This is a genomic window from Kribbella voronezhensis (assembly GCF_004365175.1).
In the GTDB taxonomy this organism is placed as follows: Bacteria; Actinomycetota; Actinomycetes; order Propionibacteriales; family Kribbellaceae; genus Kribbella; species Kribbella voronezhensis.
The window spans coordinates 1,603,532-1,659,636 of the sequence record NZ_SOCE01000001.1; the positions used below are offsets into that span (position 1 = coordinate 1,603,532).

A 56,105-nucleotide genomic window follows, 5' to 3' on the forward strand; every position below is an offset into this window, starting at 1 on the left:
CGGCGCTCTATCTCCGTGTCCTCCAGTTCGGCGGGCATGGTGAGCACGATGGCGCCGACGTCGTCGCCGATGTCGAGCAGGACCGAAGAGCCCTTGCCCGCATGCGGGTTCTCCTCTGCGTTGGTCAGCGGCTTGGCAGCCGGTCTCGTCGCCGGCACGGTCATGACGCGGCCGGGATGCCGGGCTTGGACTGGTAGCCACCACCCGGCGTACCGAGGTACGGAAACACCTTGAGGTAGTCGGCGTTGGTGTTCGACGTCCCGTCCTTCACTGCCGAAGCGGCACCGTCGGGCTTGTACGCCGGGTCGACCAGCGGGATCGTCAAGCCCGCCACAGCGCGGATCTCGACCGTGACGACGTCGTCGAAAACCCTTCGTCCGTTCGGGAATCCGGCCGCGTCGCCGGCCACCAGGCCCAGCGGGTTCGGCGTCTTGGCCGGCGGGACGGCGACGTTCAGGCGCAGCATGTCGGCCTGCACCGGCCCGGTGTAGTTCTGGAATCCGGGTACCACGCCCTTCGGGATCCCGGTCAGCAGGATCGCGGCCAGATCGGCGCGGGGCTTCTTGTACGCCGCCAGGTTCGGGAACGCGCCGGGATAGAGCACCGGCAGGAGTCCGGCGAGCTCCGGCTTGGTCACGTACTGCGCGTACTTCTTGTCCTCCGACGGCGGCCGGCTGTTCCACTTGTCCTTCTCGGCCATCGGCACGATGACCTCGTTGAACAACGGGTTGCCCAGCCGGGAGACCTGCTTGTGCGGGCCGTGCCACAGCGAGATCCCGAGCAGGTCGTCGAAGATCTTGGACTGCTGGCGGCTCGCGGTGGCGTAGACGCCGATGACGGACTGGGCGTCCATCACATCGGTCGGCTTCCTGCCGTCCCGGGTCAGGTCGGTGATCGGCACCTGGAGCGCGATCGTGTGCACGTTGGAGCCCTGCAGCCCGTTGACGCCCATCGCCGCGGCGGACGGGATCAGGTGCGCCGCCTGGAACGGACGCAGTGTTCCGAGGTCGAAGATGCTGCCGAGGTCCGCGAAGAACCCGTCGGCGCGCTGGCCGGCGAACACCTTGCGGTTGGTCCCGAAGGTGTGGATCGCCTGACCGGCGAGCTTGGCATAGTTCGGCGTACTGCGCGGGCCGACGTTGACCGGCGGCGCAGCCAGGTCGCGGGCGAGGATCCGGGCGCGGCCGTGCTCGACCCGGGTGACCGAGTAGTACTGCGGGCGGTTCCAGGTCGTGTCCTTGATCGAGGTGATCGGCCCGGTGTTGTACAGGAAGGTCTTCTTGTTCCGGATCTCGGCATGGAAGCGGAACTGGTAGCTGATGTCCGCCTTGCCGTCACCGCCGTTGGAGATGTGGATCTGGTACAGCACGTCGTCGCCGAACTCGTAGAAGTTCGGCCCGCCGTACGGGTTCTGGAACGGGATGAAATTGGCGATCAGCGTGACCGTGTCCGGCTTGTCCGGGCTGACGAACGCGTACACGTCGGTGTTGTCGGCGACCGGGTCCTTCGAGATCTCCGGTGCTTCGCGATGCGAAGACATGAAATTCCTCCAGTTAAGGGTCGAGCTCGAGGTAGGCAGGCCGACGGCGGCGGGCCTGCCGGGACCGGCGGTCAGGCGGTCTTCACACCGGCGAGGCGGGCGGCCAGCTCGCGGTCGGTGATCAGCACCTCGCGCTCGCCGACCATGATCGCCATCTCGCCCTTCTTCACGTCCTTGACGTGGACCACGAACGACTCAGCGTGGTCCAGGTCGGACTGCTCCAGCTGGGTCGCGGCGTCGGCCGGCTGCTCGCCGAAGATCTTCGGCGCGGCGATAGCGCCGGCCGCGGCCACGGTCCCGGCACCTGCGAACACCAGAAAACCGCGGCGGGTTGCGTCACTCATGACTGTCCCTTCCTTCTCCGGTACTGCGCGGCCACCGGCAAACGCCGGCAACCAACCGCCACGGATGCGACTCCATCGCATATACGGTGATCTGGATCACCAGGACGGTCGGCTGGCATTCGAGCCTGCTCGACGAGCGGATGGGTGAGCGACGAATCCCGCTACGGCTGAAGCAGCCGATTCGATCGTCGGCGCCAAACCCAAGGGCCGCGCCCGGGCCTGCGTTGAGCGGCGGGATTCCCAGGAAAGGAAACGTGCCTCGAGTGGTCGGGGTTGGCGTGTACATCGCGGAGGGCGATTGGTTAGGGCGTGGGTGATCGGTTGTTCTTATGCTTGGGCTATGGGTGAGGTGGAGTTGCGGCATCTGGCGACGATGGTGGCCGTTGTGGAGGAGGGGACGTTCGGGCGGGCGGCCGTGCGGCTCGGGTACACGCAGTCGACGATCAGTCAGCAGGTTGCTGCTCTGGAGAAGGCCGTGGGTGGTGTGCTGTTCGAGCGGCCCGGTGGTCCTCGGCCGGTGCGACTGACGCCGTTGGGCGCCGTCGTACTGGAGCAGGGTCAGGGTGTGCTGGCGAAGGCGGACGAGTTGACCGAAGCCGTTGATCGCTTCAAGGCCGGTGACGGGCGGATCGACATCGGCACCTTCCAGAGCGTGTCCAACGTGATCCTGCCGTCCGTCATCCGGCGGTTGCGGGACGAGCGTCCTGCCTGTGAGATCAGGCTGACCGAGGTGCCGGCGGATCCGCAGCTCGGCCGCCTCGACCTGCTGTTCTACGACCGGCCGATCGTCGGCGACCTCGAAGTCGTCAAGCTGATCGACGATCCCTACCTGCTCGTGGCCCGGCCGGGCGACTTTCCCGACGGCCCGGTCGCGCTGAAACATCTCGACGACCAGCCGATGGTGGGCTGCCATCTGCCGTGCGACCAGGTGTGGCTGGACCAGCTGGTCGCCGCTGCCGGCGTACGACCCCGGGTGGTCTTCCGGTCGCCGGGCAACGAGACGATCCTGTCGATGGTGCGCGCGGGACTGGGCTGGGCGGTGCTGCCACGGCTCGCTCTGCACGGGTCGGGCACGCGGTACGACGATCGGCTCGCGATCCATGAACTGCGACCCGCGCCGAGCCGTGGGATCTACCTGCACTGGGCGGCCACGGCTTCCCGCTCGCCACTGGCGGAGCGCGCTATCGCGATCGCCACCGAGATCGCCGCCGAGGTGTCAGCCGAGGCCGGAGCGGGCTATCACGTTGGTGATGCCGATGTGTACCGCGGTGAAGCCCCCTTGGACGAATGACTCGGCGAGCTCGGCCGCGGGCTGCTCGGGGTAGTAGCGGTCGGCGATCCCGGTGGCGACGCGCTTGATCCGGTCCGGCTCGGCGGAGATCCGGGCCTCGCCTTCGATGGTGACGAAGCTGTAGGGCTGCTGCTCGTCACTGATACAGATCGCGACGCGCCGGTCCCGCGCGATGCTCTTGCCTTTGACGCTGCCGGGCGAGAGAGCGAAGGCGAGTTCGTCGCCGTCGAGCACGAAACAGACGGGGGTGACGTGCGGGCGACCGTCGGCGCGGGTGATGGAGAGGTGGGCGAGCCTGGTGCTCGCGGTGACGAAGGTACGCCACTCGTCGGTGGTCATCGTGGTCATCGGGTCTTCCCTTCGTTCAAGCTGTTGGACGGAGTACGGAAGCGCCCGCCTCGGCGATGCGGGTCTGTGCGTCTGTCCACACAAGCGTTGCGAGAGGGGCTGACCAGTTGCTCGGGTGCCGGCTCGGCCGCTGCCGTGTGTGTCGCCATGCCTCTGACCGTACGGTCGCCCGACGCATCGGGAAAAGCGATGCTTTCCGATCATGTTGATCGCCACAGCCGTAGATCCGGACCGGCGGGACGCCGGCTGGTTCTTTCAGTACAGCGAGGTGCGCGGCCAAGCGGTCTCGGGGGAGGTCAGGACAGGACGAAGTACCGCAGCCATAGGTAGGGGGCGGCTACGACGATGGTGATCGCGGTGATCACGACGCCTTTGCGGGTGAATTCCCAGAAGCTGATCGGGTAGCCGGCGCGGAGGGCGATGCCGATGACGACGACGTTGGCGCTGGCGCCGACCGCGGTGGCGTTGCCGCCGAAGTCGGCTCCCGCGGCGAGCGCCCACCACAGTGCGTGCGCCTGGGCCGGGTCGCTCACGCCCTTGGTGAGTTCGAGCACGACCGGGCTCATCGTCGCGACGTACGGGATGTTGTCGACGATCCCGGACAGCACCGCGGACACGATCAGGATCAGCATCACCGCGAGCAACGGCCTGCCGCCGGTCGCGTCGCCGACCACTTCGGCGAGGTTCGCGATCACGCCGGTCTTGACCAGCGCGCCGACCATGACGAACAGGCCCGCGAAGAACAGCAGGGTCTGCCATTCGACGCTGCCCATGTAGTCCTTGGTCGGCACCTTCGAGATCAAGATGAGCAGGCCGGCGCCCAGCAACGCGACCACGGCCGGCTCGACATGGAACAGCGGGTGTCCGACGAAGCCGACGAAGACGGCGAGCAGCACCGCGCCACTCTTGATCAGCAGCCGGGAGTCCTGGATCGCTTCGCGCTCGTTCAACCGGAGAACGTTCTCGACCTTGTCCGGATCGACGGCGAAGGAGCCTTTGAACAGGCGGGGAAGGACGAGGGTGAACACGGCCAGCTCGATGGCCACCAGCGGTGTCAGGTGGATCAGGAAGTCGTTGAACGTCAGCCCCGACCGGCTGGCGATGATGATGTTGGGCGGGTCACCGATCAGCGTCGCGGTTCCACCGATGTTCGAGGCCATCACCTCGGCGATCAGGAACGGCACCGGATTGACACCCAGCCGCTCGCACACCAGCAGCGTCACCGGCGCGATCAGCAACACGGTCGTCACGTTGTCCAGGAACGCCGACGCGACGGCGGTGATCAGCGTCAGCAGGATCATCACCCGCAGCGGCGAACCCTTGGCCCGCTTGGCCGCCCAGATCGCGACGTACTCGAACACGCCGGTACGACGGAGTACGCCGACGATGATCATCATGCCGAGGAGCAGGAAGACGACGTTCCAGTCGACGCCGGTCTCCTGGGAGTAGAACGCGTGCTCGGAGTCGGTGACGCCGACGGCGAGCAGGACCGCCGCCCCACCCAGTGCCGCCAGAAGCTTGTGAGTCCACTCGGTCGCGATCAGCACATAGGCGGCGACGAACACGACGACAGCGATCACCGTCATGTGATCACCAGGACGTCGGTCAGTGCGGTGTGACGACCAGTTCCAGCAGGCGGGATGCGGTGATCGCACCGATGATCTTCTTGTCCTTCAGGACCGCGACCAGTGGGCAACGCAACCGGGCCATGATCGCTGCCACCTCGAGCACGGTGTCGTCGTGGTTCACCACCGGCAACTCCACCGGCTCCGACGGCAACAACCGCCGTACAGTCACGTTCGCCAGCTTGTCCGCGACCTGGTCGGCCAGCGATTCGTCGATCACCCGGGCCAGCGACGGGTCGTCCTGGACATAGCTCGGCACCAGGAACCGCACCACCTGCGAGGCCGGCAGCACCGAATGCGGCTCGCCCTTGGCGCCCACGACGATCAACCCCGGCAACCGACGTACAGCAAGCAACTCCACAGCCTCGCGGGCAGCCGAATCGAGCCCAACCACCGGGAACTCTTCGGCCATCTGCTCTGCGTGCACACTCGCAGCCTACGCCGCGAGCACAGCAAGCACCCGCCACCGGCCGGCAGTCACCCTGCCCACGCGCGATCATGAGCGCCACACCGCCTCCAGAGTCGTCAACCAGCCCGCACCCCGAACGGGGACGGGCACTGCCGACCAGACTTCCCGGCGCTCCAGACCCAACCTTCCCCCATCGACAGGGCCGAGCGCAAACAATCTCACCGTCCCGTTTCTCTTGCGGTAGGCAACGACTGTCGCAGAACGAGCTGCGAAGCGGGCGGTGTGTAACACCCACGCCCGCTCCGCGGATAGAACGAGTGAGTCCGTACCACCAGCGGCGCACCCAGCGACCGCGGACTCGACAAGGTGTGCCGGGAAGCCTGGTCGGCGATCTGTTCAGCGACCGCGAAAGGCACCAGGCAAATGCACACCAGCAGCGTGAAAGTCCTCCGCGGCCCTATCACCTTCTGGGGATGGAAGGCCCCGCCTCATCCTCGACGGCAACCGGCTGATCACCGAGCGGCTGATCCAGCACAAAACCCGAGTCTTCGGTATCTGAGAACACCACTGTCCCGGCTGGTTGGAGGCCCACATGTTCCGCAAGAGGCAGCAACCCCCACCGGACCTCGGCGTCCGACCCCCCAGCGCTGAGCCCACCCGACCAGCAGACAACCGAACCGACGATCCACCCTTGCCCGTGCTCACCCACTCCGAAGTGCTGGCGACGGTCAACCTGCTCGAGGACTACATCCGACTGACACCCGACCAGCAGGCAGCCGACCTCGCCGGCACCCTCGTCGTCCGACTCCTGGACCGCCTCACGGCCAGCACCTCTCAACCCATCCCCGACTGAAGTCGTCGCGACGCTCGGGCCACCCTGATACGTGCTTCCGAGGCACTCTGCGACGAAGGAGTAGTTGCGGCTGGCAACGGTCGCCGACTTCTCGGCGAGGCAGTCTTCCCGCAATAGGACTGCGATCGCCCTTGGTGAGTGGGTAGTAGGTGCCTTTGTGCTGTCGATCGCGGCGGCCGCCGGTTCGGTCTATCGCTGAGCGGATGCCGCGTCGACATCCGCGGGGCGGGTGGAGTCGGGACGGTGCCGACGGCCGCGGCGGATGAGGGCCGGTCCGATCAGCATCCACAACGGGACGAGGACCCAGACACGGCCGCTGGTGATGTCGTAGTCGGCCAGCAGAGCGGACAACGCCTTGTGCTGAACGCCAAGCCCAAGGCCGAACTCGAACGCCAGAGTCGCGACCGCCCAGCCCGCGCCTGTCCGTACGGCGGTCGCGGTACTCGGCAGCGGCCACCGTCGGTCCAGCCAGACCAGGTAGAGGGTGAGCAGCACGATCAGAGTGCAGGTGGAGAGCTGGTGGGCTGCGAGTTCGTCCAGCCGCGGCTGGTAGACGAGATTCCGGACCGTTCCGTTGGCGACGCCTAGGACGGCTGCACCTAGCCAGCCGACCGTCCAGGCTCGCCGTACGACCTTTGCTGTCATGGCGGGCTCTCAGTAGGTAGTGGCGATGATGTCGGAAGGGGCCGGGATCTCGCGGCGTCGACGGTCGCGTTCTGCCGGGGTGACGTGGTGGGCGACGATCGCGACCGGGCAGGTCATCTCCGCGATCGTCCGGCGGGCGACCGGGTCCCCGATCGGCAACGGACCGGTGTGAGCGCCGACCACGACCAAATCAGCGTGCTGACTCTCCCGCGCCAGCGTGGCGACAACAGGACGCGTAGTCAGCAGCCTGGTCACCTTGACCTGCGGATACTCCTCATCCCAGCCCGCCAGCGTCTCCGAAACCGTCAACGCAGCCCGCTCCTGCCACGTACCGTCATCCGCCACAAGCCGACGGTACGGAACATGATGGGAGTGCACCACCGTCAGCTCACGGCCCCGATCCGCGGCAGTCCGGAACGCGAACTCGACCGCCTCCAGCGACAACGGCGTACCGTCAATACCGACCACCACGCCGTACTCCGCCGCGGCCGGCCGCCAGCCAGGCGCCACCACGATCACCGGACACCCGGCACGTCCGGCCACCGCCAGGTTGCCCTGCGCGGACACGATGCCGGCCGGGCCACTGGCGTGCTCACGCGCAACCACCACAACCCGCGCATCACGCGCCGCCCGCTGCAGCACCTTCAACCGCGAACCCTCCCGCGCCACCGTGCTGACCTTCAACTCCTCACCGAACTGCCGCCGCACGAACCCGACCGCCTCCCCCAACATCTCCTCCGCCCCATCCGCCGGGACCTGCGGGGCATAGACCGGCACCATCGCCGAGTACGACGAATAACCGTGATACGCCGCGACCAGCACCAACTCAGCACCAGCACGAACAGCCACCTCACCGGCATACCCGACAACCCGCAACCCATCAGCGCTGCCGTCGACCTCCACCACAACCGGCCCCGTCCGTGTCCAGCTACTCATCCCACTGCCTCCTCTTGGCTGTGTCCAGCATGCTCGGCGACCCCCAGACCCCGCAGGGCCACCCGGCCCGTCCAAAGGGGGCCGGATGGCACCTCCGCTGTGGCCATCACCGAAGACGCGGAGCGCAGGAACGGCTGCGTGACCGTGAAGGTCTCACCACGTCCCCAGCCGGGATCAGAACTCGAACACCAGCCGGGCCGGTACCTGACCGGCGAGCACCTCTGCGACGGACTCGTTGACCTGCTCGATCGCGCGGCCCTCGGCGATCACCCTGGTCAGGCCGGCAGCGTGCATCGCGAACACTTCGGTGAGGTCCTGCCGGGTCCCGACGATGGAGCCCACGATCGAGATGCCCTTCAGTACGGTCTCGAAGATCGGGATCTGCATCGTGCCCTCGGCCGGCAGCGCCACGCAGATCAGCCGGCCACCCGGGCGCAGCGAGCGGAAGGCCTGCTCGAAGGCGCGAGGCGTCACGGCGAAGGCAAGTGCGACATCGGCGCCACCCAGCGCCTGGATCGCCTCGACCGGATCCTGGCGGCTTGCGTCCACGACGTACGTAGCGCCGAGTTCCTTGGCCAGATCGAGCTTGCTCTGCGCAAGGTCGACACCGATCACGGTCCCGCCGACGATCCGCGCGTACTGCACGGCCAGATGCCCCAGACCGCCGACACCGAACACCGCGACCCGCTCGGTCGGCTGCACGTTCGCGACCTTGACCGCCTTGTACGACGTGACGCCCGCGCAGGTCAGCGGTGCGGCGTCGAACGCGGTGACACCGTCCGGCACAGCCACGGCGTACTTCGCGTTGGCGACCGCGTACTCTGCCCAGCCCCCGTCGACGGAGTAGCCGCTGTTGGTCTGCGCCTGACACAAGGTTTCGCGGCCGTCGATGCAGTAGCGGCACTCGCCGCAAGCACTGCCCAGCCACGCGATGGCCACCCGGTCGCCCAACTGATGGGAGGAGACGCCGCTCCCGAGGCTTTCGACGATACCGACCCCTTCGTGGCCGGGCACGAACGGTGGGCTCGGCTTGACCGGCCAGTCGCCGTGCGCGGCGTGGATGTCGGTGTGGCAGAGCCCGCAGGCCTCCAGCCGCACCAGGATCTGCCCCGCACCGGGCGCAGGGACGGCCCGGTCCTGGATCTCCAGCGGCGCACCGAATTGGGTCACTACAGCGGCTTTCATGAGGTCGTCCAACCTGTCGTTGAGGAACATGACCGTTCGACTCTCGCCGCAAGACGCTGATCACCGTAGAGCCGCAGGTCCCGGCGACCGGGCCGAAAGTCCCGCCGTACCTGACCGCGGGAGTGCCGAACGGTCTGGTCCTGTCCCGCCCCGCGCATCCCACTCGAGGCCTACCGGACGACGTTCGTGCGCAGCCTCGCCATAGTTCCGGTCGGTACGCCGGAGACGGTCGCCGCGATCGGCGCGTACTGGTCGGTCGCCCGCCGGCCGTCAGACGCTGCCGTCAGCGCCCTGCGCGAGCTGGCCACCCTGACCGCGACGGCGATCGACCGGGTCGGCCTGGCCGACGCGCCCTGGGCTCCGAACTTCGCCGACACCAGCTCCACCGCGCCCGGCTGACACTCGCAGGCCGCCCGCTCCAGCAATAGAACAAGCGAGTTCTCGCCGCCGTCCCTAGTCGTGACGTTTCTCTTGGCGGGCGGGTGAGAGATGGCCTTTGATGTAAAGGAGTTGGGGGACCTCGCGCCAGATCGGGGTGTCGCCAGGTGGTTCACGGAGCTGGTCGATGGTCAGGTCGGCGGCGGTCAGAGTGTTGACGTAGGTGCTGAGCGTGCGGTGGTAGGCGCCGACCGGAAGGGCGCTGCGATGGGCACCAGGACCGTCCCAGTAGCCCTCGGCGTAGTACTTGCCGACTGTGCGTTTGATGCTCTTGTCGACGTGATCGACCAGCTCACCGGTCGCGGGAGTTTTGAAACACGGATGCGTGATCGACACGACGTACCAGCCACCCGGCTTGAGGATCCGGGCCATCGAGTGGAGCGCCCCGTCCAGGTCCGGGATGTCCATCAGCGACATGTGGCAGACCGCGCCGTCGAACGAGTCGGTCCCGACGCCGTCCAATGTGTGCGCATCACCCTGCCGGTACGAGATTCCCAGCGGTTGTGTCTCTTCATGCTGCCTGGCCCGCTCCAGCAGCTTCTCCGACAGATCGACAGCTGTGACGACAGCACCCCGGCCGGCGAGGTAACGCGCTTCACGGCCCTGACCGCACGCAACCACACAGATCTCCTGCCCTGCGACATCTCCGGTCAGCTCGGTGAACGCGGCGTCGTCGAGGGCGGAGCCTGCTCCGACCCATTCGTCGTACTCGGTGGCTACATCGTCATATTTTGCTCTCATGCCGGTCCTACGAGCAGGCCGGAACCACCGTTCCGGCTTCTGCTGTCAGGAGATCCGCAGCCCGTACTCCGCGCCGCACGTTCAGCGCGGGGGTCGTAGTACGGCGAAGGGATCGGTGACGGTCAGTTCGCGGGCGACGAATTTGTACACAGTGGCGGGGCGGCCGCCGGCCTGGCCGGGGCGGGCTGTGCGGTCCGTCGGGTCGATCACGTGTCGCCGGGTCAGTACCCGGGTCAGATTGGTGGCGCCCAGCTTGTAGCCCAGTGCCGCGCCGATCAGGTCGCGCAGCTCGGAGATGGTGAATTCACGCGGCGCCAGGGCGAAGCCGATGTTGGTGTACGACAGCTTCGCGCGCAGCCGCCCGACCGCGGCGTCGATGAAGTGATGGTGGTCGAACGCCGTGTCCGGCAGCTCGTCGACCGGATGCCACGCCGTGTCGGCCGGGAGCTCAGGTTGTACGTCGGACGGGACCAGGCCGAGGTACGCCGTGGCGAGCACGCGTTCCCGGGGATCGCGATCGATGGCGCTGTGCGTGGCCAACTGCTCGAGATGAGCCACCTCGCGGATGTCGACCTTCTGTGCCAGGTGCGCGGTGATGGCCTCGCGGAGCCGCTGAGTGGGCTCGACGCCACCTCCCGGCAAGGACCAGCGGCCCCGGAACGGATTGCGTGCGCGCTTCCACAGCAACACGCTCAGCCTGCCGTCGCGGACGGAAAGGACCACCGCCAGCACCTCGTGGGGATAGCTCGGCCAGTTAACCGGATCACCTTTCTTGGCAGTAGGCACGTCGACGATGGTAGCGTCGTCGCTAGTTATCGACTCTCAAGCGAAAACCTCCGGAAGGACTTGTCGTGACTGTTGGCCAGCCCACGGCGCACACCTGGCAGGACGAGGTACGCCACCTCGCCCACGAGCGGGACGCGGTCGTGCTCGCCCACAACTACCAGGAACCGGCGATCCAGGACGTCGCCGATCACGTCGGCGACTCGCTCGCGCTCTCCCGGATCGCGGCCGAGACCGACGCGTCGACGATCGTGTTCTGCGGCGTGCACTTCATGGCGGAGACCGCCAAGCTGCTCAGTCCCGACAAGACGGTACTGATTCCCACCGCGCAGGCCGGGTGTTCGCTGGCGGACACCATCGACGCCGACCAGCTGCGCGCCTGGAAGGCGGAGCACCCGGGCGCGGCGGTCGTTGCCTATGTCAACACCAGCGCCGCGGTGAAGGCCGAAGCAGACGTCTGCTGTACGTCGTCCAACGCGGTGGAGGTGGTGAACTCGATCCCGGCGGACCAGCCGGTCCTGTTCCTGCCCGATCAGTTCCTCGGCGAACACGTCCGGCGGCAGACCGGCCGGAAGAACATGGAAGTCTGGATGGGCGAGTGCCATGTGCACGCCGGGATCAGCCCGGTCGAGTTGCGCGCCCAGGTGGCGGCCAACCCCGACGCAGAGGTCCTGGTCCATCCCGAGTGCGGATGCGCCTCGTCGACGATCTGGCTCGCGGGACGCGGTGACCTGCCGGCGGAGCGGACCCACATCCTCTCCACCGCAGGAATGCTGGACAGTGCTCGCGACATGACCGCGAAGACCGCCTTGGTCGCGACGGAGATCGGCATGCTGCACCAGCTTCGCAAGGTGAACCAGCGAACGACGTTCCTGCCGGTGAATCCGAAGGCGTCTTGCCGCTTCATGAAGATGATCACGCCGGAGTTGCTGCTGCGCTGCCTGCGCGAGGGGCGCGACGAGATCCAACTGCCGGCCGACCTCGCCGAGCGCGCCCGGCGTTCCGTCCAGCGGATGGTTGCCATCGGCAAGCCGGCGGGCGCACGGTGAACCGCGCGGTCGACGTCGTCGTGATCGGTGCGGGTGTGGCCGGACTCTCGGCCGCGCTCGGCCTGGCGGCGACTCGTGAGGTGCTCGTACTCAGCGCCGGCGACGGCAGTACGCCGTGGGCCCAAGGTGGCGTCTCCGTCGCGTTCGGCGCCGACGATCCCCTCGACCACGCGCACGACACCGACATCGCGGGGGCCGGCTTCTGCGATCCGCGAAACGTGCGAGCCCTGGTCGAGGAGGGACCGCAGCGGGTGGCCGAACTCATCGCGCACGGCGCGCTCTTCGACCGGCGCGAGGACGGCTCGTTGTCGAGGACTCTCGAGGGTGGCCACAGTTATCCACGGATCGTGCATGCCGGTGGTGATGCCACCGGCGCGGAGGTCGATCGTGCGTTGCGTGCCGCGGTCCGGGCGGCCGGCGTCGAAACGATGGCCGGGCGGACGATCGGCCTGACCAAGTCGGCGTCGGGACGGGTTACCGGCGTCCTCGTCCAGACCGGCGGCGAGACCGTCCGGATCGACGCGCGCGCCGTCGTACTGGCGACCGGCGGCATCGGCAACGCCTACCTTGCGAGCACGAATCCGTCCGCGGTGCGCGGTGACGGTATCGCGCTCGCGCTGCTGGCCGGGGCGTCGCTGGTGGACATGGAGTTCGTCCAGTTCCATCCGACCGCTCTCTTCACCGGAGAGACCCGCGGGCAGTTGCCGCTGGTGACCGAGGCGGTCCGGGGAGAGGGCGCCGTACTGCGCGATGTTCGCGGCCGCCTGATCATGGCCGGCCGGCATCCGCGGGCCGATCTGGCGCCTCGTGACATCGTCGCGCGGGAGATCGAGGCGGCGATGCGCCGGGACGGCTCCGATCATGTCTGGCTCGACGCGAGGAGCATCGCGCCCGACGTTCTCCGCCGGCGGTTCCCGACCGTACTGGCCGCCTGTGCGTCGATCGGTGTCGACCTGCTGTCGGAGCAGATCCCGGTGGCGCCGGCCGAACACTTCCTCTGCGGCGGCGTCCAGGTCGACCGCGACGGCGCAACCGGCGTACCAGGCCTGTACGCCGTGGGCGAGGTCGCCGCGACGGGTGTTCACGGGGCGAACCGGCTCGCGTCGAACAGCCTTCTGGAAGGTCTGGTCTTCGGGCGGCGAGTGGCGACCGCGTTGACCTTGGACCTTCCGGCGACCACGGAGAGGGCGTCGTACGAGGTGATCCTGACCGAGGACCGCGAAGCGGAGCGGATCCGGGCGATCCTGACGAAGTACGCGGGGATCCGCCGCGACGGTGCCGGTCTCAACGCCGCAGTGGACGAATTGAAGGCCCTGGGCAACGGATCCCTCGCGACGGTGGCACGGTCCGTCATCGCGGCGGCGACCGCGCGTCAGGAAAGCAGGGGCTGCCACTGGCGCTCGGACCACCCGCACACCGATGACCGATGGAACGAGCACGTCGCGATCAGCCTCGACGAGAACGGCCTCCCGACGACCCACGTCGCGGCGAGAGCGCCGGCCTGATGGCAGAACGCGTTCGGAACTTCGGCGGCGGGGCGGTCCAGGGAAGAAGCTGAGCCGGCGGCGACGTTGTACTCGAGGGCTGATCTGTCAGGAGTGGAACCATGGAAGTTCGCCAGCTCGAGTACTTCGTCGCCGTCGCCGAGGAGCTGCACTTCGGGCGGGCCGCGGACCGGCTGCACATCGGTCAGCCCGCGGTCAGCCAGCAGATCGCCCGGCTGGAGCGTGAACTCGGTGCGCAGCTCTTCGATCGCACCACTCGCAGGGTTCAACTGACCGCGGCCGGGCGCAGATTGTTGCCAGAGGCAAAGGTGACGCTGACGGCGATCGCGCGGTTGCGGGCCACGGTGGTCGAGCCTGTCGGCGAGTTGACCGGCACCCTCAGGGTAGGAACCAGCGAAGGTCTCGGCGACCGCCTCGATCAGGTCCTCGACTCGATCGCCAACCAGGCGCCACGCCTGCAGGTACGACTGGTGAGTCTGCCCTCGGCCAGGCGCCTCGACGCTCTGCGCCAGGGCCAACTCGACGCCGCCTTCCTCCGGCCGGCCCCAAAAGTCGCCGACCTCAGCACCGTGGCCGTGTGGACGGAAACGCTCGTCGCCGCCTTACCTGCCACGCACCCAGCGGCTGCGCGATCCATCCTGAAGCCCGCCGACCTGGCCGACGTACCGCTGCGGATGAGCCCACGTGAGGCGAATCCAGGGCTCCACGACCTGCTCGACCGCCACTTCCAGTCGATGGGGGTCAAGCCGACCCGCGGCGTACCGATCATCTCCGTGTACGACGCCCTCGCCGAGATCGGAACCGGAGACGCGGCCTGGACAGTGCTGTACTCCGCCGCGGCCGAGCAGCTACGCGTCCGCCGAATCGCCTTCCGCAAGCTGGATCTCCCAGCGGTCGAGACCGTCGTCGCCACCGCCCCGGGCCCACGACCGGCGGCCGTTCAGCTACTCCTCGACACCTGCCTGACAGCCTCCTGACGGGTCGGGAGTCCACCTTGTCGATCAGCTCGGAGGATGACATCGACGACGCCGGGAAAGCGGCTCTCCAGATCGTCGTAGCGCAGCATGGTCCAGCGCCTGTTGCCGTCCTCGCGCTGGCGGATGACACCTGCCTCCCGCAGCACCCGGAAGTGGTGGGTGAGGGTGGACGGCGCAACTGAGACAGGGAACGTGCCACAAGCTTGTTCGGCGCTCTCGCGCAGCGTTCGAACGATCGTCAGTCGCGTCGGATCCGACAGTGCGTGGAGCACCGCGGACAGGGTCAGCTCCGCGGTCTCGGGATGAACCAAGGCGGGCCGACGTGGATGTGGCACCAGAATCCCTTTCGACGATCGTCGTAAGTCACTGTATCGTGGACTTACGACATTCGACGAACATCGAAAGGGCTGCCCATGCGCGCGCTGATCTTCGACCGTCCGGCACCAGACAGCACCGCCACCCGCGTCGGCGAGCTCGACGCTCCGGCACCACTGCCGGGTGAGCTGACCATTGACGTGCGGGCAGCAGGGATCAACTTCATCGACGTGATGGCGCGTCGTGGCGATCCGGCATATGCGCCCAACTGGCCGTTCATCCCTGGCCTGGAGGCGGCCGGCACCGTACGGGCACTCGGACCCGGTGTCGAAGGACCGGCCGTCGGAACACCGGTCGCCGCATTCACTCGCGCGGGCGGCCTGGCCGAGGTAGCCAAGGTCCGTGCCGAACTGGCCGTGCCGATCCCAGACGGCTTGTCCTTCGAGCAGGCAGCGATTGCCCCAGGAACCCTCACCACAGCGGCATTGCTGGTTCAGCAAGCTGCGCGCTTGCGTGCCGGAGAGACGCTCTTGATTCATTCGGCCGCGGGCGGCGTCGGACAGGCAGTGGCCGCTTGGGCCCGGCTGCATGGCGCGGGCACGCTGATCGGCACTGTCGGAAGCATCGAGCGGGCGGCCGCCGCGGAGCGCAGCGGGTTCGACCATGCACTCGTTCGCGGGGACGATCTCGCCGACCGGGTCCGCGACCTCACCAACGGCCGCGGGGTCGATGTCGTGCTCGACCCCCAAGGCACCGAACAGCTCGAGACCGACCTCGACCTGCTGACCCAGGGCGGTCGCATCGTCCTGTTCGGCAACGCCGCCGGCGTACCCCTGAGCCAGCTCCCCCAGCCCGGGCGGCTGTACGCCGGCAATGCGTCGATCGGCGGCTTCAGCATGAGCAGCATGTCCGTTCACGCGCCCGAGATCATCGCGGCCGCCTTGCAGGAGGTGCTTCAGCTCGCCGCCGACGGGCAGCTTTCCCTCGAGCTCACGACGATCGACGGACTCGCCGCGGCCGCCGACGCACAACAGGCCCTGGCCGAGGGCCGCGGCGCCGGCAAGTACGTCGTACGCCTCTAGCTCCCGTCGCGCCCGAATAGATGCTACGGGCAATCAACCTGGCAGCCGATCGGACGCCGGCACGCGGATTCATCACGATGGCTGATGAGTCCACGTGGCAACTTCGCCTTGTGACAAGGCATGCGGAGGACTGGGATGGAGGCATGAAGGCATTGATCAACACATCCGAAGGTCTCATCTTCAAGACCGTTGCTGACCCGAGTCCGGCCCCGAACCAGGCGCTGGTCGCGGTCCGGGCATTCTCACTGAATCGGGGGGAACTGGCTCTGCTTGCCGCCCGAACCGAAGGCTGGCGGCCAGGGCAGGACGTCGCCGGTGTCGTGGTGGAAGCAGCCGCCGACGGTTCGGGCCCGACCCCCGGCACGCGGGTCGTCGCACTGGTCGAAGACAGCGGCTGGGCAGAGCTCGCCGCCGTACCGACGGCGCGTCTGGCCGAGCTCCCCGACGAGGTCGAGATCGAGCAGGCGGCGGCATTGCCACTGGCCGGACGAACCGCGCTGAACACGATCCGTCTGGGCGGCAACCTGCTCGGCCGGAAGGTGCTGGTCACCGGCGCGACCGGCGGGGTCGGACACTACCAAGTGCAACTCGCCGTACTGTCCGGTGCAGACGTGACGGCAGTCGCTCGCTCAGGAGCGGATTACGGCGCTGCCAAAGCGGTTCCGAGCATCACGGATGCTGAGGGTCCTTACGACCTGGTCGCCGAATCGAGCGGCGGTGAGTCGCTGCATCACGCGATCGCGAAGATCGCCCCCGGCGGCACAGTCGTCGTGCTGGGCACGAGCAGCGGTGCCAAGGCGCCCATCGACGTCTACGACTTCATCGGCCACGAGGGTGCGCGGCTGGTCAACTACATGTCGTACGCCGACCCTTCTCCGATCAACCGGGATCTCCAGACCCTGTCGAAGCTCATTGCGCAGCAGAAGCTGACGACAGACCTGGGGTTCCATGCCGATTGGACACAGATCAAGGTCGCCCTCGACGAACTGCGCCACCGCACTTTCAGAGGAAAGGCGGTTCTCACCATCCAGTAGGCCTGCTGGCAGAGTCCGTACTACGTACTCGGCGACCTCGACGTACGCCCGCTGGTCGGTGTGGGCGACGGTCTCCAGGACCATCGGGTTCTCAGCCCAGGAGGTGGAGCTGTCCTGCGTTGTCGGCAACCCAGGTGGCGAAGGTGTGGGCTGGATGTCCGGTGAGTTGGTGGACCTCGTCGGTCACGGTCGCCGGTCGGCCCAGCTCGCGTGCGCACCGAGCCATCAGGCCCTCGGCGAAAGCACGCGAGAGTCCGTTCGCAACCAGTTGGTTGACGGCTGTGGCCGGCGACATCTCTTCGAAGCGAAGCGGCCGCCGCCCGGCGACCTCAGCGATGACCTCGGCCAGCTCCTGGTGAGTCATCGCTGCCGGCCCGGTCACCTCGATCACCCGTTCTTCGAGTTTGTCGTCCAAGAGGGTCCGGGCGATCACCTCGGTCAGATCTCGTTCATGCACCGGCGCCTCGGCGAAGCTCGGGTAGGGCACCCCCACGACGGCACCAACCCGTGCCTGAGAGGCGAGGAGATCGACGACAGGTCTGGCGTACGGCGACGCGCGGACGCAGACCCACGGCAGACCGCTACCCATCACGGCTTGCTCCACCTCGCGGTTCAGATCGCCCAAGGATCGCGACGGTTGCAGTGCCGGGTCTTCCTCCACGTCGAGCGTGGACAGCGCGACGATCCGCCGTACGCCGTGCTTGGCGGCGAGGATCATCAGGTCGGCGGCACTCGCCCCGACCGCACGTGGATGGACGAACAAGGTGTCGGCCTTTTCGAGCTCAGGAACGAGACGCTCCGGCTCAGCGAGGTCGGTGTTGACGTAGTCGACTTTCGAGGGGAAGTCGCGGGATTGGATCGAACGCCCGACGGCGCGGAGGCGGACGCGCCGTTGCGCGAGAGCCAGCACCAGCGGTCGCCCGATCGCTCCCGAAGCACCGGTGATCAGAATCGTCTTCATCGGATGGCGGTGAAGCGGGAAGGTGGCGTCGGTACCTCGGCCAGTCGCGGGTCCCAGCGGTCGACGAAGTTCACCCCGGCCGGGACCTCGATGCTCTCCGTCGACGTCCAGCCGCGGGTGAGGGTGGGAAAGTCGGGCACGTCCGGGTGATAGTGCGGTTTGCCGGTGCCGAGCAGGTCGCGGGCCATCGGCGCGGTGACGGCCTGGTAGCGGAAGTCGGCCGACAACCGCAACTGCTTGGTGCGGTTCGGCATCGCACCGTGCACGGTCAAACTGCCGAACAACAGCACATCGCCGGGCTGGTACGACGTCGTCCGCCACTCGGGGTGGTTCTCGTCGGCCGCGGCCCGCATCATCCCTGGCCCGTCGGACGCCTTGACCGGCAGTACGCCGAGCCGCGGCGACCCGGCGAACACCCGGAGGCCACCGATCTCCGGCGGCGCCGCACTGAGCGGCAACCAGGTCGTCAGCGTGTCGACGCAGCCCTGGATGAACCGGTAGTCCTGATGGATCGGCGTCGGGTTCGCTCCCGGCGACGGCGGCGCGATCCGGCAGATGTGGGCCGGATGCGCGAACGCCTCCTCGCCGAGCAGCCGCGCCGCCAAGGTCAGCAGCTCCGGCCGCACGGCCAGCTCGTGGAACGCCTGGGTGCTCTGGATTGCGGTGTACGCACCGAAGAACCCGGCCGAGCCCTCCTCGACCGCCCGCTCCGACGCGATCAGCTCCGCAGGCCTGGTCCCAGGAGCGAGCCAGTTGCTGTCGGACAAGATCCGGGCCAGCCGATCCCGCACGTCACCGATCACGTCGGCCGGCAACAGCCCACGGAAGAACAAGTAGCCGTCCTGCGCCAGCCGCGACCGCAGTACGGCCGCGTCGGTCAGCGCTCCGGACGAATCGGTCAGCTCCTTCATTTGTCGTTCCCGATCTTGTCCATCGCACCGGCGATCGTGGCGACGTCGACCTTGTCCAGGTAGAGGTCGTTGACGGTTTTGTTGATCTCGGCAACCTTCCCGGTCCAGCCTTCCGCGATCGGCATGTTCACCGTACTCCCGGCCGCCGAGTCGACGAACGGCTGCACGTCGATGCCCTTCTTCTTCCAGTACGCCGTATAGCCGGCACCGGCATCGTTCAGTGCCGGGATGATGTAGCCCGCGTCGCCCATCAACTTCTGTGCCTTCGCCGAGCCGAGGAACGCGACCAGCTTGCCGGCCTGCTCGGGGTGTTTCGTCTTCGCGAACATCCCCTCGGCGAGACCGTTGATCACGACCGTACGGCCGGACGGACCGGCCGGCATCGACGCGACGCCGATCGGGAACTTGACCTCCGGCAGCGCGAACGGCAGCAGTGCGTTGTTGGCCGGGAACATCGCTACCTCGCCCCGATAGAACATCTCGGTGGCCTGCCCGGTCGGCGGATTGGTGCGGGTGCCATCGGGAGAGACGTGCCACTTGAAGATCAGGTCCCGGGCCCATTGCAGGGCCCCGACCGATTGCGCGCCGGAGAAGCCGAAGGTCCCGTACGGCTTGTCCATCGCGTGGCCGCCGTTCGAGGCGATCCAGTTCAGCCACTGGGTCTGGCTGTGGTTCCACGAGCAGAAGCCCCACTGCTTGCCGTCGACGGTGAGCTTGCGAGCGAGCGTCTCGAAGCTGCCCGAGCCGTCCGGGGCCCAGGTGAGCTTGTCCGGCATCGTCACGCCGGCCTTGGCGAACAGGTTCTTGTTGTAGAGCAGGCCGACGATCCCGAGGTCCTTCGGCATTCCCAGTTGCTTGTCCTCGAACCGGTACGACTGGACGACGTTCGGATGGTACGAATCGAGCTTCAGCCCGGCCTTCGAGATCACGTCGTCGAGGGGTGCGAGGACACCCTTGCCGGCAAAGTCGGGGAAGCTGTCGACGGTCAGCCAGAACACGTCCGGCGCCTTGCCACCGGCCAGTTCGGTGGTCAGCTTGGTCCAGTACTGGTCGTAGGGCAGCACCTCCATCCGGACCGTGATGTCCGGGTTCTCGGCAGTGAACGCGGCGAAGACGGCCTGGTAGCCGACCTCCTGCTGCTCGTCCCAGAGCCGGTACACCAACTCGACCTTGCCGCCGCCGCCGCTACCGCTCGAATCGTCGTTCGACGAACCGCAACCGGCCAGCGCGAGCACACTGCCGGCGCCGATCAGGAAGGTCCGCCGGGACAGGGGATGGGACATGTCAGCCTCCTACTTGAGCCCGGTGACCGCGACCGAGCGGACGATGAAGCGCTGGAAGACGATGAAGAGCACCAGCAGCGGGACCAGCGCGATCAGGCTGCCGGCCATCACGGCGTTGTAGTCGACGCCGATCTCGCTCTTGAACAAGGCGATTCCGACCGAGAGCAGCCGCTTGTCCTCGCTGCTGGTGATGATCAGCGGCCAGAGGAAGCTGTTCCAGTTGGCGACCACCGCGAGCGTGGTGACGGTGACCAGGATCGGCCTGGACAACGGCAGCACGATCGAGACCAGGGTGCGGACCCGGCCGGCGCCGTCGATCCGGGCCGCGTCCTCCAACTCGACCGGGATGCTGCGGAAGAACTGCCGGAGCAGGAAGATCGCGTACGGCGTACCGAGCATCGTCGGCAGCATCAGCCCGGCCCAGGTGTCGACCAGCCCGAGCTTCTGCATCATCAGGTACAGCGGGATCATCGTGACCACCGGCGGCACCATCAGCGTGGACAGATAGACCCAGAAGAGGACGTCACGACCCGGGAACGGCAACCGGGCGAACGCGTACGCCGCCAGGATGGCGAACACCACCTGCCCGAGGGTGATCCCGGCCGTCACCAGCGCGGTGTTCACCAGGTAGCCGCCGAACCCGGAGCCGAACAGCCGGTCGAACGCGGCCACGCTGGGCGGCAGCCCCGGTTCCCACGGCAGCGTCTCCGATAGTTGCCCAGGGCCCTTGAATGCCGTCAGCACGGTCAGGAAGTACGGGAAGATCGCGAACGCACAGCCGACCACCAGGACGGCGTACGTGAAGCTGCGGAGTTTCATCCGGACACCTCGTAGGTCGTACGGCGCTCGAAGTACACGAACTGCGAGATCGTGGCGATCAGCACCACCGCGAACAGCAGCACCGAGATCGTCGAGGCGTAGCCGAAGTCGAACTTGCGGAACGCCTCGTCGTAGATCAGGTAGGTTGCCACCTCGGTACTGTCACCGGGACCGCCCTCGGTCATCACGAAGATCGTGTCGAACGCCTGGAACGACCCGATCACGTTGGTGATCAGTACGAAGAGCATGGTCGGGCGCAGCAGTGGCAGCGTGATGGTGAAGAAGTGCTTGGCCGAAGACGCACCGTCCAGAGACGATGCCTCGCGCAACGACTGCGGGATGTTCTGCAGCCCGGCCAGGAAGAACAGCATGTTGTAACCGGCGAACTGCCAGATGTGCACGGCCGCCACGCTCGGCATCGCCAGCAACGGCGACGACAGCCAGGCCGGACCAGCTATGCCGAACAACCCCAGGAACTGGTTGAGGGCGCCGCGGCCGGGGTCGAAGATCCAGGTCCAGACCAGACCGAGCGCGACCGGTGTAGCCATCCAGGGGATCACCAGCAGCGCGCGGAAGTACTTCATCCAGCGCAGCTTGCGGTCGACCAGCAACGCCAGTAGCAGCGACAGAATCGTTGTCCCCGGCACGCAGATCAGGACGTAGTACAAGGTGACGAGCATCGAATGCCAGACGTCGCCGTCGGTCAGCAGCTTCCGGTAGTTCGCCAGACCGACGAACTCCGGCGTCGCCAGCAACTTCCAGTCGAACAAGCTGAGCACGATCACGATCACGACAGGTGCGAGCAGGAAACCGAGAACCCCGACCAGGCTCGGCGCCAACAGCGCGTACGCGACCACCGTCTGCCGGTACCGGGCGGCACGACGGGTCCGGCGGGGCGCGGCCCTAAGCATCGGGATCCTTGAGCGGATGCGGCCGCGGCGAGCTCGGAGTGAGCAGTTCGCGGGTGCGATCCAGACCCCACCGGTCCAGCTGGGAGATCGGGTCGCTGGACATCCGCAGGCCAGGGCCCGCTTCGATGTGGTCGGCCCACTGCTCCCGGTTCTGTACGTCGGGTCGCACGATCAGGCAGTCGGAGTCGTTCGCCCACCAGCGCCCGTGCAGGAACTCCCGCGCCACAGACGTCGAGCGTGCACCGCGCTGACCCGGCTGACTGATGTCGCCGGACGGCGGCTCCACCAGCGGATCGGTGTCGGGCGAGATCCGCATGCAGTCCACCAGACCGAGACTGGGCAGGATGGGGGCCCCACAGCCGTGCAGGATCCGATTGGGCCCGACGGCATCGCGCAACAGCCGCATCCCCTGCCGGTACGCCGCGATGCCGTCGACCTGGTCGTGGCGCGGTCCGTCGATCGCACCGGCGTACAGGAAGTCCAGTTTGAAGTGGTCGTACCCCTGGCGGCAGAGCTCGACGAACACGTCCTGCAGATGCCGCGCGGCGCCCGGATGAGTCACGTCCAGAACCAGTTGCTCCTGGCCCCAGTTCGTGCCCGCCGTGATTCCCGGCACCAGCCACTCGGGATGCCGGCGGGCGGTCCGGCTCTTGCTGCCGACCAGGAAGGGAGCCACCCAGATCCCGGCGCGCCGGCCGGTGGAGCGGATGTCGGAGGCGAGCCGGACCGTCGAGCCGAAGTCGTCGCGCGGGGTCAGCCAGTCGCCGATCTCCGCCTGGTACCCCTCGTCGAGCAGCACCAGGTCGACGCTCAGGTCGTGCTCGTCGAACTGCCGGACATTCGTCATCACGTCCCGCTCGGTGACCTTGCCCCAGTACGCGTACCAGCTGCACCAGGACGGTCCGAAGACACGGACGTCCGTCGTGCCGGCCGCGAAGGTGTCGGCCCAGCCGGCCAGCGCCTGATTCGGATTCCGCTGGCTGGTCGTGGTCACCGCGACCTCACCGTCGGCCGAGACGAGCAGGCGGTCTTGACGGAGCTCGCAGCGAATCGACGGGACCGCATCCGGGCTGGTCGCTGCGACCACGGTCACCTCGTCGCCGGTCGCGACCGCGAGCAGCCCCTCCCCCTGGAACCGGCCGGCCACCACGCCCGGGCGGTACGCCATCACGTGGTGGTTCGGCGCGGTCGGCCGCGGCGGACTCGCCCCGAGCCGGTACCAGCCGCTCGGGCTCCAGGACTGCCAGCCGTGCTCGAAGACCAGGGTGCTGTCGTCGTACCCGAGCTCGGTGACGGTACTGAAGCCCACGGGATCCTCGATTCGCTGGGTGTGCAGGATCTTGCTGCCGTGCAGGTAATCTTGGGCTGTCTGCAAAGGGGACACCATGACGCAGCCTGCTGACTCTGAGCACGATCTTGCTACTCAGATCCTGATCGAGCTCTACAGCGAGATCCCGCCGCCGAGCAAACTGGTCACCGGTCACTTCCACAGCGGCGGTGACTACCGGGTCGTCCGCCCGGACGGCGTCGGCAGCTGGTACCTGCTCTACACCGCCGCGGGCACCGGTCAGTTCCAGATCGGCGGCGACAGCCTGACGCTGGGCCATGGGAACCTGGTGCTGGTCAGCCCCGGTACCGAGCACGACTACGGCACCGTGGGCACCTACTGGGAGTCCTGGTGGGCGCACTTCCAGCCGCGGCGCGAGTGGCACGCGTGGTTGTCGTTGCCCCAGGCAATGCCCGGCCTCTCGTACGTGCGACTGCCGAGGGCGTCGGAGACGGACCGGGTGGTGTCGGCCTTCGGGCGGTTGCACCGCGACGCGCAGCGGGCCGGCCTCTCCCCCACCGGCGACACCGAGCTGAACCTGCTGGAGAAGAGTGTCGCGGTCGAGCTGACGATGAACGGGATCGAAGAGGTCCTGCTGACCGCGGTCGCCAGTCTGCGACACACCACGCAGCACCTGGACGCGCGGGTGCAACTGGTCCTCGACGCGATCACGGCCGATCCCGCCCGGCAGCACACGCTGACGTCGCTCGCCGGGCTGGCGCAGATCTCGGTGTCCCGGCTCGCCCACCTGTTCAAGGAACAGGTGGGCGACTCGGTGATGAACGTGATCGTGGCGCTGCGGCTGCAGCGGGCGGCCGAGCTGCTCGGGGCGACCGACATGTCCGTTGCGCAGATCGCCCGCGCGGTCGGGTTCGAGTCGCCGCACTACTTCAGCCGGCAGTTCGGGCGCCGGTTCGGGATGTCCCCGAGCAGCCATCGCAAGGCGGTCAGGAACCCGGAGCTAGAGCTATATTGAGCTCGGTCGCCGCCGCGTAGTCCGCGCCGCCCGCCAGGCCGACGAGCCGGACGTAGCGCGCCGTCGTACCGGCCGGCAGTCGCGCGATCTTGGCGTCGATCGTCCCGTCCCAGGTGCCCGTCACGGCCGAGGTGAACGTGACGCCGTCGGTGCTGACCTGGACGTCGTACGACGAGATCCGGCCGTTCGGGACGGCCGCGTCCTGGCGTGGGGTGTAGACGAGCGCCTCGATCGCGCGCGGCTTGCCGAGGTCGAGGGTGATGTACTGCGGCAGCGGCGCGTGCGGGCTCCAGTTCGAGTGCCACATCGTGGTGCAGTTGCCGTCGATCGCGGCCGCGGCGTTGTTGGCGGCCGACCCCTGACTCGTGGCGGTGGCCGTCATCTCGTTCTGGGGCAGGAGATTCAACGGTCCGAACGGCCCGTCGACGGGTGGCGGCGAACCGGGAATCGCGGTCACCCGGCCCAGCCCGGGAGCCTTGATCGACGGATGCGTCCGCAGATGGTTGAGGAACACTTCCTGCCCCATCTTCGGGGCACGGACGAGCTTGCTGTAGTCCTGGAAGGCCGGGTAGCCGTACTGCGCTCCGTGCAACGGCATCGCCGCGCTGGTGGCGACGTTGTAGGTGCGGTCGAGCTGCAGGCGACTGCCGTCGATCATGACAGTGGCGGGATCGACGCGGTCACCGACCGGTCGGCCGAGGTCGTAGGCGTAGCGGAAGTTGCCCGAGGTCGCGAGTGAGGACAATCTGCTGCAGCCGTACGCCGGCGGGATCCATTGCTGCTCAAGGGCGGCCTCGATCGCGGAGCCTGTCATCGTCAGGGTGGTGATCGGAGAGATTCCGGCGACCGGCCAAGCTTCGCCGTACGTCACCGTGCCTGCCTTCAGGCCGGCTGAGAACACGTCCAGTCCCACGTCCGCCGGGACCAGCGCGAAGTCAGCGGCACCCTGTGAGCGGTAGAGGTCGGCGACCAGGTTGCCGGTGCGGCTTTCCGTGGTGGTGGAGAAGTCGAGATCCCGGTCGAGTTTCGTCAGCGGCTGCGACTGCCGGGCGGTCCACTTGTCCATCCAGTACTTGACGATCGTCTGGATCTTCGGGTCGGGCGTGAGGTCTTTGGTGACCGCGTGGTTGGTTGCCGTGGTGGCCGAGCGGATCACGTCACCGGTCGCCGGGTCGAGCGAAAGGTTCACCTCGCCGAGCACCCGGCCGTGGTTGCTTGCCTCCAGCACCGGTCGCGGTACGCCGTCGGGGTCGGGAATCATGCAGTTGAAGGCGGTGTGCCAGTGGCCGCCGAGGATCACATCGATGTCCGGTGACATCGCCCGGGCGGCGTCGAAGATCGGGCCGGCCGGGTTCTTGCACTCGTCGTACAACCCGCCCTGCTGGCCGCCTTCGTGCATGCTGACCACGATGGCGTTCACGCCTTGGGCTTTCAGTTCGGCCGCGGCCCGATTGGCCGCTTCGACGACGCCCTGGAACTCGAACCCGGAGCCGCCGATCGACAGCGTCTCGGTCGGCGTACCGGGAAATCCGAGGCCGATGAAGCCGATCCGCTGCGACCCCGCGGTGGCGATCCAGTACGGCGGGAGCACCGGCCGCTTGCTCTGCGGGTCGACGATGTTCGCCGCGTGGTAGGCGTAGTCGGTGCCGTGGAAGTTCCGGCCGGTGGAGTCGGAGAAGCACGAGTCGAAGCCGGGTCTGCCGTAGCAGGCGCCGGTCTGCATCCGGCGCAGGAACGGGAACTCCCGGTCGAACTCGTGGTTGCCGGCCACATCGAAGTCCATCCCGAACGCGTTCAGTACCTCGATCGTCGGCTCGTTCGCGAACGCCTGCGTGTAATCCGGCCAGCCGCTGAACTGGTCACCGGCTCCGATCAGGAAGCTGTTGGGCTTGCCTGCCCGCAGTTGGTCGATGTGTGCCTTCAGATACCCGGCCCCACCGACCTTCAACGTTCCGGTCGGCCCCGCAATGGTCAGGTTCTCGGTCTCGGACAGATACCCGTGCAGGTCGGTGAGGCTGAGCACCTGCACCGGAATGGGCGCGGCGGTGGTCGCTGCCGCGGTCGGCGAGGCGGCACCTCCCACCGCCAGCCCCAGCGCGGCGAGGGCGGCGGTGATCCGCGATCTCCTGGTCATCGAATGCTCCTGTCGTCGGCGGAACACGAAACCTAATCCGGCCGCAGCGGCCCGGAAATCCCTTCACCTGCTGACTTCCTGCACAATCCGGCTACTTGTCCGCGGTCGCCGCCAGACGGTCAGCACCCTCGTTCGTCGTGCGCTTCACCTTCCGTGGCAGCGGCAAGCTCACCAGCAGGGCAGCCAACGCCAGCGCCGCGGCCGATCCGATCGCGAACCGGTAGCCGTCGACGAAGACGTCCGGGCCGGCGTAGCCACCTGTCGAGGCGAAGACGGCGGCCGCGATCGCGACGCCGAAAGCACCGCCGAGCTGCCGAAGCGTGCTGAACGTTCCCGATGCCCTGCCGATGTCCTGCATGGCCACCGAACTCACCACGGCCTTCGTCACGGCAGGAATGGCCAGCGAGAACCCGATGCCGGCCACCACCATCGGGCCGACGGTCACGACGTACCCGGTGTTCACCCGCGAAACGAGCGCCAGGACCGCGGTACCGAGTGTGAGCAGCCCGGAGCCGATCAGGATGAGCGGGCGCTCGCCGATCCGGTCCGCGAGCACACCTGCCCGTGGGGCAATCAGGAAAGGCGCGACTCCCCAAGGCAGTAGCCGTAGGCCGGCCACGAGCGGGCCTTCACCGAACGCGACCTGAGGAAGCTGAGCCGTGAAGAAGATCGCGGCGGTCATCGCCGCATTGACAAAGAAGATCACGGCATTGCCCGAGGAAAACGCCCGGGAACGGAACAGCCGCAACGGGAGCATCGGTGCTGGAGTCCGCAGTTCCCAGGCTACGAAGGCGACCCCCAACACAACGCCGGCCGCCAGCGCGACCACGGTTTCCGCCGCCGTCCAGCCCACGGAATTTGCGCGGACCAGGCCCCAGGTCAGACCGAGCGCGCTACCGGCGGCCAGTACGAGGCCGAGCAGGTCGACTCTTCCTGCGGGCCCTCTGCTCTCGGGGAGCCGACTCAACACGAGCACTACGGCGATGATCGCGATCGGGACGTTGAGCCAGAAGATCCACGGCCAGCTGAGCCCCTCGGTGACAAGGCCTCCGACCACCGGCCCGAGCATTGCCGCGAGCCCGGTCACGCTGCCGAAGACCCCGGTCGCCCAGCCGCGGCGCTCGGGCGGGAAAGCCGCGTTCAGCAGCGTCAGGGCCAGCGGCATGATCAGTGCGGCCCCGGTCCCCTGGACGGCGCGAGCCGCCACCAGAGTCGCCACATTCGGCGCGAGTGCGCAAGCAGCCGACGCGAGGCCGAAGATCGCAAGCCCGGCAGCGAACATCCGCCTTCGCCCGTAGCGATCACCGAGTGCGGCACCGGTCATCAGGAAGACGGCGAAGCTCAAGGTGTAGGCGTTCACCGTCCATTCCAGCTCTTCGAGCGAGGCACCGAGGTCGGTCTGGATGGCGCTCAGGGCGGTGGCGACGACGAGCATGTCGAGGATCACCATGAACGACGCCACCGCGCTGAGGAGCAGTACCCAGGTCTGCGCGGCAGTCGACTTGACGCGATCCGTCATTTCTTCTCACTCCAGTCATGGTTACAGGTCACGTGGTACAGACCGCGGCGAGAGCGCAAAAGCATCGGTCGGATTTCAGTCAGCGGGGAGAGTGCGGGGCAGCCCGAAGGCCTCGCACCGCGGGATGCCGAGAAAACGCGTGATGACCGAGATGCGCGCCCCCTCCAGCGTCAGCACCATCAGACAGTCCAAGGTCGCGATCCGGGTCCGTGAGTCGGCCGTGTAGCAACCGAACGCAGGCTGCCCGTTCGCCCGCGTCGGAACGAGCCGCACCCCGCGGCCGGCGCAGTACTGCCCGAGGGACGCCGTCACGGCAGGGCGGCCGAGGTGATCGTTCGTTGCCGGTGGCACCGAAAGGCGTACGTCGTCGGTCAACAGCGCCGCCAGCTGTTCGCGGTCGCCACGCTCGAGCGCGGCCGCGAACCGTTCGGCGAGGATGCGCGCAGCCTCCGCGCCAGGGAGCGTCCGGTGTCTCCGGCCGGCAGCGACTTGGCCGGCGAGCGCGCATCGTCCGCTTTGCAAGGCGGCGGTCGCAGCGGTAGCCGAGATGTCCAGCATGTCGGCGACCTCGGCAACCGGGAAGCCCATGACATCGCACAGCACCACCGCGGCGCGGTGAAAGGGCGGCAGTTGCTGCAGTGCCGCGATGAAGCTGACCTGCAGGAACTGCGTCGCATCGTCGTCCAGTAGTGCATCCGGGAAAGGTTCCATCCAGGGAGGCGTCGTGGTTCGTGCGTTCCACGCGGCCAAGACAGGCCCTCCTTCGCCAACTCCGGCATCGACCACGAACCGGAGGTGGCTGTGGCCGATGGACGACTCACAGATACAGACCGTGCCGAGCTCGAAAACAGATCGCTCCTGGCGTCGATTCGACTCACGACACCAGCCGCGCCGCTGGTCGGCGCCGGTCGATGGTCGTTGCGGCCAGTACGGTCGCGGCGGCCAGCGGCAGCCACAGCGCCGCCGCGCCCAAGCTGAGCAGACCGGTGATGATGATGGGATCGGCGGCCCGGGCCAAGCCGTAGCTGAGCTGCCAGCGAGCCAGCGCACGGCCCACCAGGTGCGGCGGTGTCGACTCGATCACCAGCGGCACGCTGCTGCCGGTGTAGAGAATCTCGCCCAGCGTGTACGGCACTATCACCAGTGCGACGAGCACCGTGCCAGAGCCGCCGCCGGTCACCTCACCAAGCCAGAAGCCGACGTACGAGGCCGCGAGCAACAAGCCGGACCAGAACAGCACCCTGCGATGCGGCCACTTCGCGAGGCGGACCACCACGACCAACTGCAGCGCGATCACCATGACGGTGTTGGCGACGAAGATGCCCGAAGGCCATGCCAGGGACGCGTGCAGGTCCCGGACCAGCAGGAGAGGCAGGGCGATCTCGAGGATGTCGGCGTAGAACGCGTACGGAATCCCCGCCAGAGCCACGACGGTGACTGCGCTCAGACCTGCACCGCGAGCTTGCCGCGGTTCGACGGCAGGGGCGGGTGCAGGAGTTTCTTGTCGAGGCAACGGCACCCGGGCGATCACCGCCGCGCCGAGCGCGCATCCGAGCGCCGTCGCCAGCGCGAGCCAACGGAGTACTCCGGGCCCACTCGCGACGAGAACGGTGCCGAGCAAGGCGCCGGCACCCAGGCCGGCGTTGCGCAGCGAGCGGGCGGCGGCCATCGCCGCAGTACGCCGTACAGGACCGGCGATCGCGGCCACCAGCGCGGAATTGACCGGTGGGGCAACCTGCGTGCCGACGCCGATGAGCACCGCACCGATCGCGAATCCGGTGGTGCCGGGCACGAGAGCAAGCAGGAGCGACCCCACCGCCCGTACCAAGAGCGCCGCGACGGCAGGGGCGCGCCGCCCGCCGCGGTCGATCCAGCGTCCAGCGAGCGGGACAGCACAGAGACCTGCCAGCATGCCGATCGTCAGCGTCATACCGGCCTGCGGCGCACTGAGTCCGATCAGCACCGCGTAGATCACGACGAAGGGACGTAGCATCCCCGAGGTCGCTGCCTCGACCGTGGCGCTCAGCGCGTAGCGGCCGCCGCCCGGGATGCGGATCAACTCGCGAAGCGTCGTACGGGTGGTTGGCACGGCTCCGAGCGTGCGGCACGACGGCGGCGAAAGGACCCGGATTGACCGGCGTCTCAATTCACGACTCGTCGATTGACGAAGGACGTCAATCGGTTTGCCTCGGCGGGAACCCCTGCCAGGATCGGTACTGTGGTCACCTCCGTCGACATCGCCGGCGTACCGGCCGACCGGATCCGGATAGCGCCGTCGCCGCTCGCGGAGCTCGGTGCAGTGCTGCACGTGCTCGCGGAGCCGCAGCATCATCCGGGCGCCGCTGGGGCCATGGCGAAGATCGCGGCTGCACTTCCGGCAGAGTTGGCCCCGGACCTCGAGGAATTCGGCCTGCTGTGGCGCTCGGGACGGGCCGACTTCCTGTTTCCGCCCGATCCACGGCCGACCCTGCGCGAGGAACTGGACGACGTCGACCACCTGGACGACGAGCGCTGGGTCGCCGCGGCGCTCGCCGCCCATCGGGCTGCCTCGCCGGCGCCGCAGCTGTGGTCGCCCTTGCGTGACGCCATCGTTCGGCAGCGGGCGCTGGCCGCGGCCCGCGCCCGAGGGCCACAGCAGGCCGCCTGGGCGGAGCGAGTACTGACCGATCCGCCGGCCGAGCGTGACCGGGTCCGTCGTTTTCTGCTCGCCTGCGAGTCGGCCTTCTTCGGCAAGGTCTGGGAAAGCGTCCGCCCGGCGCTCGCCGAGGAAGCCGACCGTCGACGCTTCGAGCTGGCTCGCGAAGGCATCGGGGCCCTCGGCCGGATCTCGCCCGCGCTCAGCGTCGACACCGAGCGCGGCCTCCTGACGGTCGACAAGCTGCAGGACCAGAGCGCGGACGCACGCGGTGGCGGGATGACGCTGATTCCCAGCGCGTACGGCGCACCGCACCTGACCATCGTCTATGCGACCGGCTGGCAGCCAGTGCTGCACTACCCCGCACCAGGCTGGGATCCGCGTCCTGTGTTGCGGGTGGACGAGCTGGATGCTCGGTTGACGGCGCTCGCGCACCCACTACGGCTGCGGTTCTGCCGCACGCTCGCCCGAGGTCCGCACACGACGGGTGAGCTGGCCGACTTCTGGCAGGTGACGGCACCGGAGGTGTCCAGACACCTCGCGGTGCTGAAGGCCGCCGGGCTACTGATCTCCGCTCGCCGTGGGCGCTACGTGACCTACCGCCTGGACCTGGAGGCCTGCACCGGGCTTGGCCAGCAACTACTGGACGTCCTCGGCCGCTGAACGTGGGCCGCCGAGTTCTTCCCCGGTGTCAGCACGCCGCGGCCGGCAAGCTGGTCGGCAGACCGAAGGCAGGGAACAGTCCAGCGTCGTTGAACGACACGATGCGTGAGATCGCCCTGGCCGTCATCGTGATCACTTGCACCGCGTGCGGCTGGTAGGTCCCGTCCTGCCCACGTGAATAGACCGCGACCGCGGGCTGTCCGTTGGCCGTGGTGCGAACCATCCGATAGGTGCCTGGGGCACCGACAACATGGTGCGCCAGGAACCGCCTCACCGCCGTACGGCCGAAGAACCACGCGACGTGCGGAGGCATTTCCAGTGCGATGTCTTCATGAAAGACCTCAGGACCACCCGTTGTCTGGCGGGCAGATGCTGCAGCGCAGCCACGAACGCGAGCCGGACGCTGTCGCGAGAACCTACGATCACCGCAGGATCGTGTGCTGTCTCGGCCGGTCCGTAGGGAAGCGGCTGAACCCACGCGCTGCTGCCCAGCTCGAAGGACAACGGCCGATCGGCATCGTCCGTCGGTGCGCCCAGGCCTGAGGGCAGTGAACGACGGCTGCGGTGTCCGAGCGCGGCCAAGCAGACATTGGTCGCGATCCGATACAGCCAGACACGCAGCGAGGAGCGCCCTTCGAAGCGCTCGAACGACCGCCACGCCCGGACGTAGGTTTCCTGCACCAGATCTTCCGCGTCGTCGAACGAACCCACGATCCGATAACAGTGCGCCGTCAGTTCGCTCCGGAACGGGTCCGTCAAGCGCACGAACTCCTCACTGACCAACCCGCTGAAGCCCACACTCCCGCTCACCACAGCCACCGTCACCCTCGCTGATTCGAATCCCTGCCGAGATGTAGACCGAAACGACGGCGGATTCTCATCGGTCTCCCCGGGCCACGGTGAGTTTTCGCGGTCCGCTCGATCTACACAGGTGTCCAACTCGGCAGGATGGAGATCGCAGTGACACACGAAACCGGACCAAGCTCCGCGCCATACCAGGAAGGAAAGATCTTCGTGCTCGTCCACGGCGGCGGGCACGGCGCCTGGGCGTTCGAACGGCTGACACCACTTCTCGTCCAGGAGGGCCACTACGTCGTCGCCCGGGACCTGCCGGGTCACGGACTTCGAGCACGTGTTCCCCGTTCCTACACGACCCGGCCCTTGCATGCGCAGGAGTTCGCCCACGAGCCCTCGCCCATCGCGCACCTGAGGTTGGCCGACTACCGCGACCAGGTCATCGCGACCGTCCGCCGGCTCGCCGAACGGATGCCTGATCGCGAGATCGTCCTGCTGGGACACAGTATGGCGGGGCTGATCCTCAACGAGGTCGGCGAAGCCGTCCCCGAACTCATCGGTCGCCTGGTCTATCTGTCCGCCTGGATGACCGGCGACGGCACCGCATTCACCGACTACATGTCCGAACCCGAGTTCGCCACCGGCCTGATCCCGTCGATCCTGCTCGCCGACCCTGCCGTCGCCGGCGCACTGCGGATGGACTTCCGCTCGAACGACCCGGGATACCGCGCCGGCGTGAAGGCAGCGTTCGCCGCCGATGTCGAAGACGACGAGTGGGACGCCATCGCCAATCTCCTCAGTCCGGACACCCCCGCTGGTCCGCTGGCAGAACGGGTGACCGTCACCGCCGACCGATGGGGCCGCATCCCCCGGACGTACATCTGCTGCACGAACGACCAGGCCCTCCCGCTCCCGGCCCAGCACCGCTTCGTCAAGGAAGCCGACCACCACACGCCCGGCAACCCCACCGACGTACGAGAGCTGCCGACCAGCCACTCGCCGTTCGCCTCCGCCCCGGATCAACTGGCCGAAGCCCTCCTCCAGCTCTGACCGCGGGCAGGCTCAGGTTCACCTGGCAGCCGAACCCAGAGAGCCTGGGTTCGGCTGTCGCCGGGTGGATCAGGCCGGGGTGACGGTGTACTCCGAGTCGCCGCGGAAGGTGGCCGCGTTGAGGCGGGCGAACTCCAGGAACGACGTCGGTTCGACCTGGAAGCGGCGATGGGTGCCGAGGTCAACGGTCGAGTGACCGAGCCGGCTCCGCTCCTCGAACAGTTGCGCGAAGGCGCTCGCCCGGGCCGGTGGGTAGCCGGCTTGCATCCACTCCCGTTGCTTTTCCGCCGAGGTGACGTCCCGGTACTCGATCGGCTTGCCGATCGCCTCGGACAGGTACTGCGCTGCCTCGGTCATCGTGAGTGCCTCGGGACCCGTCATCGCGTACGTCGTGTACTCGTGACCGTCCGTCGTCAGGACCTGATAGGCGATCTTCGCGATGTCCTGAATGGCGATCGGAGCGAGCGTCGTGTCGCCCAGCGGCAGCCGCAGCTCACCCGAACGAACCAGGTCCGGCACCTCCTCGAAGTACACCTCCATGAACTGACTCGGACGCAGGACCGTCCACGGCATCCCGGACGCCACCAGGTAACGCAGGACCTGTTCATGGCTGCGCGTCGAGCGGAACCGCTCCGTGTCGAACCCGTCGATCGAGTCCTTGCCCGAGAACTTCACGATCTGCTCGACGCCGGCATTGCGCACAGCGTCGATGAACGTGCACTGGGTCTCGAGCAGCTGCGGGCCCGCGCCGGAGATCATCAACACCCGCCGTACTCCGGCCAGCGCCGGCTGCAACGTCTCGGGGTGAAGCATGTCGCCGTGCACGATCTGGACCCCCGGCAAGGTCGCCAGATCACCCACTTTCGCGGGATCGCGGACCAGTGCGCGCACCGGGTGGCCCTGCCGTGCGAACTCGCGGACGACGGCCGATCCCGGACGGCCGTTCGCTCCGGTGACAAGGATCATCGCTCACTTCTTCCTCTGGGGACTGGAAGCACGATGGTTACACAACAAAAGCAGTTGGTACAACTTCGGAACTAGAGAGTTTAGTTTCCGAACGGGCTCCGGTAGGCTGGCCGACGTGGGAAACACGCGAACGTACAGCGACGCCTGCGCCGCCGCACATGCACTGGATCTGGTCGGTGAGCGCTGGGCGCTCCTGGTCGTCCGTGAACTGCTGCTCGGCCCCAAACGGTTCAGCGACCTCCGCGCGGGCCTGCCCGCCATCGGCCCGAACCGCCTGACCCAGCGGCTGCACGAGCTCGAAGAGTTCGGCATCGTGCGGCGCCGCAAGCTCGGGCCGCCCGCGCGGTCCTCGGTGTACGAGCTGACCGACTGGGGCCGGGAACTACAACCCGTCCTTGTGCACCTCGGTCGCTGGGGCCGGCACTCCCCCTTCCGGGACCTCGAGGCCGGGATCAGCGTCGACGCCCTGATGCTCGCCCTCACCGGTGACTTCGACGCCGCGGCCGGCCGCGAGCTGACCGCGACGTACGAACTCGTCTTCGGCGACGATCACCTCACCGTGCGCGTCAGCGACGGCCGGATCGAGATCAGTCGCGCCGAGCCGGTCGCACCCGACGCGACGATCGCCACTGACACCAAGACTTTCGCCACTGTGCTGACCAAGAAGCGCCGGCTGCGAGAGGCGATCCGATCCGGAGACATCACCGCGTCGGGCGATGTCGCTTCCGTCCAGCGCCTCCTCGATTCCTTCCCCCGACCCGAGCCCGCAGCTGCCCCGATGGCAAGTGAGTAAGGCGTCCCGCCCGGCCACGGCGACCGCGCTGCACACCGCCGCCGTCGCCGCTGTCGCGCTGCCCGCAATCGTGGCCGCTGCCTGGCTGGGGTCAGAGCTGGTCCCGTACGACGGCAGGCTGGCCATGGTTGCCGCCGTACCCGCCGCCTTCGCGGTCAGCCTGCTGACGGTCGGATTGCTCCGTGCGCGGAACGCCTTCATCGCCGGCCCACTGCTGGGCACTCTGCTGGCGGCCCTGGCCGGCGCCCATCTCCGGTACGACGTGTTGATTGCCAGCGGCAACCTTCATCCGCGATTGGAGAGGTTCGAGGAACTCTCGCTGGGTCTCGGTGTGGCGATCGCGCTGGTGTCCATCGTCTGCGCGGGAGTGAGCGGACACCGGCGCCCCCGTGAATCCGCCACCGACTGAACCACCGAAGACCGGCGATCCTCGATGGTTCAGCTCGCCGGCATCCTTCGGGCTGCGGCGACGATCTGCTGGTTCGCTCGCGCGATGTCCGCGAACCGGGCCGGCTCGGCCGCGATCGACGCGTTCTCGATCTTGGTCTCGGCAGCGGCGCGGATGCTGACCAGGTGGACCCGGATCTTGCAACGCACATCAGCGGTCGCCACCGCGATCTCGTCGGGGGAGATTTCTGGTGCATCGAGGCCCCACCGAGGATCCGACATCGCTGCGAGTGGAGTGGAATAGCGAAGTCCGGCCGTCCGCATGCACCGGCTCCAGTCCGCGGTCACCCGCTGGACGCCCGGCACAATTGCCGAGCGGTCGGCCGACGAAAAGTTCAGGCGGTCGAGCCACGTCCGGTCCACTTTCGGGACGCCGTGCAGAAGCTGCTGTGAGGCTCGGTCCTCGCAATCGCTGACCCGCTGGTCAGCCGATCCTTGCGTCGCCTTCGGGTCCGAAGACAGGTGATAGCCGTACTGCTGGGCAGCCGAAGGGTCGATCAGCCCGTAGCGTCGCGCGTTGCCGCTGATTTCCGCAGGCGGCAGCGGCTTGGCGGGCGGAGCGGGAATGCCCTGCCTCTTCAGACATCGTGCGGTCTCCCGATCGAGGGCCGATTGGATCAATGCCTGCTCTGCGCGGCTGAACCGGTAGTGGTCGAAAGGGAGGCTGAAGTCAACCGGCTGCTTGGTGGCTGCCGGCGCGGCGGACTCAGCATGCTGCGGCTGCATCCGGGTGTGGGTCTGTGTCTGCGTCTGCGTCTGCGTCTGCGTCTGCGGCTGGGTCGAGTCACAGGCACACAACACCGCCAGCATGAGCAAGGCCACGATTGCTCGGGTCATCGCGTTCTCCTGAGCGGCCGCCCCGGAGGCATCCGGGGCGGCCTGTCGTGATGGATCAGCGAATCAGCAGGTCACGCGGAGAGCGCTGATGCGGTTGTCGCCGATCGCGTTGTCGGCGAGCTTGCCGTCGACCTGCCCCGGCCCCCACCAGTTCTGGGCCCCGCCGTAGTTGACGTCCTGGTAGACCGTCACTGAGCAGCCGTTGACCTTGATCGAGCTCGTCTCGTTGTCCATGTGATCGTTGCTGTCGGACCCGTTACGGTCTTTCCAGTAGTTGTTCCGCAGGTCGGCGTCGCTGCTGTTGAAGTCTCTCCAGTGGTCGGTGTTCTGGTCGTTGAAGTAGTTGTTCTCGTACAGGCAGACTCGTTCAGTGCCGCACGACGAGTAACTTCCGGCACTGGCAGGCAGCGCGGTCCCCACCGCGGCTGCGCCGGCGGCGAGAAGTACGACGGCGACCGGGCGGAGCTTCCTGATCTGCATGTGACCTCCAGCTGGGCGGAGAGCCGAGCTCTCCAAGAGTCTTCCTGTCACCTGTACAGACCAGCGCCGACCGCCGAACGAATCGCGACGACGACGATGAAGTCACCACTGAGTGCTCACTCGACGGAGAACGCCAGCCAGACTTCGATGCGTTGGTCACGGGCCTTTCGCCGCTGAAGACGCCCGCGTGCCGTCGGCAGAACTCGGCGAACGTGGTCGGCCTCACCTCGAAGGCCTGATGGGTGCTCAGGTCCACCCTCGACTCGTCGGCGCCCTTGCGTCGTTGACTGAACAGCTCGTGCATGGCGTCGGTGAAGTAGGCCGGAACTCCGGCGTCGAGCATCGCTTTGCTCTTGTCGTCCGGATCGATGTCGACGTACCGGACCGGCCGGCCGATGGCCGCCGAGATCGTCGCGGCCACCTGGTCGACTGTGAGTGCCTCGGGTCCGGTGAGCTCGTAGCGCTTGGACTCATGGCCATCGCTGTGCAGAAGCGAGACCCGACCGCTCCAGGTAGTCCTCGACCTCGGCATGCATCCGGGCGAACCGGAACTCCGCGTCCGGCCAGCAACCCATGCCGGAGAACTTGACGATGTGGCGGGCGCGCGCCTTCTTCGCGGAATCGATGAACGATGTCTGGGTCCCGACGAGATCAGGAGCTACTGTCGAGATCAACAGGACCTTGTCGACGCCCTCGAGCGCTTCGGTCAAGGTGTCCGGTTTCGCCAGGTCGCCTTCGACGACCTCGACGTACGGCGGCACGTCCGCGCCGACGGTGGAGCGGTCTCGTACCAGTGCACGGACAGGCAATGCGCGGCGGACGAACTCGCCGACGATGGCCGGCCCGCTTTCGCCGGTCGCGCCGGTGACCAGAATCATGATCGATCGTCCTTCTCTCGGTGTCCGGATGGTCCGCAGTTGCAGACCCGGTCCACCTGTAGATCCGAACGCCGACCAGAGCTCATCGGTCCGGAACCGCGCAGTACGGCGTACTCGCTCAGCGCTGCACGGGATTGTGACACGCGCTGTCGGGGCGCTCCCGCGATGCGGGAGCGCCCTCGAATGCCGCTTTTGGGTTCAGCGGAGGGCGGCCGGCGCGTTTGCTGCGGTCACGTTCACCGCTGCCCAGGCCTTGTTGACCGTCGTGTACTCCGTGCTCGCCGCGCCGTAGAGGTCGGCGGCGGCCTGGAGCGTGGCGACGCGGGCGTCGTGGAAGTCGGTGGTGGAGACCATGTACCGCGTCATTGCCCGGTAGAAGATCGCGGTGGCCTTGGTGCGGCCGATGCCGGCGACCACGGAGCCGTCGTACGTCGGCGAGTTGTAGTTCACGCCACCGATCGTCTTTGCGCCGCTGCCTTCCGCGAGCAGGTAGTAGGCGTGCGAGGAGATGCCGGAACCAGCGTGCACCTCGGTGTCGTACGCCGCCTTCGACCAGTAGTCGACGGTGCCTTCGAGCTTGTCGAGCGAGGGGTGGTCCAGTCGACGCAGGAACTTCTGCGCCAGGCCGAGCTGTTCACCGACCAGGTAGTTCGGCGGAATGTTCGGGTTGTTGGTGGCGAACTCGGTGCTGGAACCGAAGATGTCCGCGAGCGACTCGTTGAGGGCGCCCGGCTCGCCGAACTGGCTGCCCCGCCAGTCGATACGGGTGGGCTCGAGGGCGGCGGTGGCGGCGACGACGCCGTGGCTGAGCTCGTGGCCGGTCACGTCGAGCACGACCAGCGGCTTGGTGAAGGTCGCGCCGTCACCGTCGCCGTACAGCATGCAGTCGCAGTCCGGGTCCCAGTACGCGTTGCCGAGGTTCTGGCTGTAGTGGACGAGCGCGTGGGCGCCGGCGCCGTCGTTCTTGATGCCGTTGCGGCCGAAGGTGGACTTGTAGAAGTCGAAGGTCTTCGTGATGCCGTACTGCGCGTCCACAGCGGGCTTGGTGAGGTCGCTGAGGCCCCACTTGTTGGTGGTGGAGGTGAAGCTGCTGCCCGCGGAGAAGTCGTTGGTGTCGGTGTTGCGTGCGGTGCGGGTCTGGGTGTTGCCGCGGGTCGAGTCCTTGAGGAGGTAGGCGGTCGCGGCGGTCTGGACGGTGTTGAGCGGGACGACACCCGCGAAGAGCGAGGTGCCGGAGCCGACCGCGGCGGCCGGGTAGGTGACCGCCGTCGCCGCGGGTGCGGCGAGAGCCGAGGAGGACTTGCCGGTGGCGAAGCCCGACTTCGGGGTGGCCGGGGCGCCGAGCTTGCGCAGCTTGGCCTGGACCTGGGGCGTGATGAAGGAATCGTTGACCGCAGCGTTGCTGATCAGCGCGCCGGTCAGGGCGTTGATCAGGACCTCTCGGACCGGGGATTCCTTACTGCTGCTGTTCACGACCCGTACCTGGTAGGCGAGCGTGGCGCCCGACTCACCCGCGCTCAGCACGAGCTGCGCCTCGGCTGCCGTGCCCTTGCCCGCGGCGGCGGCCTTCTCCTTGGCCTGACCTGTCGTCAGCTTCGGGCTGACCGTGTCGGCCTTGAGGACCTGCTTGTACGCACGGGTCACGCCGATCCAGGAGGACCTGGCGTCGAGGTGGACGACGAGGTCACCACGCAGTACCGGAAGTCCCTTGTGGGTCCGGCTGAAACGGACGTGCTGCTTGCCATCGGGGTCCACCAGTGCGTCGACGGCCGTGAGCTTGTCGTCCTTGCCCAGCCCGGTGGCCTCAGGGTGGGCGAGGGCCGCGGTGGTCGCCGCGGTGATGACCGCCTTCGCGGCCTGCACCGTCTGCTTGGCCGGCGCCGAGTTGTCGACGGGTCGCGCGGCGGCCGAGGGGACCTGCGTTGCCAGGGCGCTGCCTGCGGTGGTGGCGGCCAGAGCCGCTACGGCAGCAGCGGCGATCGCCATGGACAGGCGATGTCTGTGGGGTCTACGCATGTCGATTCCTTACTGGGGCGGGAGGGGATCGGCTCAAAGTGCGCGATTCCGTTCGAAGTGACCAGCACTTGAACGGCTATGGATCTGTGAGAGAAAGATTTGCACCATCGGCCACCGCCAAAGACATCCCAGCTGGCCATAACCTTCGACCTATAGAGCCAAACCCGCCTCCAGCTCGGCGGCCGGGCTGGCACTGCAACCTGCCCTGTCGTTGGCGGCGAGCAAACTCCGCTGTGCCTACGATGAAGTCGATCGATTGGAGACGGCAGTTGGACGAACTCCCGCGCGACAAGTGTCTGTCGGTAGCTCGACATGGATGACGAGGCAGCCGTCGCCGCTGTTCTCGTCGCGACCCAGCTCAAGCGATTCAGGGAGGTCTGCGAGGTCGACGGGCCGATCGAGCCGCGGTTCAACGGTGCTACGAAACATGTGCTCCTCGCTGACGACCGCGCCTTTCTGTTTCCTCGCAACCACACGATCGTCGCGCAGCTCGAGCGCGAATGTGATGTCTACGCAACCGTTGACCACCCGCTGGTCTCGAAGCTCCTCGGCCGCTGGGACGAGCCGGCGATCTCGCCGTACCCCTTCTTTGCCGTGACTCGTCTGCAGGGCTCCCCGCGCGCCGACAGGTCGCCCGAACACCTGCGAACGCTGGCGGTGCAGCTCGGCGCGACGCTCGCGGCGTGCCATGACATCGGTCTCGAGCGCGTCCCACGACGCCTGTGGGCCAACGCCTGGTCGGAACCACCTACGACGCCCCCGACCGCGGCGGAGTGCTACACCCCTCTCCGCGAACTCGGCGGCGCGGAACGCCTCGCCGACGCGGTCGCCCCTGGTGTCGGCCCGGCAGCACGAAAGATGTTGCTCGAAGCCCTCAGAACTGTCGACACGATGGACCCGGTCCTTGCCCACGGCGACCTTTACGAGGACCACCTGCTGCTCGACGCATCCGGGGCCTTGACCGGCATTCTCGACTGGGGCTTCGGAGGCGTGCTGTCCCCCCTGGTCGACTTCACCTGCAGCCAATGGGACAGCGCAAGTTGGGCCGTCGAAAGCTCCTACGGCGACCTCCGGCGACACCTCTGGACGGCGTACGCCGAACGCAGGTCGACCCCATTGCCGAGCTGGGAACAGGTCCACCTCGCCCTGACCACCTTCGACATCACCGCCCTGGCCCCCGAGACAAAAACCCACTACTACTGGCAAAAATCCCCCGAATGGCAAGCCACCCGACGAGCTACGGCCCAAGCCTCCTTAAAGGCGCAACTCACGTAGGCGGCTTGGTCTGGTCCTCAGGCACGCGTGACCACCCCATCGGGCTGCTCTTCACGCGAACTTGGTGGCCGATCGCACCAGGAAGTGGCCGACGCGATTTCTCTCAGTGACCTTCGGCAGTTGTCGTGTTGTGCTGTTGGTATGGAGAGTCGGAAGGTAGAACGCTTGGCGAAGTACGAACGGCGTACCGGCTGGTTGCTCAGCGCTGCGGCGGTGCTGTTCCTGATGGTGTACGCGTGGCCGATCCTTGATCCAGGTCTCCCGGGCGGCGTGATTCGCGCCTGCTCGATCGCGAGTGCCGCGATCTGGATCGGGTTCGGCGCCGATTACTTGGTGCGTCTGATTCTCGCTCCGAACAAGACTCGGTTCGTTCGCGATCACCTCACCGACCTGCTCGTTCTGGCGCTGCCACTCCTGCGCCCGCTTCGCGCGTTGCGAGCGGCGACAGCTCTTGCACGGCTCGGTCGAGCATCGATGACCCTCCGAGGGCAAACCATTGCCTATGTCGTGGGCGGCGTCGCCCTGCTGGGGTTCGTCGCCGCTGTCGCTGTTCTCGACGCAGAACGCGGAAGCGAAGACGCCAACATCAAGACTTTCGGGGACGCCGCGTGGTGGGCCGCCACGACCATCACGACTGTTGGGTACGGCGACCGATTCCCGACGACCCCTGAAGGCAAGTGGGTCGGCGCCGGTCTGATGGTCGGCGGCATCGCCCTCGCGGGGACGATCACGGCTGCTCTGGCTTCGTGGTTCGTAGAACACATCGGCAGCGTCGAACAGGCCGGCGCCGAGGCACAGGACCAGATCGCGACGCTGACCGCCGAGGTGAGAGCCCTTCGATCTCAACTCGCCGCCGAGCAGAAGCTGCGGTGAGTGCTCAAGGCATCTATCCGGGTCCGCGTTCCCACCGGCGTGCAGCCCCGCTGTTCCTGCCGGATTATTCCGGCGGGCAGCGTTTTGTTAGTGGGGGACGTGGAACTGGAGGTGGGTTACGCCGCTGCCGGCGGCGATGACGCGTTTGCGGGTTAAGGTCACCGGGGTGCCGCCGAGGAGGTCGAAGAGGCGTACTCCGTTGCCGAGGAGGACCGGGACCAGGTGGATGTGGATTTGGTCCAGCAGGCCGGCCGCGAGTGCTTGCTGGGCTGCGGTGGCGCCGTGGATGCCGACGGTGTGGTCGCCGGCCGCGGCCTTGGCCTGGGCGATCGCGCTCTCGATGCCGTCGATGACGAAGGTGAAGACGTCCGGGGCCTCGGCCGGCGGCTGGTGCGTCAGGACGAAACAAGGCGTCCGGCCGGCCGGACCGCCGTCCCCCCAGCCGCCGTCACCGACGCAGAAGTCGTACGACCGGCGGCCCATCAGGATCGCCCCGCAATCGGCCACCATTTCCTGCAGCACCGCCTGGTCTTCGGGAGTGGCTGTGGGTCCGAGCCAGTGGTGCAGGACCTCGCCGCCTTCTCCCAGCGGGTTCTTCCGGCTGTCGTTCGGTCCGGTGACGAACCCGTCCAGCGACATCGACATGGCCGACGCGACGGTTGCCATGATCCCTCCTCGAGGCTGATTCCCCGCTCCAGCGGGATTGCCTCAAGCCTCGCCGCGGGCCGCCGTCGGGACATCCGTGCTCACCACGGATTCGCTACGGAAGCGGCGCCCGCAAGGCTGCGAGCTCGGTACGGGCCTCGGCAGCACGGTCCGGGATCAGCGCGAGGGTGCAGGCCCACTCGAAACGGGCGCCGATGCGTTCGAAGTCAGCAGCCGCCGCGGCCAGCACCGAAAGATCTCCCGTACGACGGCCCTCGGCGCGCCGCAGACACGCGGCAGCCCAGTCGTTCTCCTCGCCGAGCGGCGCGGCCGCATCCAGCAGGGACGTCGCCTCGGGAAGATCAGCGACGACCGCCAGCTCGGCTGCCGTCGCCCGTGCATAGGGCGCCCACCAGTACTCGCCGAGTTCCGCGAAGGCACCTCGTACGACGTCCGCCGCGTCGCCGACCGCCCCGAGATGGATCGCGACTCGCGCCTGCGCGAACAACTGCGGAGCTATCAACCAGGGAGCACCGGCCAGGTCCTCGGTTCGCGCGACTCTCAGCGCACGCGCCGCCCAGGTCCCGAACTGGCCGTCGTTCCGCAGCCCGTGCACCATGGCCACCGCGGACATCGCGGACGCCATCCACTCGATCGGCGGGGAGCCCGCCCGCTGCCAGCGGTTCCACAGTGCGTCCGCCTGCTCGACGCATTCGTCGAACCGGCCGGTCATCGCACAGACCCGGATCAGGCGCGGCAGCGAGATGTACGGATGGTCGCCGACCGGATCGTCCGGTGCACCCACCGCCGCGGTTGCCGCGCGGAGATCGCCGACCGCGGTCGCCGTCGTCGGCGCGACGTGGAAGGCGTCGATGATCTCAGCGGCCGCATAGGGCTCGTGGCGCGGGAGCGGCCGGACCAACTCCATCCGCTCGATCGCAGACGACCGTGCGTCCCTCAGCCGTCCGCTGCTCGCGGCCGCGACTCCGAGCGCATCCAGTGCGCCGGCGACAAGGACAGGATCGCCCGTACGACGGGCCGCTACGACCGCCTCAGCCGCAAGCTCGGCGTCGGCCTCGATGCGGCGCCCGCCGTGGTCCCACGCCTTCGCCGCGGCCAGCAGGGCGGCCACCTGCAAGTCGCCCGGCACGGCACAGTTGACGGCCTTCGCCAGCAGCCGTTCGGTCTCCTCCCCCGGCAGCTCGAACAGCGAGCCGTTGGGATAGCGGTTCACCGCGATCACCGCCAGCGCGAGCATCGTCGCGCGAACGTTGCCATTGGCAACTGCACGGTCGGCGGCGTCTAGCAGCAGCTCGACCCCGGTCTGCCCGTCCGAGATCGCGATGGTGGCATCGGCGGCCGATCGCAGATCGAGCGCGGCCGCGACACCGTCCTCGGCGCGTTCGGCCGCTGCGCGATAGTGCCCGACCGACGCCAGGAACTCCCGCCGGGCGAACGCGAGATGGGCCAGCGAACGCGCCAACCGGTGAGCCGTTGGATCGGGCTCCGCCGGCGTCGCTGCCAGCGCAGCGCGCAGATCGGCGACCACCTCGTCGTACAACTGCCGCCAACCACCATCTTGCGATCCGGCGGCTCGAACGTCCGGGCCGGATTCCGCGGCGGGTTCGTCCAGTCGGTTCTCCAGAGTTGCTGCCGTGTCCGCCGCCCAGTGCAAGCGCCGATCCTGTGCGATCGCGAGCTCGTCGCCGCTGAGCCGGGCCTGGGCGAACTCCCGGATCGTTTCGAGCAACCGCCATCGCGAGCCACGACGTACGGCGAGGCTCTTGTCGGTCAGCCGGCCGAGCAGATCGGCGACCTCACCTCGTCCCAGCTCGGGACTGGTCGCGGCCGCGGCTTCGAGGTCGAAGCCACCGACGTAGACGCCGAGCCGGCGGAACAGCAGACGTTCCGGGTCGTCGAGCAACTCGTAGCTCCAGCCGATCACCGCAGTCAGCGACCGGTGCCGCTCATCCATGCCTCGGCCGCCCGAGAGCAGCCGGAGCCGATCGTCGAGAGCGGCCCGCAGGCCGTCGGCGCCGAGTGAACCGATCCGGGCGGCGGCGAGCTCGATCGCGAGCGGAATGCCGTCCAGCCGGGCACAGATCTCGCCGATGTCGTCGGCCGCGGCCTGGAACTCCGGCTCGACCGCCCTGGCGCGGTCGACGAACAGTTCGGCAGCCGCGTCCAGCGGGGGCAACAGCACGGTCGCCTCCGCCGGGATGCCCAGCCGCTCCCGGCTGGTCGCGAGCACGGTCAGCTCGGGACAGGTCCGCAACAGCCGTTCGGTCAATGCGGCCACCTCGTCGACCAGGTGCTCGCAGTTGTCCAGGACCAGCAGGGAGCGGCCAACCTGCAGGTGCTCGATCAGCACCTGATCCAGCGTCTGCGGCGGCCGTTCGGTCAGTCCGCAAGCCGTCGCGATCGCCCTGGTCACCAGCCCGTCACGGACCGGGACGAGGTCGACGAAGGCGCCGCCGGCCCGCAACTCGGTGGCGACCACCGCGGCCAGCCTGGTCTTGCCCATGCCGCCAGGACCCAGCAGCGTCACCAGTCGCGAGCGTTCGAGAGCGTCGCGCACCGCCGTCGTGTCGTGGCTGCGGCCGACGAAGGTCGTCCGGCCGGCCGGGACCCCGCTCATCCCCGGTCCCCGCTGTGCCCCAGCCAGGTCGGCCAGTTCGCGGCGATCCGCGACGCCGTACTTGCGGAGCAGTGACGAGACGTGACTCTCGACCGTGCGGATCGAGATGTGCAGGGCACCCGCGATCTGCGCGTTCGACCGATGCGCGCCGAGCGCCTCGAGCACCTCGGCTTCGCGAGCCGACACCGTCACCTCGTTCACGCGGACATCATGTCCGATCCGCGGGCCTTCCGTGGTGAATCCGTGGTCGGCACGGATGTGGCCGGCAGGCCCGCGCCGCGAAGCTCGCCGTAGGAGAACAACTCTTCCCTGGAGGCAATGATGAGTACGACGATGACGACTTCGCGGCGGATCCGGCCGGGCATCGTGACCCTGTGGGTGGCCCAGGTGGCGCTGGCGTTCTTCTTCGTGATGGCGGCGCTGCCGAAGCTGACCGCGGATCCGGCGATGGTGGAGCAGTTCGGCTCGATCGGCGCCGGCCAGTGGTTCCGGTACCTGGTCGGTTCCCTGGAGCTCGCCGGTGCGATCGGGCTGCTGATCCCGCGGCTGTGCGGGCTCGCGGCATCCGGTCTGGTCGGGCTGATGGTCGGCGCGACCATCACCAACGTCTTCGTGCTGGGGATCTCGCCGGCGATTCCGCTGGCCTTCCTCGTCTTCGCCGCCGCGATCGCCTGGTTCCGGCGGGCGTCGGTGCGGGAGCTGGTCCGGCGATGACTGCCACGGCGTTGGACGGGCTGCTGCTGCGGCCGGGCGAGGCGGGTTACGACGCGGGTCGCGCGGTGTGGAACGCGATGGTGGATCGGCGGCCGGCGGCGATCGCCCGATGCCGGAGTACGGCGGATGTGGTGGCGGCGTTGCGGTACGGGCGCGAGGCCGGCCTGGAGATCGGTGTGCGGTGCGGCGGCCACAGCTTCCTCGGGTTGCCGGTGGTGGCGGACGGCCTGCTGATCGACCTGTCTGCGATCAGCTCGGTGACTGTGGACCCCGCCCGACGCCTGGCCCGAGTCGGTGGCGGCGCGTTGCTCGGTGCGCTCGACGTGGCGACGCAGCGCTACGGGTTGGCAACCACGGCCGGGAACGTGTCGCACACCGGCGTCGGTGGCTTGACGCTCGGCGGTGGGATCGGCTGGCTGGCCCGGGCCTACGGGCTCAGTTGCGACAACGTCACGTCGTACGAGCTGGTCACTGCCGATGGTTCGGTACTGCGGGTCAGCGCCGGGGAGCATCCGGATTTGTACTGGGGGTTGCGCGGGGGCGGCGGGAGCTTCGGGGTGGTGACGGCCTTCGAGTTCCGGCTGCATCCGGTAGGGACTCGCGCGTTGGTCGTGGATCAGTTCTACGAGCTGCCGGATGCGGCCGAGGCCTTGCGCGGCTGGCGGGAACTGCTCGTCGATATGCCTCGGCTGGCCACTCCGGTCGCGCGGGTCGGGCAGCGCGACGGGCGGCTGATGGCGGGCATCGGATATGTGTGGGTCGGCGATCCGGAGGAAGGCCTGCGGCTGCTTCCGTCGTACCAGGAGATCGGGAAACCGGTCGAGACCCAGGTGCAGGAGCTGAGCTACCTGGAGCTGCAGACCCGGCTGGACGACACCGAACGGCATGCGGTGCGGCGCTACTGCAAGGGTCACTACCTGCGTTCGCTGCCGGACGCGGCGATCGAGGCGTTCCTTGCCCCGAACAACAATCCGGGTGCGCGCCTGACGCTCAACGGCGGGGCGATCGGTGACATCGCCGACGCCGACACCGCCTTCGGCCACCGCGACGCGCTGATCGAGTTCACCACCGGCGACGCCTGGACCGACCCGGCCGACGACGAGGCGCGCATCACGGCAGCGCGCACCTACGCGGCCGGCCTGGAGCCTTACACCAGCGGTTCCTACGTCAACACGATCGCCGACCAGGACCCGGCCGCCGTACGTCGGGCCTACTCGCCGGCCAAGCTCGCCCGGCTGCACGACCTGAAACGCAGCTACGACCCGGACAACATCTTCACCCGAACCCCACTGGGCAGGATCGCCTAGGGGTGCCGATTCCGACTGTCAGCAACCACTGCACTGCGAGGACCTGCCGGTGTGAGCGACAAGTCCTCGCCTGCTGTGCACACGATTTACAGCGGTACCTTCCACTTCTGTGGGTCGAGGCCGTTGCAGTCGTAGATCTGGAGGTCGGTGCCGTCGACCGTCGCGCCGTTAGGGGCGTCGAGGCAGCGTCCTGACTGTGGGTTCAGCAGCGCGCCATTGGCTTGAGGCTGCCAGATCTGACCACCTGCCGGGCCGCAGTCCCAGAGCTGCACCTTGGTGAAGTTCGCCGTACCGTTGCCGACGATGTCCAGGCACTTGCCGAAGGCACGGATCTTGCCGTCGGTCGCCAGGCTCCACTGCTGACCCGGTACGCCGTTGCACGTCCAGAGCTGGACGACGTTCCCGCTGGTGGAGGTGTTGGTGTCGACGTCGACGCACTTGCCGGCGGCCGCGGGCCCGGTGATCGGTCCGGTCGGCGAACCGGGCAGGTTCCACTTCTGCGAGTCGAGCCCGTTGCAGTCGTAGATCTGCAGCTTGGTGCCGTCGGTCGTGGCACCGCTTGGGCTGTCCAGGCAACGACCGGACTGCGGGTTCAGCAGCGCACCGTTGGCTTGCGGACGCCATTGCTGTCCACCGGCCGGGCCGCAGTCCCACAGCTGCACCTTGGCGAAGTTCGCCGTACCGTTGCCGACGATGTCCAGGCACTTGCCGAAGGCGCGAATGGTGCCGTCGGCCATCATCGTCCATTGCTGTCCGGGCACGCTGCCACACGTCCACAGCTGTACGGCGTTCCCGTTGACCGCGGTGTTGTGGTCGACATCCAGACACTTGCCGGCCGCCGCGGGGCCGGTGATCGCGCCGGTCGGTCCACCGACGACGCCGGTACCGAAGCGGACTTGGCACTGGTTCCCGGTCCCGAGCCACGTCGCGGCCAGGTAGAGGAACGACGTACCGTTGCTCGACGGGACGATCGGCGAGCTGTACCCGGGACAGCCAGGGGCACCAGGGCCGTAACTGCCCGTGGGGTTGACGTTGACCGGGGCTTCGAGCTCGGTCCAGCTGCCGGTGCCCAGCGAGGTGTTTGCCAGCAGCACCGATCCGGACTCCGCCATCACGGCCTTGTTCCCGGTCGGTCCGGTCACCACTCGCTGGCCGGAGAGCACCAACGTCCCGTTCGGCCCACCGCCTGGGATCCAGGCGACGTACGGCGTGTGCAGCAGGTGGCGGCCGTCAGTGGTCTGGGCGAGCGTGCCAGGACTGTTGGTCGGCGCCCAGTTCAAACCGTCAGGGCTGGTCTTGAGGTACACCTCGCAGGCATGGTCCGCGTTGGTGGCGTCGCGACAGAGCTCGTAGGACATCAGGAACTGGCCGTTGGGAAGCGGGGTGATGATCGACATACCAGGCCGGGCCAGATTGTCGGCGGGGAACGCGACGTCCGGGGTGATGGCGGCGCTCCACGTCACGCCACCGTTGGTGGAGGTGTAGTGACCGATGATCTGGTTGTTCGTCGGCGAACCCGCTGGGCGTTCGTCGGAGATGAAGCAGGCGAGGGTGTTGTTCGGGGCGAGCAGGAACCACGGCTCCCAGATGCCCTGGCCGATGGTGTTCGGCTGGCCGCTGGTCGACGTGCAGTTCGACAGGTACTGCCAGTGGGCGCCGTGATCGGTGCTCTTGAACACCTCGATCTTCTGCGCGGTGAAGTTGCCCTCGTCCCAGGCCGTACCGGCGGCGAGCAGGTCGCCCTGGTTGAGGCCGTTCGCGGTCCGCGGCACCTCGTAGATGACCGGCGCGCCGAGATCCCAGCCGGCCGTGTTCGAACCGATCGTGCTGATCGGGCTTGCCCCGAAGGTAGCGCCGCCATCTGTACTGCGGTAGACCGGGAAGCTGCTCGGCCCCGGTTCGTTGCGGTGGGCAAAGGTCGCCAGCACGGTCCGGCCGGCGTTCCCGTCGTGGTCGAGCCGGATCGCCCGCGGATAACTGGCGTCGGCATTCGGATAGCTGGACAGGTTGGGGCTGTACAGCACGTTCCCCGGCGGTGCCGCGGTGGCCGGCATCGCGACGAGAGCGCCGGCGATGATGCCGGCGGCAACCAACAACCTACGGATGAACATGAAACCTCCACTGACGAAGGGCGGGTGGGTCGAGAGGTCCCCGAGATCAGTACTGCGTGACGTCCGCAAAGCTGCGGGCGACCGTCGTGCCCGCCGCGTCGGTGATCCACAGGTGCAGACGCCCGGAACGAGCCACCGGAATCACAACCTCGAGCGGGTCGGTGACGGCGAACGGCTTGGCTTCGACCGGCGCGGAACCGACGGCCCCTGACAACGACCAGTGCAGCGTTCCCAGCAAGGGTTCGGTTCCGTGGTGGGAGACGCGTACCGGCACAGTCGCAGAATCGGTCGAGACCACCAGGTCGCGGCCCGGGGCTTCCGGAGTGACGTCGACAATGAGCGTGGTTTCGGCGTGGACATCCGACGGGACGGTGCCGCCCAGATCCTTCGTGCGGCGGTCGTAGGTGTAGATGCCGACCGTCTCGTGTTCGATGTCGTACAGCTCGGTGTAGATGTAACCGGCGTTGCGCGGATGCCTGCGGAGTTCCTGGGTCTGCCAGCGCAGGTGCCATCCACGCTCGACACTCGTCGACCCACCGCCGTACTCGCCGTTGAGCTGCGGCTTGTCTCCCGGATCGAACCCAGGTGCCGCAATCACCTTGTCCACCACGAAGTCCGGCCCGAGCCGCACAGGGAAACTCCCGTCGGCGGTGTTGATCAGGCGATCCACGACCGCGGCCCACGACGTGGCGTCGTCGTCGTAGTAATGCCAGTCGACCAGATCCGTCTCGACGTGCGCCCAGCCCGAGTTGTCGACGACCGGGCGACTCGGATCCAGCTGCCGGATGAGCCGGTACGCCCGGCGTACGGCGTCCTGTTTCGCGGGATCACCAGGGACGTCCCAGTCCAGGCCCCACTCCTCGTTGTACGCGGCCCAGATCACGATGCTCGGATGATTGCCGTCCCGCGCCATCATCCCGGCCGTCACGTCCTCGAAGGCGGCGACGGCCTCGTCGGTGAACCGGCCGGTCGACGGTGGTTCGGCCCACACCAGCATCCCCAGCCGGTCCGCCCAGTACAGCCAGCGCGGGTCCTCCAGCTTGATGTGCTTGCGGACCAGGTTGAACCCGGCTTCGCGCGCCAGCTCGAGATCCCGCCGCAACGCCTCGTCGCTCGGTGCCGCGTGACCGGCCGACGGCCAGAACCCTTGGTCCAGCACACCCCGCACGTACGTCGGTACGCCGTTCAGCGTCAGGTTTGGGCCCTGCCACTCGATCTTGCGCAACCCGGTGTAGCCGCGAACCGTGTCCTCGCCGGCGGTGACGACGACGTCGTACAGGTAGGGATCCTCTGGGCTCCACAGGCGCGGCTCCGGGATCGGCAGGGTGATCGGACCCGGGAGTTCGTCGTACTCGCGGACGACGACGCCTGGGATCTCGATCCGGATCGGGGCCGGGCCCACGACCGTGACCTCGATGCCGTCCAGCGCCGGGGTCGGGCGGAGGTCGAGCTGCGAGATGTACTCCGGCGGGCGCGGCTCGAGCCACACGGTCTGCCAGATTCCGCTGGACGGCGTGAACGCGCAACCGTCGTAGTCGTCGGCCGGCAGGCTGCGCTGCTTGCCGTGCGGGATGAACCGCTTGTCAGTCGGCGCCTGCACCCGCACCAGCAACGTCCCGGTGCCCGAGGAGTCGAGCAGGTCGGTGATGTCGGCCTCGAACGGCAGGTAGCCACCTTCGTGCTCGACGGCGAGCTGACCGTTCACCCACACGGTCGCGTGGTGGTGAACCGCACCGAAGTGCAGGATGGTCCGCTCCGCCGCCCACTCTGCGGGTCGATCGATGTGTCGGCGATACCAGGCCGTCGGCAACCAGTACGCCATCACGCCGGAGTCGGGGTGCTCCCACGGGAAAGGCACGACGATGGTCTCCGGGAAGTCCGTCGGGTCGTCCGCGCCACGAGCGAAGTCCCATTCGCCGTTCAGAGTGAGCCAGCGCGACGAGCGGTCGAAATGGGGACGTGGGTATTCAGGACGGGGTGTGTTCATGGTTGTTTCTCCAAGTCGGGACGTCAGCCTTTGAGGCTGCCGGCCATGACGCCTTTGATCAGGTGACGTTGCAGGACGATGAAGACGGCGAGGACGGGAATGGCGGCCACAGTGCTCGCGGCGAGCAGCTGACCCCAGACGCTGGTCCAGTCCGCTCCGAGCTGCCCCGAGCGGATGTTCTGCGCCAGCGCAGAGAGCATCACCTGCAGGGTCTGGTGTTGCTCGTCGTTCACCGCCACCACGGGCCAGACGAAGTCGTTGTAGATGTTGATGAAGCTCAGTACGCCGAGGGCCGCCAGCCCGGGCCGGATCACGGGGAGCACGATGCTGGCGAAGATCCGCAGTTCACCGGCGCCGTCGACGCGGGCGGCGTCGAGGAGTTCGTCGGGGATCGCCATGATCACCTGCCGCATCCAGAACACGCCGAACGCGTCGATCGCGCCGGGCAGGATCAGCGCCTGGAACGTGCTGACCCAACCGAGCTGACTCATCTCCAGTAGCAACGGAATGAGCAGCACGAGTGTCGGCAGCATCAGCGTGGTCAGCACGGTGCCGAACAGCAGCCGCTTGCCCGGGAAGGCGTACTTCGCGAAGGCGAATCCGGCCATCGGGCAGAAGATCATCGTCAGCGTTCCCTTGAGCACGACGACGATCGCGGTGTTCCGGAAGCCGGTGCCGATCGGGATCGTCTCCAGCATCGCGCGGAAGTTGTGCAGCGTCAGCCGGCCGGCGTCGAAGCTGAACGGACGGGCGATGATGTCGCCACCGGGCTTGAACGCCGAGGCCATCATCCACACCAGCGGCGCGAGACTGATGCCTGCGGCAACGATCAGTAGGGCGTAACGTCCGGCGGCGCCCAGCCGGACGGATCCCGTACGGGTACTCATGAGTCCTCCCTCGACCGCAGCAGCCGGATCGACGCGACCGACAACGCCAGCACCATCAGCACGAGCAGCATCGAGTTCGCTGCCCCCAGTCCGAGGTCGGAGTTCGTGATGTGCTTGTAGAGATAGAGCCCTGCGGTCCTGGTCCCGTTGAACGGTCCGCCGCCGGTGACGACGTACGGTTCCGCGAACAGCTGGAACACGGTCAGCGTGCCGATCACGACGACGAAGCTCAGCGTCCGCGTCACCAGCGGGACGGTGATCGACCAGAACTGGTGCCACGCGCCGGCGCCGTCGATCCGCGCCGCCTCGTAGACGTCCGACGGGATCGTCGACAATCCGGCCAGCAGCAAGATGACGGCGTACCCGGTCGTGCGCCAGAGCACCAGCAGTGCGACCGTTACCTTGGCCCACACGGAGGTGGTCAACCAGCCGACCGCGGGCAGGCCGAGCGAGGTCAGACCGTGGTTGACCGCGCCGAAGTCCTTGTCGAACAAGATGATCCACACCTGCGCCATCGCCACCAGCGGAGTGACGAAGGGCGCGATCAGCGCGGCGCTGAACAGCCCGCGGAACCGCGCCTTCCGCAACGCGACGGCGATGGTCAACGCGAGCAGCACCTGCGCCGGTACGACGAGCAACCACAGGACACCCGAGGTCGCCATCGACTGCCAGAAGTCCGGACTGGCCAGCAGGTACCGGTAGTTGGCGAACCCGACCACCTTCAGCGCACCGGCACCGTGCCAGTTGGTGAAGCTCAACTGCAGCGCGAAGAAGATCGGGTACGCGCTGAAGGCCGCGAAGACCAGGACGAACGGTGCGACGAACAGGTACGGCGCTGCTTTGACCCGGCGTCGCCCTGACGTCCTCGCCTCCCGCCGTGCCGCCATCGCTTCGGTCACGGTCACCATCAACTGGGCCCCATCAGGTTCTTCTGGATCTGGGTCGCCGAGGTCTTCAGGACCTCATCAGGGCTCAGTTGGCCGGCCAGCATCTTCTGCACGTTGACACCGAAGTAGTCCACGGCCTTGCCCCACCAGGTCGGGATCGCGTAACCGCCTGGCACCTGCTTGCCTGCCTCGACCGCGACCTTCCACAGATCCTGACCGCCGAGCGCCTCGATCGGCTTGAACAGCGGGGTGTTCGGGTCCAGCGCCGGCAGGTACGACGGGATCGAGGTGTTCAGGCCGCCCGGGTACACCGTGTTCGGGCCGTAGACCGTCGTGTACCCCTCCTTGCTGAAGACCAGGTGCTCGTAGAGCCGCCAGGCCAGCTCGGGATTCTTCGCCTTGGCCGGGATCACGAACGACGAGCCGCCCATCACACCCGCCCGCGGACCGCCGGCCTGCCATGCCGGCAGCGCCGCCGCCCGCCACTTGCCCTTGCTGGCCTTCAGCAACTGCTGCGGCGCGAACACGAACCACTGCGCCCACGGCACGAACACCTGCGTCCCTTTGTCCTGCGTCTGCAGATCCGTCGGCTGGGTGTACTTCGCCAGCGTGCCCAGCCCCTCCGACCGGACCGTGTCCAGCCAGGTCAGCGCCTTGCGGTACGGATCGGAGTCGATCGAGAGTTTGCCCTGGGCATCGATCATGGCGCCGCCCTGCTGGTTGGCGAACATGTCGATCCACAACTGCGCCAGGAACTGGTCGTTCTCCAGGTGGATCGGCCTGGCCTGCGGGAACTTGTCCCGGACCGTCCGCGCCGCCCCGAGCAGAGCGTCGTACGTCGTCAGACCCGCCGGGTCGACGCCTGCCTGGGTGACGATGTCCTCGCGGTAGAACAGCAGACCGGGGTCGAGGTCCCACGGCACCGCGACCACCTTGCCGTCGACGGTGACGACACCGAGCTTGTACGGCGCGATGTCTGCCTTGTACTGCTCGATCAACTGGCTCAGATCGTGCAGATGTGGCGCGACCCCGGTGAGCAGAGAGTCGTCGTAGAACGCGCCGTCGGGCACGCCGGCGCCGCTGATCAGCGTGGCCGGGAGCTTGGCGTTGATGTCGACGGCGAGGTGGTTCACCTTCACCTGCGGGTACTTCGCGGTGAACGACGCGATCGCCTTGTCGAACACCTTGTACAGGTCGCCGGTGCGGTCCCAGATGGTGAGCTCACCCGACAGCGCGGTACTCGACTTGCTGGTCGGCAGCGGATCACTGCCGGTCGTGTTGCCGGGAGCGCAGGCACCGAGGCCACCGGCAACCAGGGCGGCACCGGCACCACGCAGTACGGCGCGGCGGGAAACCGGGGATGAAACGGAATTGATCATGGCGCGTCCTCAAGGGGAACCGGACCTTCAGCCGAAGCCGGTGACTTTCGTATGATCCTTGCAACGTTGCAAACGGTGTTGAAACGCTAAGCTTGCAACGTTGCAAGTGTCAAGAGGTCGAATCAACGCCAGCGAAGGGGTGCGGAGTGGGTGCCACACTGCGTGAGGTCGCCGAGCGGGCCGGGGTCTCGGTCCGGACGGTGTCGAACGTCGTCAACGATTTCGCTCAGGTGGCGCCGGACACCCGGGCCCGGGTGCAGCGGGTGCTCGACGAACTCGGGTACCAGCCGAACGCGGTCGCCCGGACGCTGAGGCGCGGGCGGTCGGGGCTGATCGCGTTGGTTCTGCCCGAGCTGGACGTCCCCTACTTCGCCGAGTTGACCCGGGCGGTGATCGAGCAGGCGGCCGCGGCCGGGTACACGGTCGTGGTCGACCAGACCGACGGTGATCCGGTGCGCGAGCGGGAGCTGGTGATGCGCGGCAACCGGGCCGCGATGTTCGACGGGCTGATCTTCAACCCGCTGGCGCTGGGTGACGCCGACCTCCGCGACCGGCCGTCGTCGACGCCGGTCGTGCTGCTCGGTGAGCGGGTGATCCAGGGCGGCCTGGACCACATCATGATCGACAACGTCGGCGCCGCCCGGCTGGCGACCGAGCACCTGGTCGACCTCGGCCGTCGCCGGATCGCGGCGATCGGCGACCAGTCCGGCGAAAGCCGCCGGACCGGCCGCCTCCGGACCCAGGGCTACATGACCGCCCTGCGCGCCGCCGGCCACGAGATCGTCCCCGAGTTGATCCGTCCCACCGAGTTCTTCCACCGCTCCGACGGCGCCGCCGCGATGTCCGAGCTGCTCGCCCTCCCCGATCCCCCCGACGCCGTCTTCTGCTACAACGACCTGCTGGCGCTGGGCGCGCTCCGCACCATCCTCAGCCGCGGTCTCCGCGTCCCCGAGGACATCGCACTCGTCGGCTTCGACGACATCGAGGACGGCCGCTACAGCACCCCCAGCCTGACCACCATCCGCCCCGACAAGACGCAGATCGCGACGCACGCCGTCCAGCTCCTGCTCAACCGCCTCGACGGCGACCAGTCCCCGCCGACCGAGATCCCCGCCGACTACGACCTCGTCATCCGGGAAAGCACAGCCTCCTGAACGGCCGCTCCCCCACGTCGGCGAGTAGGAGGCAACTTTTCAAGGCGAGTGAGGTGATGGCGTGGCCCCGTGCTGAGGAGCCAAGAGGCGATCGCCGCTGAGTTCCTCGTACTGGTCGGGGTTCGCGAGGACGGTCGAAGTGCAGCCGGATCGGCCGCACTCGCAGGCGAACGGGAACGTCGGTAGGTCGGCGAAGCCGCGGTCGGCGCGCCAGAGCCGCAGTTGCCGGCAGGCAGCCGTGTTCTCGATCTGGCGCTGGCGGCTCAGCTCATCACCGGGTCGCAGTCTCCGAACGTCACCCAGCGTCGTCTCCACCATCGCCCTGATCGCATCCCAGTCAGGGTCCGCCTCCACCTCGATCAACGGCAGCCCGGCCGCGGCGACCTCCTCCCGCACCCACCGCGCCAGGAACTCGTCGCGCGCCAGCAAGGATTCCAATCGCGCTCGGGCCTCCGGATCATCGACCGCGTCGAGCCTTTCCTCGCGCGCCTTCCGGGTCAGACCTGCATCGGCAACCAACCAGATCGCTGCCAGGACGGCAGGTCCGAGCATCGACGGAAACAGTTGTGGGCCCTCGACCAAAGCCGGTACTTCGCCGAGTCCGCGCGCCCTGACGTCTTCGAGGATCACCGGCAGCCGCACCCGGGAGATCTCCACGAACACCTCCGCGGCCGCCTGCGGACCTTCGACAGGCTGCTCGGCCAGCAGCCTGTAGGCGGGCAGCCGCTCGAGATGGTCGTAGGTCCA

55 protein-coding genes (2 of these 55 running past the window's edge) are annotated in these 56,105 nt (G+C 67.8%); 18 read left to right on the forward strand and 37 right to left on the reverse strand.

Annotated features, from left to right (window positions below):
• From EV138_RS07085 to EV138_RS07095, 3 genes are all read right to left on the reverse strand, one after another.
• A protein-coding gene (locus EV138_RS07085) for a hypothetical protein (RefSeq protein WP_238157993.1) crosses the window boundary here: on the reverse strand, positions 1-158 show its start. It extends 298 nt beyond the left edge of the window; 158 of the gene's 456 nt are visible here — the first part of the coding sequence; the start codon lies at positions 156-158; its stop codon lies beyond the left edge, outside the window.
• Between the two features lie 2 nt (positions 159-160).
• Positions 161-1,540 carry a DUF4331 domain-containing protein gene (locus EV138_RS07090; protein WP_133977607.1) on the reverse strand — a complete coding sequence of 460 codons (1,380 nt, stop codon included), beginning with the start codon at positions 1,538-1,540 and terminating at the stop codon, positions 161-163.
• Between the two features lie 71 nt (positions 1,541-1,611).
• Positions 1,612-1,884 carry a twin-arginine translocation signal domain-containing protein gene (locus EV138_RS07095; protein ID WP_133977608.1) on the reverse strand — a complete coding sequence of 91 codons (273 nt, stop codon included), beginning with the start codon at positions 1,882-1,884 and terminating at the stop codon, positions 1,612-1,614.
• A 340-nt stretch (positions 1,885-2,224) separates the two neighbouring features.
• Between EV138_RS07095 and EV138_RS07100 the strand changes: the two genes are divergently transcribed.
• Complete coding sequence (locus EV138_RS07100; RefSeq protein WP_133977609.1) at positions 2,225-3,175, forward strand: LysR family transcriptional regulator; 951 nt, start codon at positions 2,225-2,227, stop codon at positions 3,173-3,175.
• Here the strand turns inward: EV138_RS07100 and EV138_RS07105 are convergent.
• From EV138_RS07105 to EV138_RS07115, 3 genes are all read right to left on the reverse strand, one after another.
• On the reverse strand, positions 3,101-3,523 hold the full coding sequence (locus EV138_RS07105) for a PPOX class F420-dependent oxidoreductase (protein ID WP_133977610.1): 423 nt from the start codon (positions 3,521-3,523) through the stop codon (positions 3,101-3,103). The genes EV138_RS07100 and EV138_RS07105 overlap by 75 nt on opposite strands.
• A gap of 296 nt (positions 3,524-3,819) precedes the next feature.
• A complete protein-coding gene (locus EV138_RS07110) occupies positions 3,820-5,109 on the reverse strand; it encodes an ArsB/NhaD family transporter (RefSeq protein ID WP_133977611.1) in 1,290 nt (429 codons plus the stop codon).
• 19 nt (positions 5,110-5,128) lie between these two features.
• Positions 5,129-5,575: a CBS domain-containing protein gene (locus EV138_RS07115; RefSeq protein ID WP_133977612.1), complete on the reverse strand. Its 447-nt coding sequence runs from the start codon at positions 5,573-5,575 to the stop codon at positions 5,129-5,131.
• 673 nt (positions 5,576-6,248) lie between these two features.
• Between EV138_RS07115 and EV138_RS37230 the strand changes: the two genes are divergently transcribed.
• Positions 6,249-6,410: a hypothetical protein gene (locus EV138_RS37230; protein ID WP_166678521.1), complete on the forward strand. Its 162-nt coding sequence runs from the start codon at positions 6,249-6,251 to the stop codon at positions 6,408-6,410.
• A 189-nt stretch (positions 6,411-6,599) separates the two neighbouring features.
• Here the strand turns inward: EV138_RS37230 and EV138_RS07120 are convergent, their stop codons facing one another.
• The 3 genes from EV138_RS07120 to adhP all read right to left on the reverse strand — a co-directional run bounded on the left by EV138_RS07120 (position 6,600) and on the right by adhP (position 9,176).
• On the reverse strand, positions 6,600-7,055 hold the full coding sequence (locus tag EV138_RS07120; RefSeq protein WP_133977613.1) for a hypothetical protein: 456 nt from the start codon (positions 7,053-7,055) through the stop codon (positions 6,600-6,602).
• Between the two features lie 9 nt (positions 7,056-7,064).
• Positions 7,065-7,991 (reverse strand): universal stress protein, encoded by a 927-nt coding sequence (locus EV138_RS07125; protein WP_133977614.1) that lies wholly within the window; start codon positions 7,989-7,991, stop codon positions 7,065-7,067.
• A 174-nt stretch (positions 7,992-8,165) separates the two neighbouring features.
• Positions 8,166-9,176 carry an alcohol dehydrogenase AdhP gene (gene adhP / locus EV138_RS07130; protein ID WP_133977615.1) on the reverse strand — a complete coding sequence of 337 codons (1,011 nt, stop codon included), beginning with the start codon at positions 9,174-9,176 and terminating at the stop codon, positions 8,166-8,168.
• 186 nt (positions 9,177-9,362) lie between these two features.
• On the opposite strand from adhP, the gene EV138_RS37590 reads away from it, so the two are divergent.
• Positions 9,363-9,575, forward strand: a complete 213-nt coding sequence (locus tag EV138_RS37590) for a hypothetical protein (RefSeq protein ID WP_202866645.1) — start codon at positions 9,363-9,365, stop codon at positions 9,573-9,575.
• A gap of 54 nt (positions 9,576-9,629) precedes the next feature.
• On the opposite strand, the gene EV138_RS07140 is transcribed toward EV138_RS37590, so the two are convergent.
• Complete coding sequence (locus tag EV138_RS07140; protein WP_133977616.1) at positions 9,630-10,355, reverse strand: class I SAM-dependent methyltransferase; 726 nt, start codon at positions 10,353-10,355, stop codon at positions 9,630-9,632.
• A gap of 81 nt (positions 10,356-10,436) precedes the next feature.
• Positions 10,437-11,141 (reverse strand): NUDIX hydrolase, encoded by a 705-nt coding sequence (locus EV138_RS07145; RefSeq protein WP_238157994.1) that lies wholly within the window; start codon positions 11,139-11,141, stop codon positions 10,437-10,439.
• 65 nt (positions 11,142-11,206) lie between these two features.
• Between EV138_RS07145 and nadA the strand changes: the two genes are divergently transcribed.
• The 3 genes from nadA to EV138_RS07160 all read left to right on the forward strand — a co-directional run bounded on the left by nadA (position 11,207) and on the right by EV138_RS07160 (position 14,669).
• The gene (gene nadA, locus EV138_RS07150) at positions 11,207-12,187 is read left to right on the forward strand and encodes a quinolinate synthase NadA (RefSeq protein WP_133977617.1); all 981 of its coding nucleotides are present in this window, start codon (positions 11,207-11,209) and stop codon (positions 12,185-12,187) included.
• Positions 12,184-13,692 carry an L-aspartate oxidase gene (gene nadB, locus EV138_RS07155; RefSeq protein WP_166678522.1) on the forward strand — a complete coding sequence of 503 codons (1,509 nt, stop codon included), beginning with the start codon at positions 12,184-12,186 and terminating at the stop codon, positions 13,690-13,692. The genes nadA and nadB overlap by 4 nt, the downstream gene beginning before the upstream one ends.
• 101 nt (positions 13,693-13,793) lie before the next feature.
• Positions 13,794-14,669 (forward strand): LysR family transcriptional regulator, encoded by an 876-nt coding sequence (locus EV138_RS07160; protein WP_133977619.1) that lies wholly within the window; start codon positions 13,794-13,796, stop codon positions 14,667-14,669.
• On the opposite strand, the gene EV138_RS07165 is transcribed toward EV138_RS07160, so the two are convergent.
• On the reverse strand, positions 14,633-15,004 hold the full coding sequence (locus EV138_RS07165) for an ArsR/SmtB family transcription factor (RefSeq protein ID WP_133977620.1): 372 nt from the start codon (positions 15,002-15,004) through the stop codon (positions 14,633-14,635). The genes EV138_RS07160 and EV138_RS07165 overlap by 37 nt on opposite strands.
• A 78-nt stretch (positions 15,005-15,082) precedes the next feature.
• On the opposite strand from EV138_RS07165, the gene EV138_RS07170 reads away from it, so the two are divergent.
• Together EV138_RS07170 and EV138_RS07175 are read left to right on the forward strand one after the other, a co-directional pair.
• Positions 15,083-16,066 carry a quinone oxidoreductase family protein gene (locus tag EV138_RS07170; RefSeq protein WP_133977621.1) on the forward strand — a complete coding sequence of 328 codons (984 nt, stop codon included), beginning with the start codon at positions 15,083-15,085 and terminating at the stop codon, positions 16,064-16,066.
• 143 nt (positions 16,067-16,209) lie between these two features.
• Positions 16,210-17,100, forward strand: a complete 891-nt coding sequence (locus EV138_RS07175) for a zinc-binding dehydrogenase (protein ID WP_133977622.1) — start codon at positions 16,210-16,212, stop codon at positions 17,098-17,100.
• A gap of 91 nt (positions 17,101-17,191) precedes the next feature.
• Here EV138_RS07175 and EV138_RS07180 read toward each other — a convergent pair whose 3' ends face one another.
• Genes EV138_RS07180 through EV138_RS07205 form a run of 6 tightly spaced genes read right to left on the reverse strand, consistent with a single transcriptional unit; the run spans position 17,192 to position 23,360 of the window.
• A complete protein-coding gene (locus EV138_RS07180; protein ID WP_133977623.1) occupies positions 17,192-18,061 on the reverse strand; it encodes an NAD(P)H-binding protein in 870 nt (289 codons plus the stop codon).
• Complete coding sequence (locus tag EV138_RS07185; RefSeq protein ID WP_133977624.1) at positions 18,058-18,972, reverse strand: phytanoyl-CoA dioxygenase family protein; 915 nt, start codon at positions 18,970-18,972, stop codon at positions 18,058-18,060. Before EV138_RS07185 ends, EV138_RS07180 begins: the two co-directional genes overlap by 4 nt.
• Positions 18,969-20,255, reverse strand: a complete 1,287-nt coding sequence (locus tag EV138_RS07190; protein ID WP_133977625.1) for an ABC transporter substrate-binding protein — start codon at positions 20,253-20,255, stop codon at positions 18,969-18,971. Before EV138_RS07190 ends, EV138_RS07185 begins: the two co-directional genes overlap by 4 nt.
• 9 nt (positions 20,256-20,264) lie before the next feature.
• The gene (locus EV138_RS07195; RefSeq protein WP_133977626.1) at positions 20,265-21,074 is read right to left on the reverse strand and encodes a carbohydrate ABC transporter permease; all 810 of its coding nucleotides are present in this window, start codon (positions 21,072-21,074) and stop codon (positions 20,265-20,267) included.
• Positions 21,071-21,985, reverse strand: coding sequence for a carbohydrate ABC transporter permease (locus EV138_RS07200; RefSeq protein ID WP_238157995.1), 915 nt, complete (start codon positions 21,983-21,985; stop codon positions 21,071-21,073). The genes EV138_RS07195 and EV138_RS07200 overlap by 4 nt, the downstream gene beginning before the upstream one ends.
• Positions 21,978-23,360 carry a glycoside hydrolase family 36 protein gene (locus EV138_RS07205; RefSeq protein WP_202866646.1) on the reverse strand — a complete coding sequence of 461 codons (1,383 nt, stop codon included), beginning with the start codon at positions 23,358-23,360 and terminating at the stop codon, positions 21,978-21,980. The genes EV138_RS07200 and EV138_RS07205 overlap by 8 nt, the downstream gene beginning before the upstream one ends.
• Before the next feature lie 10 nt (positions 23,361-23,370).
• Here EV138_RS07205 and EV138_RS07210 point away from each other — a divergent pair, with 10 nt between their 5' ends.
• Positions 23,371-24,288, forward strand: coding sequence for a helix-turn-helix domain-containing protein (locus EV138_RS07210; RefSeq protein WP_133977628.1), 918 nt, complete (start codon positions 23,371-23,373; stop codon positions 24,286-24,288).
• Here EV138_RS07210 and EV138_RS07215 read toward each other — a convergent pair.
• The 4 genes from EV138_RS07215 to EV138_RS07230 all read right to left on the reverse strand — a co-directional run bounded on the left by EV138_RS07215 (position 24,260) and on the right by EV138_RS07230 (position 30,030).
• Positions 24,260-26,422 carry a discoidin domain-containing protein gene (locus tag EV138_RS07215; RefSeq protein WP_133977629.1) on the reverse strand — a complete coding sequence of 721 codons (2,163 nt, stop codon included), beginning with the start codon at positions 26,420-26,422 and terminating at the stop codon, positions 24,260-24,262. The two genes, EV138_RS07210 and EV138_RS07215, sit on opposite strands and share 29 nt — an antisense overlap.
• A 91-nt stretch (positions 26,423-26,513) precedes the next feature.
• The gene (locus EV138_RS07220) at positions 26,514-27,941 is read right to left on the reverse strand and encodes a DHA2 family efflux MFS transporter permease subunit (protein ID WP_133977630.1); all 1,428 of its coding nucleotides are present in this window, start codon (positions 27,939-27,941) and stop codon (positions 26,514-26,516) included.
• 75 nt (positions 27,942-28,016) lie between these two features.
• Positions 28,017-28,652: a sigma factor-like helix-turn-helix DNA-binding protein gene (locus EV138_RS07225; RefSeq protein WP_133977631.1), complete on the reverse strand. Its 636-nt coding sequence runs from the start codon at positions 28,650-28,652 to the stop codon at positions 28,017-28,019.
• A 163-nt stretch (positions 28,653-28,815) separates the two neighbouring features.
• Complete coding sequence (locus EV138_RS07230; protein WP_166678523.1) at positions 28,816-30,030, reverse strand: MFS transporter; 1,215 nt, start codon at positions 30,028-30,030, stop codon at positions 28,816-28,818.
• Positions 30,031-30,159: 129 nt separating this feature from the next.
• Here EV138_RS07230 and EV138_RS07235 point away from each other — a divergent pair, with 129 nt between their 5' ends.
• Positions 30,160-31,239 carry a DUF5937 family protein gene (locus EV138_RS07235; RefSeq protein WP_133977633.1) on the forward strand — a complete coding sequence of 360 codons (1,080 nt, stop codon included), beginning with the start codon at positions 30,160-30,162 and terminating at the stop codon, positions 31,237-31,239.
• Positions 31,240-31,267: 28 nt separating this feature from the next.
• Here the strand turns inward: EV138_RS07235 and EV138_RS38570 are convergent, their stop codons facing one another.
• Both EV138_RS38570 and EV138_RS38460 read right to left on the reverse strand, forming a co-directional pair.
• Entirely contained in the window at positions 31,268-31,462 is a 195-nt protein-coding gene (locus EV138_RS38570) for a hypothetical protein (RefSeq protein WP_202866647.1), read from the reverse strand.
• Between the two features lie 47 nt (positions 31,463-31,509).
• Positions 31,510-32,064 carry a sigma-70 family RNA polymerase sigma factor gene (locus tag EV138_RS38460; protein WP_369410739.1) on the reverse strand — a complete coding sequence of 185 codons (555 nt, stop codon included), beginning with the start codon at positions 32,062-32,064 and terminating at the stop codon, positions 31,510-31,512.
• 135 nt (positions 32,065-32,199) lie between these two features.
• Here EV138_RS38460 and EV138_RS07245 point away from each other — a divergent pair, with 135 nt between their 5' ends.
• Positions 32,200-33,084: an alpha/beta fold hydrolase gene (locus EV138_RS07245; protein ID WP_202866648.1), complete on the forward strand. Its 885-nt coding sequence runs from the start codon at positions 32,200-32,202 to the stop codon at positions 33,082-33,084.
• 69 nt (positions 33,085-33,153) lie between these two features.
• On the opposite strand, the gene EV138_RS07250 is transcribed toward EV138_RS07245, so the two are convergent.
• Positions 33,154-34,050 (reverse strand): SDR family oxidoreductase, encoded by an 897-nt coding sequence (locus tag EV138_RS07250; protein WP_133977635.1) that lies wholly within the window; start codon positions 34,048-34,050, stop codon positions 33,154-33,156.
• A 115-nt stretch (positions 34,051-34,165) separates the two neighbouring features.
• On the opposite strand from EV138_RS07250, the gene EV138_RS07255 reads away from it, so the two are divergent.
• Both EV138_RS07255 and EV138_RS07260 read left to right on the forward strand, forming a co-directional pair.
• Positions 34,166-34,843: a winged helix-turn-helix transcriptional regulator gene (locus EV138_RS07255; protein WP_133977636.1), complete on the forward strand. Its 678-nt coding sequence runs from the start codon at positions 34,166-34,168 to the stop codon at positions 34,841-34,843.
• A complete protein-coding gene (locus tag EV138_RS07260; protein WP_133977637.1) occupies positions 34,836-35,252 on the forward strand; it encodes a hypothetical protein in 417 nt (138 codons plus the stop codon). Before EV138_RS07255 ends, EV138_RS07260 begins: the two co-directional genes overlap by 8 nt.
• Positions 35,253-35,281: 29 nt before the next feature.
• Here the strand turns inward: EV138_RS07260 and EV138_RS07265 are convergent, their stop codons facing one another.
• From EV138_RS07265 to EV138_RS07280, 4 genes are all read right to left on the reverse strand, one after another.
• Positions 35,282-36,127 carry a hypothetical protein gene (locus tag EV138_RS07265; RefSeq protein WP_133977638.1) on the reverse strand — a complete coding sequence of 282 codons (846 nt, stop codon included), beginning with the start codon at positions 36,125-36,127 and terminating at the stop codon, positions 35,282-35,284.
• A gap of 63 nt (positions 36,128-36,190) precedes the next feature.
• On the reverse strand, positions 36,191-36,607 hold the full coding sequence (locus tag EV138_RS07270; protein WP_133977639.1) for a hypothetical protein: 417 nt from the start codon (positions 36,605-36,607) through the stop codon (positions 36,191-36,193).
• A 470-nt stretch (positions 36,608-37,077) separates the two neighbouring features.
• Positions 37,078-37,485, reverse strand: coding sequence for an NmrA family NAD(P)-binding protein (locus EV138_RS37600; protein WP_202866649.1), 408 nt, complete (start codon positions 37,483-37,485; stop codon positions 37,078-37,080).
• Between the two features lie 198 nt (positions 37,486-37,683).
• Complete coding sequence (locus EV138_RS07280; RefSeq protein ID WP_133977640.1) at positions 37,684-39,501, reverse strand: M4 family metallopeptidase; 1,818 nt, start codon at positions 39,499-39,501, stop codon at positions 37,684-37,686.
• Positions 39,502-39,813: 312 nt separating this feature from the next.
• Between EV138_RS07280 and EV138_RS07285 the strand changes: the two genes are divergently transcribed.
• Positions 39,814-40,776, forward strand: a complete 963-nt coding sequence (locus tag EV138_RS07285) for a phosphotransferase family protein (protein ID WP_133977641.1) — start codon at positions 39,814-39,816, stop codon at positions 40,774-40,776.
• 141 nt (positions 40,777-40,917) lie between these two features.
• Positions 40,918-41,649, forward strand: coding sequence for a potassium channel family protein (locus EV138_RS07290; protein WP_133977642.1), 732 nt, complete (start codon positions 40,918-40,920; stop codon positions 41,647-41,649).
• A gap of 87 nt (positions 41,650-41,736) precedes the next feature.
• Here the strand turns inward: EV138_RS07290 and EV138_RS07295 are convergent, their stop codons facing one another.
• Positions 41,737-42,315, reverse strand: coding sequence for a dihydrofolate reductase family protein (locus tag EV138_RS07295; RefSeq protein ID WP_133977643.1), 579 nt, complete (start codon positions 42,313-42,315; stop codon positions 41,737-41,739).
• A 94-nt stretch (positions 42,316-42,409) separates the two neighbouring features.
• The gene (locus tag EV138_RS07300) at positions 42,410-45,133 is read right to left on the reverse strand and encodes an ATP-binding protein (protein ID WP_166678524.1); all 2,724 of its coding nucleotides are present in this window, start codon (positions 45,131-45,133) and stop codon (positions 42,410-42,412) included.
• A gap of 132 nt (positions 45,134-45,265) precedes the next feature.
• Between EV138_RS07300 and EV138_RS07305 the strand changes: the two genes are divergently transcribed.
• Together EV138_RS07305 and EV138_RS07310 are read left to right on the forward strand one after the other, a co-directional pair.
• Positions 45,266-45,646 carry a DoxX family protein gene (locus tag EV138_RS07305; RefSeq protein WP_238157996.1) on the forward strand — a complete coding sequence of 127 codons (381 nt, stop codon included), beginning with the start codon at positions 45,266-45,268 and terminating at the stop codon, positions 45,644-45,646.
• A complete protein-coding gene (locus EV138_RS07310) occupies positions 45,643-46,953 on the forward strand; it encodes an FAD-binding oxidoreductase (RefSeq protein WP_133977646.1) in 1,311 nt (436 codons plus the stop codon). The genes EV138_RS07305 and EV138_RS07310 overlap by 4 nt, the downstream gene beginning before the upstream one ends.
• A gap of 86 nt (positions 46,954-47,039) precedes the next feature.
• Here the strand turns inward: EV138_RS07310 and EV138_RS07315 are convergent, their stop codons facing one another.
• From EV138_RS07315 to EV138_RS07335, 5 genes are read right to left on the reverse strand one after another with little or no spacing between them, the layout of a single operon-like run.
• The gene (locus EV138_RS07315; RefSeq protein WP_133977647.1) at positions 47,040-49,064 is read right to left on the reverse strand and encodes a ricin-type beta-trefoil lectin domain protein; all 2,025 of its coding nucleotides are present in this window, start codon (positions 49,062-49,064) and stop codon (positions 47,040-47,042) included.
• 46 nt (positions 49,065-49,110) lie between these two features.
• On the reverse strand, positions 49,111-51,051 hold the full coding sequence (locus EV138_RS07320; RefSeq protein WP_133977648.1) for a glycoside hydrolase family 2 protein: 1,941 nt from the start codon (positions 51,049-51,051) through the stop codon (positions 49,111-49,113).
• A gap of 23 nt (positions 51,052-51,074) precedes the next feature.
• Positions 51,075-51,938, reverse strand: coding sequence for a carbohydrate ABC transporter permease (locus EV138_RS07325; RefSeq protein WP_133977649.1), 864 nt, complete (start codon positions 51,936-51,938; stop codon positions 51,075-51,077).
• The gene (locus tag EV138_RS07330; RefSeq protein ID WP_133977650.1) at positions 51,935-52,846 is read right to left on the reverse strand and encodes a carbohydrate ABC transporter permease; all 912 of its coding nucleotides are present in this window, start codon (positions 52,844-52,846) and stop codon (positions 51,935-51,937) included. Before EV138_RS07330 ends, EV138_RS07325 begins: the two co-directional genes overlap by 4 nt.
• Entirely contained in the window at positions 52,846-54,204 is a 1,359-nt protein-coding gene (locus tag EV138_RS07335; protein ID WP_133977651.1) for an ABC transporter substrate-binding protein, read from the reverse strand. Before EV138_RS07335 ends, EV138_RS07330 begins: the two co-directional genes overlap by 1 nt.
• Before the next feature lie 146 nt (positions 54,205-54,350).
• Between EV138_RS07335 and EV138_RS07340 the strand changes: the two genes are divergently transcribed.
• Positions 54,351-55,358, forward strand: coding sequence for a LacI family DNA-binding transcriptional regulator (locus tag EV138_RS07340; protein ID WP_133977652.1), 1,008 nt, complete (start codon positions 54,351-54,353; stop codon positions 55,356-55,358).
• Between the two features lie 39 nt (positions 55,359-55,397).
• On the opposite strand, the gene EV138_RS07345 is transcribed toward EV138_RS07340, so the two are convergent.
• A protein-coding gene (locus tag EV138_RS07345) for a hypothetical protein (RefSeq protein WP_202866650.1) crosses the window boundary here: on the reverse strand, positions 55,398-56,105 show its 3' portion. Its footprint extends 105 nt past the window's final position; the window shows 708 of its 813 coding nt (coding positions 106-813); its start codon lies beyond the right edge, outside the window; the stop codon is at positions 55,398-55,400.

Excerpts from the sequence above, each read along its gene's own strand:
- EV138_RS07325 (WP_133977649.1), bottom strand. The coding sequence starts at position 51,938 with ATGAGTACCCGTACGGGATCCGTCCGGCTGGGCGCCGCCGGACGTTAC.
- EV138_RS07110 (WP_133977611.1), bottom strand. The coding sequence starts at position 5,109 with ATGACGGTGATCGCTGTCGTCGTGTTCGTCGCCGCCTATGTGCTGATC.
- EV138_RS07305 (WP_238157996.1), top strand. The coding sequence starts at position 45,266 with ATGACGACTTCGCGGCGGATCCGGCCGGGCATCGTGACCCTGTGGGTG.
- EV138_RS07195 (WP_133977626.1), bottom strand. The coding sequence starts at position 21,074 with ATGAAACTCCGCAGCTTCACGTACGCCGTCCTGGTGGTCGGCTGTGCG.
- EV138_RS07170 (WP_133977621.1), top strand. The coding sequence starts at position 15,083 with ATGCGCGCGCTGATCTTCGACCGTCCGGCACCAGACAGCACCGCCACC.
- EV138_RS07280 (WP_133977640.1), bottom strand. The coding sequence starts at position 39,501 with ATGCGTAGACCCCACAGACATCGCCTGTCCATGGCGATCGCCGCTGCT.
- EV138_RS07210 (WP_133977628.1), top strand. The coding sequence starts at position 23,371 with ATGACGCAGCCTGCTGACTCTGAGCACGATCTTGCTACTCAGATCCTG.
- EV138_RS07225 (WP_133977631.1), bottom strand. The coding sequence starts at position 28,652 with ATGGAACCTTTCCCGGATGCACTACTGGACGACGATGCGACGCAGTTC.
- EV138_RS07120 (WP_133977613.1), bottom strand. The coding sequence starts at position 7,055 with ATGACAGCAAAGGTCGTACGGCGAGCCTGGACGGTCGGCTGGCTAGGT.
- EV138_RS07295 (WP_133977643.1), bottom strand. The coding sequence starts at position 42,315 with ATGGCAACCGTCGCGTCGGCCATGTCGATGTCGCTGGACGGGTTCGTC.
- EV138_RS38570 (WP_202866647.1), bottom strand. The coding sequence starts at position 31,462 with ATGGTTCGCACCACGGCCAACGGACAGCCCGCGGTCGCGGTCTATTCA.
- EV138_RS07200 (WP_238157995.1), bottom strand. The coding sequence starts at position 21,985 with ATGCTTAGGGCCGCGCCCCGCCGGACCCGTCGTGCCGCCCGGTACCGG.
- EV138_RS07320 (WP_133977648.1), bottom strand. The coding sequence starts at position 51,051 with ATGAACACACCCCGTCCTGAATACCCACGTCCCCATTTCGACCGCTCG.
- EV138_RS07100 (WP_133977609.1), top strand. The coding sequence starts at position 2,225 with ATGGGTGAGGTGGAGTTGCGGCATCTGGCGACGATGGTGGCCGTTGTG.
- EV138_RS07285 (WP_133977641.1), top strand. The coding sequence starts at position 39,814 with ATGGATGACGAGGCAGCCGTCGCCGCTGTTCTCGTCGCGACCCAGCTC.
- EV138_RS07220 (WP_133977630.1), bottom strand. The coding sequence starts at position 27,941 with ATGACGGATCGCGTCAAGTCGACTGCCGCGCAGACCTGGGTACTGCTC.
- adhP (WP_133977615.1), bottom strand. The coding sequence starts at position 9,176 with ATGAAAGCCGCTGTAGTGACCCAATTCGGTGCGCCGCTGGAGATCCAG.
- EV138_RS07180 (WP_133977623.1), bottom strand. The coding sequence starts at position 18,061 with ATGAAGACGATTCTGATCACCGGTGCTTCGGGAGCGATCGGGCGACCG.
- EV138_RS07215 (WP_133977629.1), bottom strand. The coding sequence starts at position 26,422 with ATGACCAGGAGATCGCGGATCACCGCCGCCCTCGCCGCGCTGGGGCTG.
- EV138_RS07185 (WP_133977624.1), bottom strand. The coding sequence starts at position 18,972 with ATGAAGGAGCTGACCGATTCGTCCGGAGCGCTGACCGACGCGGCCGTA.
- EV138_RS07250 (WP_133977635.1), bottom strand. The coding sequence starts at position 34,050 with ATGATCCTTGTCACCGGAGCGAACGGCCGTCCGGGATCGGCCGTCGTC.
- EV138_RS07265 (WP_133977638.1), bottom strand. The coding sequence starts at position 36,127 with ATGACCCGAGCAATCGTGGCCTTGCTCATGCTGGCGGTGTTGTGTGCC.
- EV138_RS07190 (WP_133977625.1), bottom strand. The coding sequence starts at position 20,255 with ATGTCCCATCCCCTGTCCCGGCGGACCTTCCTGATCGGCGCCGGCAGT.
- EV138_RS07335 (WP_133977651.1), bottom strand. The coding sequence starts at position 54,204 with ATGATCAATTCCGTTTCATCCCCGGTTTCCCGCCGCGCCGTACTGCGT.
- EV138_RS07090 (WP_133977607.1), bottom strand. The coding sequence starts at position 1,540 with ATGTCTTCGCATCGCGAAGCACCGGAGATCTCGAAGGACCCGGTCGCC.
- EV138_RS07140 (WP_133977616.1), bottom strand. The coding sequence starts at position 10,355 with ATGAGAGCAAAATATGACGATGTAGCCACCGAGTACGACGAATGGGTC.
- EV138_RS37600 (WP_202866649.1), bottom strand. The coding sequence starts at position 37,485 with ATGATTCTGGTCACCGGCGCGACCGGCGAAAGCGGGCCGGCCATCGTC.
- EV138_RS07310 (WP_133977646.1), top strand. The coding sequence starts at position 45,643 with ATGACTGCCACGGCGTTGGACGGGCTGCTGCTGCGGCCGGGCGAGGCG.
- EV138_RS07160 (WP_133977619.1), top strand. The coding sequence starts at position 13,794 with ATGGAAGTTCGCCAGCTCGAGTACTTCGTCGCCGTCGCCGAGGAGCTG.
- EV138_RS07175 (WP_133977622.1), top strand. The coding sequence starts at position 16,210 with ATGAAGGCATTGATCAACACATCCGAAGGTCTCATCTTCAAGACCGTT.
- EV138_RS07315 (WP_133977647.1), bottom strand. The coding sequence starts at position 49,064 with ATGTTCATCCGTAGGTTGTTGGTTGCCGCCGGCATCATCGCCGGCGCT.
- EV138_RS07330 (WP_133977650.1), bottom strand. The coding sequence starts at position 52,846 with ATGGTGACCGTGACCGAAGCGATGGCGGCACGGCGGGAGGCGAGGACG.
- EV138_RS07105 (WP_133977610.1), bottom strand. The coding sequence starts at position 3,523 with ATGACCACGATGACCACCGACGAGTGGCGTACCTTCGTCACCGCGAGC.
- EV138_RS07270 (WP_133977639.1), bottom strand. The coding sequence starts at position 36,607 with ATGCAGATCAGGAAGCTCCGCCCGGTCGCCGTCGTACTTCTCGCCGCC.
- EV138_RS07095 (WP_133977608.1), bottom strand. The coding sequence starts at position 1,884 with ATGAGTGACGCAACCCGCCGCGGTTTTCTGGTGTTCGCAGGTGCCGGG.
- EV138_RS07290 (WP_133977642.1), top strand. The coding sequence starts at position 40,918 with ATGGAGAGTCGGAAGGTAGAACGCTTGGCGAAGTACGAACGGCGTACC.
- EV138_RS07125 (WP_133977614.1), bottom strand. The coding sequence starts at position 7,991 with ATGAGTAGCTGGACACGGACGGGGCCGGTTGTGGTGGAGGTCGACGGC.